The 56,568-nt window shown below is 63.7% G+C and carries 52 protein-coding genes (2 of these 52 cut by a window edge); 20 read left to right on the top strand and 32 right to left on the bottom strand.

The window, feature by feature from the left end; translation table 11 throughout:
• Nucleotides 1–2,567: the 5' portion of a DNA gyrase subunit A gene (gene gyrA, locus PGP17_RS08150; RefSeq protein WP_442915141.1), read on the bottom strand. The gene continues 181 nt to the left of window position 1, outside the view; only the first 2,567 of its 2,748 coding nucleotides appear in the window; its start codon is at nt 2,565–2,567; the stop codon falls past the left edge of the window.
• 289 nt (nt 2,568–2,856) lie between these two features.
• Between gyrA and PGP17_RS08145 the strand changes: the two genes are divergently transcribed.
• Both PGP17_RS08145 and PGP17_RS08140 read left to right on the top strand, forming a co-directional pair.
• A complete protein-coding gene (locus PGP17_RS08145) occupies nt 2,857–3,537 on the top strand; it encodes a superoxide dismutase family protein (RefSeq protein ID WP_270374919.1) in 681 nt (226 codons plus the stop codon).
• 76 nt (nt 3,538–3,613) lie between these two features.
• On the top strand, nt 3,614–4,669 hold the full coding sequence (locus PGP17_RS08140) for a Kelch repeat-containing protein (RefSeq protein ID WP_270374918.1): 1,056 nt from the start codon (nt 3,614–3,616) through the stop codon (nt 4,667–4,669).
• 7 nt (nt 4,670–4,676) lie between these two features.
• Here the strand turns inward: PGP17_RS08140 and PGP17_RS08135 are convergent, their stop codons facing one another.
• Entirely contained in the window at nt 4,677–5,501 is an 825-nt protein-coding gene (locus PGP17_RS08135) for a penicillin-binding transpeptidase domain-containing protein (RefSeq protein ID WP_270374917.1), read from the bottom strand.
• A 154-nt stretch (nt 5,502–5,655) separates the two neighbouring features.
• Complete coding sequence (locus PGP17_RS08130; RefSeq protein ID WP_270374916.1) at nt 5,656–7,140, bottom strand: amidohydrolase family protein; 1,485 nt, start codon at nt 7,138–7,140, stop codon at nt 5,656–5,658.
• Between the two features lie 170 nt (nt 7,141–7,310).
• On the opposite strand from PGP17_RS08130, the gene PGP17_RS08125 reads away from it, so the two are divergent.
• From PGP17_RS08125 to PGP17_RS08115, 3 genes are read left to right on the top strand one after another with little or no spacing between them, the layout of a single operon-like run.
• On the top strand, nt 7,311–7,688 hold the full coding sequence (locus tag PGP17_RS08125) for a hypothetical protein (protein WP_158291177.1): 378 nt from the start codon (nt 7,311–7,313) through the stop codon (nt 7,686–7,688).
• A 5-nt stretch (nt 7,689–7,693) separates the two neighbouring features.
• Nucleotides 7,694–8,251: an RNA polymerase sigma factor gene (locus PGP17_RS08120; protein WP_270374915.1), complete on the top strand. Its 558-nt coding sequence runs from the start codon at nt 7,694–7,696 to the stop codon at nt 8,249–8,251.
• Nucleotides 8,248–8,487 (top strand): hypothetical protein, encoded by a 240-nt coding sequence (locus PGP17_RS08115; protein WP_270374914.1) that lies wholly within the window; start codon nt 8,248–8,250, stop codon nt 8,485–8,487. The genes PGP17_RS08120 and PGP17_RS08115 overlap by 4 nt, the downstream gene beginning before the upstream one ends.
• A 169-nt stretch (nt 8,488–8,656) precedes the next feature.
• Here PGP17_RS08115 and ssb read toward each other — a convergent pair whose 3' ends face one another.
• Complete coding sequence (gene ssb, locus PGP17_RS08110) at nt 8,657–9,160, bottom strand: single-stranded DNA-binding protein (RefSeq protein WP_270374913.1); 504 nt, start codon at nt 9,158–9,160, stop codon at nt 8,657–8,659.
• 215 nt (nt 9,161–9,375) lie between these two features.
• Between ssb and uvrA the strand changes: the two genes are divergently transcribed.
• Nucleotides 9,376–12,372: an excinuclease ABC subunit UvrA gene (uvrA, locus tag PGP17_RS08105; protein ID WP_270374912.1), complete on the top strand. Its 2,997-nt coding sequence runs from the start codon at nt 9,376–9,378 to the stop codon at nt 12,370–12,372.
• Nucleotides 12,373–12,406: 34 nt separating this feature from the next.
• On the opposite strand, the gene PGP17_RS08100 is transcribed toward uvrA, so the two are convergent.
• The 5 genes from PGP17_RS08100 to PGP17_RS08080 all read right to left on the bottom strand — a co-directional run bounded on the left by PGP17_RS08100 (nt 12,407) and on the right by PGP17_RS08080 (nt 19,597).
• Nucleotides 12,407–15,580: a type ISP restriction/modification enzyme gene (locus tag PGP17_RS08100; protein WP_270374911.1), complete on the bottom strand. Its 3,174-nt coding sequence runs from the start codon at nt 15,578–15,580 to the stop codon at nt 12,407–12,409.
• Between the two features lie 325 nt (nt 15,581–15,905).
• Nucleotides 15,906–16,547, bottom strand: a complete 642-nt coding sequence (locus PGP17_RS08095) for an exopolysaccharide biosynthesis protein (protein ID WP_270374910.1) — start codon at nt 16,545–16,547, stop codon at nt 15,906–15,908.
• Between the two features lie 25 nt (nt 16,548–16,572).
• Complete coding sequence (locus PGP17_RS08090; RefSeq protein ID WP_270374909.1) at nt 16,573–17,595, bottom strand: CPBP family intramembrane glutamic endopeptidase; 1,023 nt, start codon at nt 17,593–17,595, stop codon at nt 16,573–16,575.
• On the bottom strand, nt 17,592–18,620 hold the full coding sequence (locus PGP17_RS08085; RefSeq protein WP_270374908.1) for a hypothetical protein: 1,029 nt from the start codon (nt 18,618–18,620) through the stop codon (nt 17,592–17,594). The genes PGP17_RS08090 and PGP17_RS08085 overlap by 4 nt, the downstream gene beginning before the upstream one ends.
• A gap of 71 nt (nt 18,621–18,691) precedes the next feature.
• Nucleotides 18,692–19,597 (bottom strand): hypothetical protein, encoded by a 906-nt coding sequence (locus tag PGP17_RS08080; RefSeq protein ID WP_270374907.1) that lies wholly within the window; start codon nt 19,595–19,597, stop codon nt 18,692–18,694.
• 117 nt (nt 19,598–19,714) lie between these two features.
• Here PGP17_RS08080 and trmFO point away from each other — a divergent pair, with 117 nt between their 5' ends.
• Nucleotides 19,715–21,118, top strand: coding sequence for a methylenetetrahydrofolate--tRNA-(uracil(54)-C(5))-methyltransferase (FADH(2)-oxidizing) TrmFO (gene trmFO / locus PGP17_RS08075; RefSeq protein ID WP_270374906.1), 1,404 nt, complete (start codon nt 19,715–19,717; stop codon nt 21,116–21,118).
• Here trmFO and PGP17_RS08070 read toward each other — a convergent pair whose 3' ends face one another.
• Nucleotides 21,119–21,964: a phytoene/squalene synthase family protein gene (locus PGP17_RS08070; protein WP_270374905.1), complete on the bottom strand. Its 846-nt coding sequence runs from the start codon at nt 21,962–21,964 to the stop codon at nt 21,119–21,121. It abuts the gene before it with no gap.
• 128 nt (nt 21,965–22,092) lie between these two features.
• Between PGP17_RS08070 and PGP17_RS08065 the strand changes: the two genes are divergently transcribed.
• Entirely contained in the window at nt 22,093–22,692 is a 600-nt protein-coding gene (locus tag PGP17_RS08065) for a superoxide dismutase (RefSeq protein ID WP_135943425.1), read from the top strand.
• A 77-nt stretch (nt 22,693–22,769) separates the two neighbouring features.
• On the top strand, nt 22,770–24,080 hold the full coding sequence (locus PGP17_RS08060; RefSeq protein WP_270374904.1) for a serine hydrolase domain-containing protein: 1,311 nt from the start codon (nt 22,770–22,772) through the stop codon (nt 24,078–24,080).
• Here PGP17_RS08060 and PGP17_RS08055 read toward each other — a convergent pair.
• The 9 genes from PGP17_RS08055 to serS all read right to left on the bottom strand — a co-directional run bounded on the left by PGP17_RS08055 (nt 24,077) and on the right by serS (nt 31,916).
• Nucleotides 24,077–24,460: an Mth938-like domain-containing protein gene (locus PGP17_RS08055; RefSeq protein WP_233342129.1), complete on the bottom strand. Its 384-nt coding sequence runs from the start codon at nt 24,458–24,460 to the stop codon at nt 24,077–24,079. The genes PGP17_RS08060 and PGP17_RS08055 overlap by 4 nt on opposite strands.
• Nucleotides 24,461–24,464: 4 nt before the next feature.
• The gene (gene secF, locus PGP17_RS08050) at nt 24,465–25,439 is read right to left on the bottom strand and encodes a protein translocase subunit SecF (RefSeq protein WP_270374903.1); all 975 of its coding nucleotides are present in this window, start codon (nt 25,437–25,439) and stop codon (nt 24,465–24,467) included.
• Between the two features lie 15 nt (nt 25,440–25,454).
• Complete coding sequence (gene secD / locus PGP17_RS08045) at nt 25,455–27,113, bottom strand: protein translocase subunit SecD (RefSeq protein WP_270374902.1); 1,659 nt, start codon at nt 27,111–27,113, stop codon at nt 25,455–25,457.
• 34 nt (nt 27,114–27,147) lie between these two features.
• Complete coding sequence (gene yajC / locus PGP17_RS08040; protein WP_135943420.1) at nt 27,148–27,522, bottom strand: preprotein translocase subunit YajC; 375 nt, start codon at nt 27,520–27,522, stop codon at nt 27,148–27,150.
• Between the two features lie 106 nt (nt 27,523–27,628).
• Nucleotides 27,629–28,567: a M23 family metallopeptidase gene (locus tag PGP17_RS08035; protein ID WP_270374901.1), complete on the bottom strand. Its 939-nt coding sequence runs from the start codon at nt 28,565–28,567 to the stop codon at nt 27,629–27,631.
• 69 nt (nt 28,568–28,636) lie between these two features.
• Nucleotides 28,637–29,053 carry a hypothetical protein gene (locus tag PGP17_RS08030; protein WP_270374900.1) on the bottom strand — a complete coding sequence of 139 codons (417 nt, stop codon included), beginning with the start codon at nt 29,051–29,053 and terminating at the stop codon, nt 28,637–28,639.
• 112 nt (nt 29,054–29,165) lie between these two features.
• Nucleotides 29,166–29,810 carry a protein-L-isoaspartate(D-aspartate) O-methyltransferase gene (locus PGP17_RS08025; RefSeq protein WP_270374899.1) on the bottom strand — a complete coding sequence of 215 codons (645 nt, stop codon included), beginning with the start codon at nt 29,808–29,810 and terminating at the stop codon, nt 29,166–29,168.
• Nucleotides 29,803–30,642, bottom strand: a complete 840-nt coding sequence (gene surE, locus PGP17_RS08020) for a 5'/3'-nucleotidase SurE (protein WP_270374898.1) — start codon at nt 30,640–30,642, stop codon at nt 29,803–29,805. Before surE ends, PGP17_RS08025 begins: the two co-directional genes overlap by 8 nt.
• The gene (serS, locus tag PGP17_RS08015; RefSeq protein WP_270374897.1) at nt 30,639–31,916 is read right to left on the bottom strand and encodes a serine--tRNA ligase; all 1,278 of its coding nucleotides are present in this window, start codon (nt 31,914–31,916) and stop codon (nt 30,639–30,641) included. The genes surE and serS overlap by 4 nt, the downstream gene beginning before the upstream one ends.
• 181 nt (nt 31,917–32,097) lie before the next feature.
• Here serS and PGP17_RS08010 point away from each other — a divergent pair, with 181 nt between their 5' ends.
• The 3 genes from PGP17_RS08010 to tatC are packed head-to-tail and all read left to right on the top strand — an operon-like array spanning nt 32,098 to nt 33,635.
• Complete coding sequence (locus PGP17_RS08010) at nt 32,098–32,334, top strand: Sec-independent protein translocase TatA (protein WP_270374896.1); 237 nt, start codon at nt 32,098–32,100, stop codon at nt 32,332–32,334.
• A 24-nt stretch (nt 32,335–32,358) separates the two neighbouring features.
• Nucleotides 32,359–32,838, top strand: a complete 480-nt coding sequence (gene tatB, locus PGP17_RS08005) for a Sec-independent protein translocase protein TatB (protein ID WP_270374895.1) — start codon at nt 32,359–32,361, stop codon at nt 32,836–32,838.
• Nucleotides 32,835–33,635, top strand: coding sequence for a twin-arginine translocase subunit TatC (gene tatC / locus PGP17_RS08000; RefSeq protein WP_270374894.1), 801 nt, complete (start codon nt 32,835–32,837; stop codon nt 33,633–33,635). Before tatB ends, tatC begins: the two co-directional genes overlap by 4 nt.
• A gap of 96 nt (nt 33,636–33,731) precedes the next feature.
• Here tatC and ettA read toward each other — a convergent pair whose 3' ends face one another.
• A complete protein-coding gene (gene ettA / locus PGP17_RS07995; protein WP_135943411.1) occupies nt 33,732–35,396 on the bottom strand; it encodes an energy-dependent translational throttle protein EttA in 1,665 nt (554 codons plus the stop codon).
• A 249-nt stretch (nt 35,397–35,645) separates the two neighbouring features.
• Between ettA and PGP17_RS07990 the strand changes: the two genes are divergently transcribed.
• From PGP17_RS07990 to PGP17_RS07965, 6 genes are all read left to right on the top strand, one after another.
• Nucleotides 35,646–37,874, top strand: coding sequence for a S9 family peptidase (locus PGP17_RS07990; protein WP_270374893.1), 2,229 nt, complete (start codon nt 35,646–35,648; stop codon nt 37,872–37,874).
• A 180-nt stretch (nt 37,875–38,054) separates the two neighbouring features.
• On the top strand, nt 38,055–40,142 hold the full coding sequence (locus tag PGP17_RS07985; RefSeq protein ID WP_270374892.1) for a TonB-dependent siderophore receptor: 2,088 nt from the start codon (nt 38,055–38,057) through the stop codon (nt 40,140–40,142).
• A gap of 1 nt (nt 40,143) precedes the next feature.
• On the top strand, nt 40,144–40,746 hold the full coding sequence (locus PGP17_RS07980; RefSeq protein ID WP_270374891.1) for a hypothetical protein: 603 nt from the start codon (nt 40,144–40,146) through the stop codon (nt 40,744–40,746).
• Between the two features lie 11 nt (nt 40,747–40,757).
• Nucleotides 40,758–42,278, top strand: a complete 1,521-nt coding sequence (locus tag PGP17_RS07975; RefSeq protein ID WP_270374890.1) for a PepSY-associated TM helix domain-containing protein — start codon at nt 40,758–40,760, stop codon at nt 42,276–42,278.
• A 190-nt stretch (nt 42,279–42,468) separates the two neighbouring features.
• A complete protein-coding gene (locus PGP17_RS07970; RefSeq protein WP_270374889.1) occupies nt 42,469–43,686 on the top strand; it encodes a hypothetical protein in 1,218 nt (405 codons plus the stop codon).
• A 23-nt stretch (nt 43,687–43,709) separates the two neighbouring features.
• Nucleotides 43,710–44,135 (top strand): hypothetical protein, encoded by a 426-nt coding sequence (locus PGP17_RS07965; protein WP_270374888.1) that lies wholly within the window; start codon nt 43,710–43,712, stop codon nt 44,133–44,135.
• Nucleotides 44,136–44,150: 15 nt separating this feature from the next.
• On the opposite strand, the gene PGP17_RS07960 is transcribed toward PGP17_RS07965, so the two are convergent.
• The 6 genes from PGP17_RS07960 to PGP17_RS07935 all read right to left on the bottom strand — a co-directional run bounded on the left by PGP17_RS07960 (nt 44,151) and on the right by PGP17_RS07935 (nt 48,731).
• Nucleotides 44,151–44,651, bottom strand: a complete 501-nt coding sequence (locus tag PGP17_RS07960; protein WP_270374887.1) for a GAF domain-containing protein — start codon at nt 44,649–44,651, stop codon at nt 44,151–44,153.
• 142 nt (nt 44,652–44,793) lie between these two features.
• The gene (locus PGP17_RS07955) at nt 44,794–46,005 is read right to left on the bottom strand and encodes a glutathione S-transferase family protein (protein ID WP_270374886.1); all 1,212 of its coding nucleotides are present in this window, start codon (nt 46,003–46,005) and stop codon (nt 44,794–44,796) included.
• Nucleotides 46,006–46,029: 24 nt separating this feature from the next.
• Nucleotides 46,030–46,224 (bottom strand): hypothetical protein, encoded by a 195-nt coding sequence (locus PGP17_RS07950; RefSeq protein WP_135943402.1) that lies wholly within the window; start codon nt 46,222–46,224, stop codon nt 46,030–46,032.
• Nucleotides 46,225–46,445: 221 nt separating this feature from the next.
• Entirely contained in the window at nt 46,446–47,168 is a 723-nt protein-coding gene (gene arsH / locus PGP17_RS07945) for an arsenical resistance protein ArsH (protein ID WP_270374885.1), read from the bottom strand.
• Complete coding sequence (gene arsB / locus PGP17_RS07940; RefSeq protein ID WP_270374884.1) at nt 47,165–48,244, bottom strand: ACR3 family arsenite efflux transporter; 1,080 nt, start codon at nt 48,242–48,244, stop codon at nt 47,165–47,167. The genes arsH and arsB overlap by 4 nt, the downstream gene beginning before the upstream one ends.
• Entirely contained in the window at nt 48,237–48,731 is a 495-nt protein-coding gene (locus PGP17_RS07935; protein ID WP_270374883.1) for an arsenate reductase ArsC, read from the bottom strand. Before PGP17_RS07935 ends, arsB begins: the two co-directional genes overlap by 8 nt.
• Before the next feature lie 91 nt (nt 48,732–48,822).
• On the opposite strand from PGP17_RS07935, the gene PGP17_RS07930 reads away from it, so the two are divergent.
• Together PGP17_RS07930 and PGP17_RS07925 are read left to right on the top strand one after the other, a co-directional pair.
• Nucleotides 48,823–49,155 (top strand): ArsR/SmtB family transcription factor, encoded by a 333-nt coding sequence (locus PGP17_RS07930; RefSeq protein WP_135943398.1) that lies wholly within the window; start codon nt 48,823–48,825, stop codon nt 49,153–49,155.
• A gap of 132 nt (nt 49,156–49,287) precedes the next feature.
• Nucleotides 49,288–49,491, top strand: coding sequence for a dodecin family protein (locus tag PGP17_RS07925; RefSeq protein ID WP_135943397.1), 204 nt, complete (start codon nt 49,288–49,290; stop codon nt 49,489–49,491).
• Nucleotides 49,492–49,581: 90 nt separating this feature from the next.
• Here PGP17_RS07925 and PGP17_RS07920 read toward each other — a convergent pair whose 3' ends face one another.
• From PGP17_RS07920 to PGP17_RS07895, 6 genes are all read right to left on the bottom strand, one after another.
• Complete coding sequence (locus PGP17_RS07920; protein WP_270374882.1) at nt 49,582–50,781, bottom strand: M14 family zinc carboxypeptidase; 1,200 nt, start codon at nt 50,779–50,781, stop codon at nt 49,582–49,584.
• Complete coding sequence (locus PGP17_RS07915; protein WP_270375008.1) at nt 50,781–51,917, bottom strand: TonB-dependent receptor domain-containing protein; 1,137 nt, start codon at nt 51,915–51,917, stop codon at nt 50,781–50,783. Before PGP17_RS07915 ends, PGP17_RS07920 begins: the two co-directional genes overlap by 1 nt.
• Nucleotides 51,918–51,947: 30 nt before the next feature.
• Nucleotides 51,948–54,092 (bottom strand): TonB-dependent receptor, encoded by a 2,145-nt coding sequence (locus tag PGP17_RS07910; RefSeq protein ID WP_270374881.1) that lies wholly within the window; start codon nt 54,090–54,092, stop codon nt 51,948–51,950.
• A 107-nt stretch (nt 54,093–54,199) separates the two neighbouring features.
• Nucleotides 54,200–55,174 (bottom strand): FecR family protein, encoded by a 975-nt coding sequence (locus PGP17_RS07905; RefSeq protein WP_270374880.1) that lies wholly within the window; start codon nt 55,172–55,174, stop codon nt 54,200–54,202.
• Nucleotides 55,171–55,725, bottom strand: coding sequence for an RNA polymerase sigma factor (locus tag PGP17_RS07900; RefSeq protein WP_270374879.1), 555 nt, complete (start codon nt 55,723–55,725; stop codon nt 55,171–55,173). Before PGP17_RS07900 ends, PGP17_RS07905 begins: the two co-directional genes overlap by 4 nt.
• Nucleotides 55,726–55,850: 125 nt before the next feature.
• Nucleotides 55,851–56,568, bottom strand: the final stretch of a protein-coding gene (locus PGP17_RS07895; protein ID WP_270374878.1) for a serine hydrolase domain-containing protein. It continues 1,352 nt past the right edge of the window; the window shows 718 of its 2,070 coding nt (coding positions 1,353–2,070); its start codon lies off the right edge, out of view; the stop codon is at nt 55,851–55,853.

The following is a 56,568-nucleotide window of genomic DNA, read 5'->3' as shown; positions in this document are numbered from 1 at the left end:
GGGAAACGGATCAGCTGCCCCCCATCGGTCACGGCCATCACCGTATCGCCGTCAGTCACCGGGAAGCAGGCGGCCAGTTCGTCGACCTTGCTCATATCGTGCGCGGCGACACCCTGTCCGCCGCGGCCGATGACGCGGTAGTCATACGCGGAAGACCGCTTGCCGAGCCCGTCCTGCGCCACGGTCAGAACGAATTCTTCCGCGCCGCCGAGTTCCGCGATCCGGTCGGTCGACATGGCCACGTCTTCGCCCGTCTCGCCGCTGTCCAGATCGTCGGAGACCTCCGGAAGTTCGTCCTCGCCCGAGACAGCCCGGCGCATGGCCGTGGCATGCTTCAGGTAGGCGCGCGCCTCGTCCGGCGTCACATCGACATGATTGAGAATGGCCATCGAGATCAGGCGGTCATCGCCCTTGAGCCGGATGCCGCGCACGCCGGTGGACGAGCGGCCGGCGAACACGCGCACATCGGTCACCGGGAAGCGGATCGCCTTGCCGGCCGACGACACCAGAAGCACGTCCTGGTTCTCGTTGCACAGACGCACATCGAGGATGCGGGAGCCCTCGTCCAGCTTCATCGCGATCTTGCCGTTGCGGTTGACCTGGACGAAGTCGGACAGCTTGTTGCGGCGGACCGAGCCTTCGATCGTCGCGAACATCACGTCGTAATTGCCCCACTCGTCCTCGTCTTCGGGCAGCGCCATGACCGAGGTCACCCAGGCCCCTTCATTGATCGAGGGCAGGATGTTGGTGAGGTATTTGCCGCGCGTATTCGGCGCGCCCTGGGGCAGGCGCCAGGTCTTGGTCTTGTAGACCATCCCGTCGGAGGTGAAGAAGAGCAGCGGGGCGTGCGTGGATGCCACGAACAGCGTCGCCACGAAGTCCTCGTCCTTCATCGCCATGCCCGCACGGCCGCGCCCGCCGCGATGCTGCGCCCGGTACAGGCTCAGCGGCGTGCGTTTGACATAGCCGCCATGGGTCAGCGTGACGACCATGTCCTCGCGCGGGATGAGATCCTCGTCCTCCATCTCGAGGTCGCCCTCGACGATGGCGGTCCGGCGCGGCACACCGAACTTCTCCTTGGAATCGTTCAGCTCCTCGCGGATGATCTCGACGATCCGCCGCGGGCTCTTCAGGATATCCAGAAGGTCGGCGATCTGCTCGGCAAGCTTCTGGGCCTCTTCGCCGATCTCGTCGCGGCCGAGCGCGGTCAGGCGGTTCAGGCGCAGGTCCAGAATGGCCTTGGCCTGCTCTTCGGTCAGCCGGATTTCACCATCGCGGATGACCGAGCGCGGATCGGCGACCAGTTCCACCAGCGCCGCAATATCGGCCGCCGGCCAGCGGCGTTCACGCAGCTGCTCACGGGCGGTCGCCGGGTCCGGCGCCGCGCGGATCAGGCGGATGATTTCGTCGATATTGGCCACGGCCACGGCCAGGCCGATCAGGATATGGGCCCGGTCGCGGGCCTTCTTCAGATCGAATTTCGCCCGCCGGGCCGTCACTTCCTTGCGGAAGGAAATGAACGTCTGAAGGAAGGTCTTCAGGCTGGCCTGCTGCGGCTTGCCGCCGATCAGGGCGAGCATGTTCATGCCGAACGAGCCCTGCAACGGGCTCCACCGGTAAAGCTGGTTCAAGATGACGTCGGCGTTGGCGTCTTTCTTCAGCTCGATCACGACGCGCATGCCCGAGCGGTCGGATTCGTCGCGCAGGTCGGAGATGCCCTCGATGCGCTTCTCGCGAACCAGGTCCGCGATCTTTTCGATCATCGAGGCCTTGTTCACCTGGAAGGGAATCTCGTGAATGAGGATCGCTTCGCGGTCCTTGCGAATGGTCTCCACCGTACACTTGCCGCGGATGATGACCGATCCGCGCCCTTCGATGAGGCCCTTGCGCGCGCCGGAGCGGCCGAGGATCTCGCCGCCGGTCGGGAAGTCCGGACCGGGCACGATTTCGATGAGCTCGCTATCGGTAATGTCTGGATTGTCGAGCAGCGCCAGCGCCGCGTCACAGACCTCGTTCAGATTATGCGGCGGAATATTGGTCGCCATGCCGACGGCAATACCGCCGGCGCCGTTGACCAGAAGGTTGGGAAAGCGCGCCGGAACGACGACCGGCTCATGTTCCGATCCGTCATAGTTGTCCTGGAAGTCGACCGTGTCCTTGTCGATATCGGCCAGCAGCGCCTCGGCCGGCTTGTCCATCCGGATTTCGGTGTAACGCATGGCCGCCGGCGGATCGCCGTCGACCGAACCGAAATTGCCCTGACCGTCGAGCAGCACCAGGCCCATGGAGAAATCCTGGGCCATGCGCGCCAGCGCGTCGTACACGGCCTGGTCGCCGTGCGGGTGGTATTTACCGATCACGTCACCGACGACGCGCGCCGATTTGCGGTACTGCTTGTCGTGGGTATAGCCCTGCTCGTGCATCGACCAGAGAATGCGGCGGTGCACCGGCTTCAGGCCGTCGCGCGCGTCGGGGATGGCGCGGCTCACGATCACGCTCATCGCGTAATCGAGATAGCTTCGGCGCATCTCGTCTTCGATGGTCACCGAAGGCCCTTCGGGGCGCATGGGCTCGGGGCTGTCGAGAGCCGGATCTTCAGGCGGTGTATCGCTCAAGCCGGGGTCATCCTTGATCGTCAGTGTCAGGGTACGTGAGCACGCGAAACGGGCGCGGACGCGAAGCAGTCTCGCCCCGTCGCGGAATCACGACAGGAACTTGAAGGAAAGGGTCTACCAAGAGGCAGGCCTTGCGGCAAACGCGCCCTGCTGTCAGCATTTCGGGCCAGGTCACGAAACTTCCGCGCAGGTTGCCGCGTTGGGCAGACATATGACCTGCATTTACTCCAAGGAGCCTACCATGTCCCGCACTACCCTCACCGCCCTGCTTGCGACCAGCGCCCTTGCCATCATGGCGTGCGGCGAAGGCCAGAGCGTCGATGCCAGCGCCCAGAGCGATAACCAGGACATGTCGGGCGAAGCTGAAGCCCTGACCCGTGATGCCGACGTCGCTCAGGACGACACGATGGCGGCGCCCGACCCGGGCCAGGACGGGATGGGTGTCTCGATGGACCGGACGACCGCCACGCTGATCGACCGCGACCGCAATGAAGTCGGCATGGTCACCTTCCACCAGGGTCCGGAAGGCGTTGTGGTCCAGATCGAAGCCGATGGCATCGGCGAGGACGCTCGCGGCAGCTGGCACGGCGCGCACCTGCACGAAACTGCCGATTGCTCGGCCGACGACTTCACGTCCTCGGGCAGCCACATCAATCCGAGCGGCAACCAACACGGCCTCCTGAACGCCGACGGGCCGGACAATGCGGACCTGCCCAATATCTGGGTCGGTGACGATGGCACGCTGCGCGCCCAGGCCTACACGACACGGGTCAGCCTGAGCGGTCAGACCGATGCGCCGTCCCTCCTCGACGCGGACGGCTCCGCGGTCGTCATTCACGAATCCCCCGACGACTACGAATCCCAGCCCATTGGCGGTGCGGGTGCCCGCATCCTGTGTGCTGAAATCGGCGCGGCTCAATAACTCGCGCACTGGATTTTTGAAGAAGGCCCGGCCCATCATGGCCGGGCCTTTTTTGTTGTCAGGCCGGAGATCGATCATGCCCCTTCTCACCCGCCGCGGCTTTGCCGTTTCGACCGCCGCCCTGGCCGCCTCGGCCGCTTTGCCCGGCACCCTGCCAGGCACCAGGGCCGGCGCCCAGACCACGCCCGCCGGATGGAGCGAGGCGCCCGGACTGCCATTGCGGGTCCAGGAAATCTATCCGGGTCTTCTGGACGGTCGGATCTACGTGCTGGGCGGTCTCACGCCCGATCTCGGTCCCGACGCCATCAACATATCCGACCGGTTCCTCTCCTGGGCGCCCGGCGATACGGAATGGCGCGAGCACGCCTCATTCCCGGTGCCGATCCATCACCCCCAGCTCATCGGCTTCAACGGGCGATTGATGGCGATCGGCGGGTTCACGTCAGACGGCGGCGACCTCTGGTCGATGCGGCGCGAAATTCTGTCCTACGACCCTGCCGGAGACCGCTGGCAGGAGGAAGAGCCGATGGCCCAACCGCTCGCCGAGACGGTCAGCGCCGTATCGGGCGACAGCATTCATCTGGTCACCGGCCGGCGTCCCCAGTCCGGTGCGAACCAGCGCTGGACCGACCACGCGGATGTGAACGCTCACATCGTCCTGCGCGCCGGACATGAAGACTGGCAGCCGGCCACGCCTGCGCCGACCGCGCGCAATTCGGCCGCCAGCGTCCTGGTGAACGGCGTGCTTCACGTGATTGGCGGGCGCACGGTCAGCGGTGGCAATACGCCGGTACACGAGGCCTTCGATCTGGGGGCCGGGCGATGGTCGGCGCTGGCGCCCCTGCCCGTCCCGGCAGCCGGTCCGCGCGGGGCCGGCGGGCTCGCCGCCGCGCAGGTGAACGGGACGATCTTCACCTTCGGTGGAGAATGGTTTGGTGAGGGAGGCGGGGTCTATGACCAGGTCTGGGCCTATGACACGCGCGAAGACCGCTGGCGCGAGGCGACCCGCATGCCCACGCCGCGCCACGGCCTCGGCGCCGTCGCGCTCGATGGCGCGATCTACACGATTGGCGGCGCCGCGCAGGCTGGCGGAACCGAAACCAGCGCGGCGGTCGAGGTTTTCAGGCCGTAAGCAGACGCTAGAAGGCGCCGACAGCCTCCAGCGCGGCCCGGGCGATTTCCTGACGCTGCGGGCTTTGCACGTCAGGATTGGTCATGTCGAAATTGACGGCAAAGACGTAGGTCTCCTCGCCCGCTTCGAGCCACCCGACATACCAGCCAAGATCGCCACCCTGCGGATTGGCCCAGCCGGTCTTGCCGCGCAGGATCCAGCCTTCCCCGCGATCGTCCTCCATAAGGCCGATCACCGTTTCCATGTGCGTTGCCTCAACCGGCAGAGTGCGCGCATGCAGCCGCGATAGAAACCCGGCCTGTTCGCGCACCGTGATGGTCAGCGGCCCTCTCAGCCAGAACACATCCACCTCGTCCGGCGAACCGATATACTCGTCGCCATAGCCGAAGAGCGAGACAAGACGCTGCTCCTCAGCGTGGCCGATCTCCCGCGTCCAGCCCTGATAGGCCCAGACCGCAGACCGACGAAAAGCGGTTCGCAACGACTGGTCCTGATCCCAGCCGGGCCTGCGCTCGATCCCATCCCAGGCCACGATGTCGGCTTCGATATCGGTCACGATGCCGGTCTCAAGAATGATCAGCGAGTTGGGAATCTTGAAAGTCGAGGCCGGCACGAAGCGCTCATCGATGCGGGCTCCGCCTCCGCTCCACTCCGCACCGTCCGAGAGGCGCCGCACGAGCACCGCGCCATCGACATCGAATTGCTCCAGCACGCCGTTCAACGCATCCGGCGCCGGGGGCAATCCCTCTGCCCGGACCTTGCCCTCCGCCGTCACCGTGATCGCGCCCGTCAAAGCCAATGCCGCAATCGCCGCGGCCAACCATCTCGCCATTCCATTCTCCTGTTGCCTGAAACCTGCATGAGGGGCGCACGCTTGCCAGCAATAGGGGCGAAGCCAAGGCGGCCTCAGGGCTTTATCGGGTCGGCGGATCGGCGAGCCGGGGGCCGAGGCGTCACGCCCCGCGCCGCCCGGCCCATACCGGCCCCTATTCCTGTCCGCGACTGCCGACCCGGCGTTCCACATCGGCCAGAAGCCCGTCAAGCGCCGCCCGGTCGTAGACCCGGCCATTGCTGATCACCGCCTCGATGCCACGCGTATGGCCGATCTCGACTAGCGGATCGTCGGCCAGGAGAAGCAGATCGGCCTCAGCGCCGACCCGGATCGTGCCGAGCTGGTCCTCCCGTCCGAGATAGCGCGCCGGTGTGTGCGTCGCCGCCCGCAGCGCGTCCATCGGGCTCAGCCCGGCCTCGACCAGCCGCGCCAGCTCCTCGTGTACGCTGATGCCCGGCACAATCATCGTGTCGTTGGCGTCGGTGCCGAGCATGACCGGCACTCCGGCTGCGTGCGCGATCGCAGTGACCTGAAGTCCCAGCCGGTAGAAGTCGCCATAATGGCTGCGGACCTCCTCCGGCGCGCCGGCGGTGCGGTCCAGATCCCGCTCCCATTCCTGCAGATGCGGTTCCAGCAGGTAAATCCGGGCGGGATGGGCGCGATACCCGGGCTCGCCGGCGCGCATATCCATCTCCCGCGTCCCGTGCGTCGGCACGAAATAGGTGCCGTTTTCCGCCAGCTCCGCCATCAGTTCCTGGCAGCGGTCCGGATCGAAAGTCGCGACGGTCTGCGACAGCCGCTCGGCATCGTCCGGCCATTCGGCTTCCGCTTCGCCGGCGAGCACGGCACGGATCCGCGCGCGATAGGTTTCGCCGAACCCGCTGCAATCGGTCACGATATCGGTGGCGTGCTCGATCGTGCGCATGCCGAGACGCGAAGCCTCCCCGGCCGAAACGACAAAGGGAATATGGCCTGAGACTTCCAGGTCCAGCTCGCCCGCGCGCTGCATCACGCCGTCAAGGGCGGCGGAAGAAATCGCGTGATAGAGCTTGATCAGATCGACGCCGCGCGCGTGCAGATAGTCGACCAGCGCCCGCCCCTCCTCGGCCGTGGCAGGCGTATAGAGCGGATCATGATCCGGTGGCAGATGCCCGGTCGGGTTGCTCTGCACGAAAGCGCTGGAGAGCCGGAGCAGATCCGGGCCCGGGATCTCGCCGGCACGGATTTGCGCGTCGTAGCGCAACAGGTCCTCGCGGCACAGGAAGGGCCCGCTCTGCGGCTCCCAGCAATCGCCGGCCATGTCGCGTACGCCGGTCACCCCGTGGGCGAGAAACAGCGCGAAACTCGTTTCCGCGACAAAGGACACATTGGTGTGGACGTGCATGTCCATCAGACCGGGGATGAGATAGCGCCCCTGCCCGTCAATGCGTCGTCCGTCGAAGGCCGCATCCGCCTCCGCGCTCGGCTCGATGGCGGCGATGAGCCCGTCGTCGACGGTCACACTCTGTCCCGTCATCACCGCGCGGGTGGCGGGGTCGATCACCGTGACGCCCTCGATCCGGACCGCGTCCTGGGCCGCGGCCGGGCTGTGCGCAGCAAGCGCCATGAGGGCGAGCGCCGACAGGCTCAACATCTTCATCTGGAAATTCCTTTCTTCGCCGCACCGGCCGGGATCGGCCCCATGCTTCTTCGCCGCTTAGATGCCGGCAGAACGGAATCGGGATGACATGAAAAATCTGGATGCAGGATTCATCCCGCCGCCACCCTGCCTGCATCTAACCCTGGAACCGGTCTTCAAGGAGCACCGCCATGGAAGACGACATCCTGGCCAAGTCCATCCCCATCCTGGTGACCGCCCTGGTCGCCGCCATCCCGATCAGCGCGCAATTCTTCGCCTGGCTGAAACGCCGGGCCGCGTTGAGGGTCGTACGGCTGATGGTGGAACGCTGCGAGCCGGTCGACCAGAAAGCGCTGGCGGCAATCGCCGCCGGCACGCGGCGACCGAAGCGCGATCTGCGGCGCGCCTTGCTGCTGCTCGCCCTGGTGCCGCCCGGCATTGGCGTGGCGCTGCTGATGGAAAACCAGCGCGCCATGCTGTTCGCGCTGTTCGTCACCGGCCTGCCGCTGCTGCTCGGCCTCGCCCATCTTGCATTTCATGTCCTGCTGCCGGACATGGACGACAGCTAAGCCTCGTGGCCGCGCACCCGCTCCATCAGATCGGCGACACCAAGCTGGTCCAGCTCTGCCAGGCCGCCGGCGATACCGGCGCCTTCGAGGAGCTCGTGCGCCGGCACCAGGGCGCACTGGTCGATTTCCTGACCTCGGTGACCCGGCATCGTCACGATGCCGAGGACATCGCGCAGACCGCTCTGATCAAGGCCTTCATGCGGATCGGCCGGTTTGACGGCCACTCGACCTTCCGGACCTGGCTCTGCGCCGTGGGCTACCGGGAATTCCTCATGCATGCGCGCCGCCACAGGGCGCATCTGCGCATTCTCGACCGCGCGCGCGGCGAAGTCCCGCCGCCGGCCGCCGCCGATCCGGACTGGCCGATCGATATGCGCAGAGCGCTGGAGGGGCTGAGTTCGGACGAGCGGCGCGGCGTGGTATTGTGTGACATCGCCGGGCTGACCCACGCCGAGGCGGCAAAATTGCTGCGCGTACCGGTCGGCACGCTGAAATCCCAGATCAAACGCGCGAAGTCGCGCCTTTCCTCGACACTGGGACCGGACACGGAGGAGAAAAGATGACCATCCTTCCGCCCCGGGCGAAGCGCCGCGCCCTCACCCTCCGGCTGCGCCTGCGGCTGGCCCGGCATGGGCGGCGGATCGTCACCAGCGCCATACTCGCAGCCTGGTTCGTCGCCTTCGCCATCGGACTGCCGCTCGCCGGCGACGGTTTCGCCGCGGACCCGCCGGGCTTCGGCCTGCTGGCACTCTATGCGCTGTTGGCGGCGCTGATGCTTTCATGGAGCGAGGCAGAGTGACCGGACGCTAGGGCGCGCAAGAGGGGCGAAGCCAGGGCGGCCTCAGGGCCATATCGGGGTCGGCGGCGCAGTCAGCCTCCCGGATCGGTCGCCCAGCAAAAAAGAAGCCCCCGCACGTGCGGAGGCTTCTGATCGGCACCGTTACAGGGGGCGTGCCCAGGAACGGCCCCTAGAACGGAATGTCGTCGTCCAGCGTGTCGGAGGAGAAATCCTCGCGCGGGCGGTCCTGGCGCTGTCCGCCGCCGCCGGAATAGCCGCCGCTGCCGCCGGACTGGTCGTCGGCCGCATAGCCGCCCGAGCGGCCGCCACCGCCACCTTCGCTACGGCCATCCAGCATCTGGAGCTCGCCGCGGAATTTCTGCAGCACGACCTCGGTCGTATAGCGGTCCTGGCCGCTCTGATCGGTCCATTTACGCGTCTGGAGCTGGCCTTCCACGTAAACCTTGGAGCCCTTTTTCAGATAATTCTCCGCGACCTTGGCCAGGTTCTCGTTGAAGATCACCACATTGTGCCATTCGGTCTTCTCGCGCCGCTCGCCGGACTGCTTGTCTCGCCACTGCTCCGACGTGGCGATACGCATATTGACCACCGGATCGCCGGAATTGAGGCGCCGGATCTCCGGATCGGCGCCCAGATTCCCGACAATGATTACCTTGTTTACGCTTCCAGCCATTCTACCATCCCGTCGAGCTTGCGTTCTTGTTGAAATTTGTTCACATAATGTTCCGCGCGTCAAGGCGCGGCGATTCCTGCCGAGTTCACCTTACTCTTGGCCCTGAGTCCATCGCCTCCGCTGAGGCGGCCGGAACCAAAACACATGCAAGGTGGATAGAGAGGTGTCGCTTTCCTAAGTAAGTCACTTCGCGCGAAGAGAGACCTGTAGGCCCGATGTCCGATCCGCATAAGCACATCTCCGTTCGCGGCGCCCGCGAGCATAATCTCAAGGACGTGTCCGTCGATCTGCCCCGCGACAGGCTGATCGTGTTTACCGGCCTGTCCGGTTCGGGCAAGTCCTCGCTCGCCTTCGATACGATCTATGCCGAGGGGCAGAGACGTTATGTCGAGAGCCTGTCGGCCTATGCGCGCCAGTTCCTGGAGCTGATGAGCAAGCCGGACATGGACTCCATCGAGGGTCTCTCCCCGGCCATCTCCATCGAGCAGAAGACGACCTCGAAGAATCCGCGCTCCACCGTCGGCACGGTGACCGAGATCTACGACTATATGCGCCTGCTCTGGGCCCGCGTCGGCACGCCCTACTCGCCGGCCACCGGCGAACCGATCTCGGCCCAGACCGTGTCCCAGATGGTCGACCGGCTGATGGCCCTCGAGGAAGGCGCAAAGCTCTATTTGCTCGCGCCCATCGTGCGCGGGCGCAAGGGCGAATACCGCAAGGAATTCGCCGAACTGCTCAAGCAGGGCTTCCAGCGGGTCAAGGTCAATGGCGAGTTCTATGCGCTGGAAGACGCGCCCGAGCTCGACAAGAAATACAAGCACGATATCGACGTCGTGGTGGACCGTATCGTCATCAAGGAAGGGCTCGAACAGCGCCTCGCGGACTCGCTCGAAACCGCGCTGCGTCTGGCCGACGGCCTCGCCGCAGCCGAGTTTGCTGCGCCGGCGATGTCCTCCCCTGCTCGCGGGGGAGGTGCCGGCGAAGCCGGCGGAGGGGGCGATGGCGCCAAAACCCCCTCAGTCAGCTCCGTTGACAGCTCCCCCGCAAGCGGGGGAGCACAAAGCTGGCAGACCGGCGAGCGGATGATCTTTTCCGAGAAGTTCGCCTGCCCGGTGTCCGGCTTCACGATCGAAGAGATCGAACCGCGCCTCTTCTCCTTCAACAACCCTTTCGGGGCCTGCCCGGCCTGCGACGGTCTCGGTCAGAACCTGAAATTCGACGAGGAGATGGTCGTCCCCGACCGCGAGAAATCGCTTTACGATGGCGCCATCGCGCCCTGGAACCGGGCCACGTCCAAGCTCTACCAGCAGACGCTGGACGCGCTCGCCGATCATTTCGACGCCTCGATGTTCACCCCGTGGCGCGATCTGCCGGAGGCTTTCCGCAAGATTGTGCTGTTCGGCACGAAGGACAAAATCACCTTCACCTACGAAGACGGGCTGCGCCAGTTCAAGACCACCAAGGCGTTTGAGGGTGTCATCCCGAACCTGCAGCGCCGCTGGCGCGAAACCGACAGCGCCTGGGTGCGCGAGGATCTGGCCCGCTTCCAGTCGTCCCAGCCCTGCGAGACCTGCGGCGGCAAGCGCCTGAAACCTGAAGCCCTCGCGGTGAAGGTTGGCGGCTGCGACATCTCCGAAGCGACCGAACTGTCCATCCGCAATGCCAACACCTGGTTTGAAGATGTCGAGGGCAAGCTCAGCGACAAGGAACAGGAGATTGCGCGCCGCATCCTGAAGGAAATCCGCGAGCGCCTGCGTTTCCTGGTCGATGTGGGTCTGGACTATCTCACCCTCAGCCGGGCCTCCGGCACGCTGTCGGGCGGGGAAAGCCAGCGCATCCGCCTGGCCAGCCAGATCGGTTCGGGGCTGACCGGCGTGCTCTACGTGCTCGACGAACCCTCCATCGGCCTGCACCAGCGCGATAACAGCCGGCTTCTGGAGTCCCTGCGCGGACTGCGCGATCTCGGCAATACCGTGATCGTCGTGGAACACGACGAGGAAGCGATCGATACGGCCGACTATGTCGTCGACCTGGGGCCCGCCGCCGGCGTTCATGGCGGCGAGATTGTCGCCCAGGGCACGCCGGAGGAAATCCGCGCCAACCCGAAAAGCCTGACGGGCCAATACCTCTCCGGCGCGCGGATGATCGAGGTGCCCGAACGGCGCCGCAAGATCGACAAGAAGCGCCTGCTCACCGTGAAGGGCGCATCCGGCAACAATCTGAAGACCATCGACGCGCAGTATCCGCTGGGTATTTTCTGCTGCGTCACGGGCGTCTCCGGCGGCGGCAAGTCGACCCTGACGATCGAGACGCTCTACAAGGCCGCGGCCCGCCGTCTGAACAAGGCCAGCGCCGTGCCCGCCACCCACGATACGGTCGAAGGGCTCGATCATCTCGACAAGATCATCGACATCGACCAGAGCCCGATCGGGCGCACGCCGCGGTCCAACCCGGCCACCTATACCGGCGCCTTCACCCCCATCCGCGAATGGTTCGCCTCCCTGCCAGAGGCCAAGACGCGCGGCTACAAGCCGGGCCGCTTCTCCTTCAACGTGAAGGGCGGACGCTGCGAGGCCTGCCAGGGCGATGGCGTGGTGAAGATCGAGATGCACTTCCTGCCCGACGTCTATGTCGAGTGCGATGTCTGTCACGGCAAGCGCTTCAACCGCGAAACCCTGGAGATCGAGTTCAAGGGCAAGTCCATCGCCGGCGTGCTCGACATGACGGTCGATGAGGCCGCCGATTTCTTCAAGGCCGTGCCATCCGTGCGCGACAAGATGGTCACGCTCCAGCGCGTCGGCCTCGGGTATCTGAAGGTCGGCCAGCCGGCCACCCAGCTCTCCGGCGGCGAGGCCCAGCGGGTCAAGCTGTCCAAGGAGCTGTCCAAGCGCGCCACCGGACGCACGCTCTACATCCTGGACGAGCCCACGACCGGCCTGCATTTCGAGGATGTGAAGAAGCTGCTCGAAGTCCTGCACGAGCTGGTCGAACAGGGAAATTCCGTCGTGGTGATCGAGCACAATCTCGATGTCATCAAGACCGCCGACTGGCTGATCGATCTCGGTCCCGAAGGCGGCGATGGCGGCGGCTATATCGTCGCGGCCGGCACGCCCGAACATGTCGCCGGCGTCGAGGAGAGCTGGACGGGCCGTTACCTGAAACCCCTCCTCGAACGCGACCGCAACCGCCAGAAGAAGCTCAAGGCGGGGTAGGGTTGGCGTTCGTGAGCAGCCGTTAGCCTGGCTCTCATCCGGCGTCGCCAGACGGGATCGGGATCATCCCCTCCATCTCTTTCATGATCCGGCCGGTTTCGGCGAGAATCTTGATGATGCGCTGGTAATGCTGAAGATCGGCGAAAGAGAGGGCGCGGCCCTTGCGGTCCTTCAGCCATTTCCGTGCGGGCTGGTAGCCGCCGATATGGAACTCCCACGCGATGCGCGGCACGTTCCTGAAGCTCTGCGTCTCGTTGATGAAGACCCAGCCGGTCCCGTCTCCCAGCTCCTCGAATTTCGGCTTGTCCACCGTGCCGTCGCCCTCGCCCTCGAACGGGTAGGGCGTCTCGCCGAGCGCGGCCGGTTCCATCAGGTGCAGGCGGCGCAGCTGCCCACCCTTCTCGGCAACTGACCAGAACACATCCGGGCTCTGCGGCCAAGGGATGCGCGGGAAATCGACCTTCAGGAACTCCTTGAAGGTCTCCCGATAGTCCGGGCTGTGCAGCACGCCATAGATGTAATCGAACACCGCGACTTCGTCGGGTTCGCCATGCTCTGGATGGGCGGCCAGCTTTCGGAGCTTTTTATAGAGCTTCGGGTCGAAATTGATGCGGCGGGATTGGTCGAGGGAGTCTTCTTGCGGGTAGAGGTAAAGGGGGAAGTGATACGATTGGATTGTCCTTTCGCCTGCCTTCATCTCAGAAGGATAATTGCTGACAAAGAATTGATTGATATCGCCTGATTTATTTTGGCGACCACATATAATCGCCACGTTCTCGTTGAACATATGCCTCATCAATCCCCGACGTGAATCTCCACGTGGAATTATCTCTCCAATTTTATTGATTGGGTAAAAGGTGAATCGATTGTCAAATGGCCGATAAGTAATCTTAATAATATCGTCAGAATTAGCGTTTTCAAAATTTTTACGCTGATTTTCGTGGATCCAGTCTTTCGTTTCATTGAAGTCATATTTTTGCGTAAGTTCGGAAGTTGGCAGGAAGGTAACGTCATGAGTCATCTGCATGGCATCCGACTCCGTAAAGTTATTTGTAATCAGAAGCTTGTCTTTACGAAATTTAATTCCACTTCCGAATTTAGGGATAAATTTATTTAAGGAAAAACCATTTTCATATTCATCAACATCCCCAAAATCTCTGTCCACAAACATGAATCTAGGCGAGACAGGATCAACTTCCTTGAATTTAGTTGAGTAAAATCCACTTTTTTCGAGACAATTATACTTTACATCTCGACTTCCATATATATCTTCAACAAATACCCTCGCCCTTTCTGATTTCCCTGACTTGACACCAATAGTTATTGCAACACCCTGACGAATATCGAAGACATTCTGATCCAAACCACCGCCTGGTGCTTTTTCTTTTTTATTGGAGTCGCCGTGAAGATTTAGTACGTAAATTGAATCAAATGTATCGATCAGATGCATTCTCATTTTTCTATGAACTACACCATCGAGAAATGAATTATTAGAAATAAAACCAAAAACACCTACACCGTTTTTGTTTATCATGTACTCAGCAAATCGTATAAATTTCACATAGTCATCTGAAAGGGCGTTTAAACTTCTCTCGGAAAGATTCTTCTTGTAATCGTTCACAAGATTCTGAATCCATTCACCTTTGTTCGTGCTGCTGATAGAATACGGCGGATTTCCAATCACCACCATGATCGGCATGTCGTTCTTGATCGTATTGGCCTGCTTCGCCTCTCGGGCCAGCCACTGAGCGAAGAGGGACTGATCGACCGGCTCGCCCTCTTCCAGCGAATTGGTGAGATAGACCGACAGACGTGGCGGGGTGCCGGACGGCTTGTAGCCGAGTTCGGTCAGGATCATGTCGAGCTTGAGGTGGCACATGGCGTAGGAGGCCATAAGCAGCTCGAAGCCGTGCACGCGCGGGATCAGCTCCTCCTCGACATATTGCGACCAATGGCCGGGCGCGACGTTCTTCACCTTCGCGCTGATCTGCTTGATCACCTCGGCAAGGAATGTGCCGGTCCCGGTCGCGGGATCGAGAATCTGGACGCGGTGAACGTCCTTCTTCACGATGTGGCGTTCCCCGCGCTTGGAAAGGTCACCCTTGCTGGTGCGCCGCACCTGGCCGGTATCGAATTCGATCTGGACCTTGGACGTGTCGGCGAGGCCGTCGGGCAGGCCGAACTCGGTCTGCAACACCTCGTCCACGGCGCGCACGATGAAATTGACGACCGGCTCGGGCGTGTACCAGACGCCGCGCGCCTTGCGCTTCTTCGGATTATAGGCCGACAGGAAGGTCTCGTAGAAGTGCAGGAAGGGATCGTTCTGCGCGGTGAGACGGCCGAAATCGGCCATGATTTCTTTCAGGTTACAGGCCAGGAAAATCTTGGCGAGATCGTCGATGATCCATTCGATGCGATCATCGAGTTCCGGCCCGGCGATATAGCCGAACAGGCTGCGCAGGAACGGGTTGGATTTCGGCAGTAATTCCAGCGCCTCGCTGCGCGAGAAGGTGTCGAGCGTGTTGTCGTGCAGGCGCGCGGCGAACATGCCATAGGCAATGGTCTCCGCGTAGAGATCGGCGAAGTCGGCCGATGTGATGTCGTGGATGAGGTGTTCCCTGAACGCCTCGTACTGGGCGACGAGTTCGGTTTCCTCGCCGTCCTTCAGGTCCCGGATCAGGGCGCGGCCCAGCACGTCCTTTATCAGCACTGCCTTGGCCGCCATCATGGTGGCGAGGCGCTTGGACGAGGTAATGGTGCGCGGGCGCTCGGCGAGGAAAGCCTGAAGCTGGTGCTCCAGCTCCTCGAAACGCTCCGGCTTCGCCTGCAATCCCATCAGAAAATCGGCGATCGAGATCGACCGGATCAGCTCCTGATCGCGATAGAAGTCGAAATCGACGCCGTTGGTGTAGAGCAGGTTCGGGAAGCCCGCGAGATAACGCTGCTTCTGCTCGACCGAGTAGCCTTTCAGCGCCCGGATATCCTTGTCGATATCCTTCGCCTCGCAATAACCGATGGGCACGCCGTCGCGCTGGAAGATGAAGTCCGGCGCACCGAAATCGGTGCGCTTGGGTTCGTTGACGACGGTGAGCCCATCATCGAGCGTCTTGAACAGGAATTCCAGCGCCGGGCGGTAGCTGTGCTCGGTCGCCTCGCCGGTGGCGTAGACCGTTTTGACCCGCTCGAAGTATTCGGCAACGACACTCACTCGCTTCCCCTCACATTTGCATGTGAAAGGCATAGACGCTCTCAGCAAGTTCGCAAACCGATCCGGTCCAAGTCCGAAGCCTTGAGAATCTGTGGAAAAGTGTTAATAATAGAGGTCTGCCCCGGAAGCGCTGCGTGCCGATACGGCTTTTCCGAAACCTCATGTTTGATGTGAAATCGCTTGCACAGGCAGTGCACAGTAGAGGCAGGCTAGAAACCGCAAAGACATCCATGTCTCCACAAGGCGCGGGCTACCCCGAGGTGGCCGGCGCCTCTTCCTGTCTGGCGCCGTATTTGCCGGCAGTCCGGTCTAGAACATCCTCGGTCTAAAACATCATCGTCAGGACCCAGACCGATCCCCCGATCGTGGCAAGCGATGCCAGGATGCCGAGGACGATGACGATCCCGTCATGGGTGGTCAGTCCCAGGCTCAAGAGGATCAGGGCCACCGCCGGGATCACGATGCCGCCGGGGACGCTGGCATAGATCAGCATGAGAATGCTGACGAGCAGGCACAGGATGGAGATGAGGCGCGGCATCGGATCGCGCAGGGCCAGCGCGAAGCGCGGGACCACCATGCGGTCGATCCATTTGATGACCGGCCTGGATTTTTCGAGTCCCTTTTCAAACCCGTCGCGGTCCATCTTCATGTTGCGGATCGGCGAAGGCAGCCAGAGCTTGGGCTTTGACACGACGAAGTGAAACGAGATGAAGAAGGCCAGGCCCGCCATCGCATAGCTGACGCCGGGCAAGGCTCCGACCACCGGCAGGACCGAGAGAAGCGCCGGGATCAGGAGGAGCGGCCCGAAGGAGCGGTGAGCCAGCGCTTCGAGAATATCGTCCACGCTGATCTTCTCGCTCTCGCCCTCTTTCGTCAGATCCTCCAGGACGTCCTGGAGGCTGGACGGGTCGGAGTCCACGTCGTCCTTGTCGTCCTGTTTCTGGGCCCGGGTCTTGTCGCTCGCCATGGTCCGGCTCTCCGCAGGTCTGCGCCTACCGCGCTTGCCTGCGCGTCCTCGTCAAACGCCAAAGCATGAAGAGGGAGAAGGTTCCGAATACAAGCGCCTGGGCGAGGATTTGCGGCTGGAAGCCGGAGCTGGCCGCCATGCCGGTCGCCTGCTCGAACACCCGGCTGACCGCCTCGCCTATGGTCGCCTCGGGCTGGCTGGCGATCATGTAGCTCACCGGACCGATCACGGAGACCGCGTTGAAGGCGCCGTGCAGTCCGATCACGCCCCAAAGCGACCCCTGCCGCAAGGCGAGAAGGCCCAGGAAAAGTCCCGTCATCGAGATGCCGGCCAGCGCCGCGAGCCCCATGTAGAGCCCGCTCATGAAGACCTGAAGGTGGAAGAGCGCGAAGACGAGCGCGGTCACGCCAACCCCGGCGATCCGGCCCCAGCGCGCGCTCAGCGTGCTCATCAGCCATCCGCGAAACACGATCTCCTCCACCCCGCCCTGGATGAAGAAGAAGGCCGCCAGCCCGCCAATGACCAGCCAGACCGTCGGGTCGACCAGCCGCCCCCAGTCCGCCGCTTCCGCCGCGTCCGTGACGTCCACCGGGGCAATCAGCCCGATCAGCAGGCCGGTCGCCGACAGGGCGATGATCGCGGCGATGGCGAGTCCGGCCCCGTTGACGAAGAGCCTCCCCGCCCGCTCCGCGCGAAAGCCGATCGTGGAGAGGCCGCGTCGTTCAAATCCCGACACCCAGGCGAGCGACAGCCCGCCCCAGGTCAGGAACAGGACCAGCATGAGCGGAAAGAAAATGACGGGCGGCGGCAGATCCGAGAGCGCGGCCGTCATCGCTTGCGGGTCCGAGAACACGCCCGCGCCATGGGCCGAGACCGTCCAGGCGATCTGGCCCACGACCATGGCGATCGTGGCGACAAGATAGAAGCCGACCACGAGCGCGATGGCGCCCGCGCCCCAGCTGCGCCGAGCGTTCGGCGGCCATGGCGCATAGATAGCGGTGCGTGCCGGACTGTCTGCGGTCTCGAAGGCGGGAAGGTGCTCGCTCATCCTTCGTGCGGCGCGTCCCCGACAGAGCCCGCCGGCGCACCGATGTCCTCGGTCCGCGCCGTGTCACCGCCCGAGTGGCGCACAGCCGCATAGGCCCCGACGCCGTGCCACAGGCCCTCCATGAAGACCTGCATCACGAATTGAAGCAGCAGGAAGAGGATCAGGGATGCCGCGATCCCCGGCTGGCTGAACAGCTGGCCGGCCATGTCGAACACCTGCTCGGCGGTCTTCACCCCGGTCGTGCTCATCTGCTCGATCGCCTGGAACGACCCGGCAAACCCGGCAAACAGGACGATCTGCTGGATGATCCCGACGATCACGCCCAGCACGAGGTAGACGGCAAGGAGCAGCAGGTAGGACAGGAACATCCAGCCCACGATGCCGCGCGTTGCCGAAAAGCTCTCGAACACGCGAAAGGCCCGCTCGTTGATCGTCATGGCGGGACCGGCCGCGAACTTGATCGCCAGCCAGATGAGCGCCACGCCGATCGCTATCGAGAACAGGAAGCCGAGCAGGCCTGCGCCCAGTCCCGACCAGACCGAGCCCTCACCCGCCGCGATCAGTCCGGCGCCGCCAGCCCCGGCAAGAACGAAGAAGACCGAACCGAAGAGGCTGATCACGATCGCGATGGCGAGAAGCACGATATTCACGCCGAGCAGGCGTAGCTCGTCGAGCCCGAAGCGGAGCGGGATGACCGGCTTGACCTCGTCGCGGGTCATCAGGCGCAGCCAGGCCGCCTGCACGGAAACCAGCACGATGATGTAGAGCACCGTGCCCAGAAGGCCTGTCAGGCCGAATGAGCCTATGATCGCAAGGACTTCGCCGAATTCTGGCTCGGCCTGGCTCTGCGCGAGCCTCATGATGGTGGCCAGCGCCGGGGCGAGCGCTGCAAAAAGGATCGAGACCAGCACCGCGTAGGCGATCAGCTGCGTGATCAGGATCGCAAGGAAGCCGCCCGGCCGGCGGCCGATCGCCTTGAAAAAGAAAAAAGTCGCATTCGCAAAGTCGTAGCGTTGCTCGCTCATCGCCAATTCCCCCTGGCCTGACCGTTCCGGGATGGCCGGTTCGCCACCCCTCTCACGCGAAGACTAGCCTCTCACAGCTGACGCGTCTTGTCAGTTTCGAGACGGTGGGCGTTCTCCCGGGCATAAATCCGGTACAAAGCACACACGAGGCCGGTCAGCGGGGCGCCGAGCAGGACCATTTTCAGACCGCCATAGACGAAGCTGATCGCGGCGAGGCCGAGCGGCGAACCGGTCACATCGCCGTTCGCGTTCACCAGACTCTGCGGGCTGGCCGGAGCTATGCCGAATAGCGTCCCGAGAGCGGAATTGATCATGAGGATCATGACGAGAGCGGGGAAAATAACGGCGGCTGCGCTGAGTGTAATGGCGACAAAGCGGCCGGTAGATAACGGCCAGACCGACAGAATGCGCACCCGCCGGCCGTCCAGCGTCGCCGGCACACCCAGCGAAAGCCTCGAAAACAGCCAGATCGAGAAGATCGCAAATCCGCCCATCAGAACCAGCGCGACGGCCCATTCGCCTGGTCCGAAAAGCGAGAAAATATTGATAAACCCTTCTGGCGGCTCACTCATTCCGACCCGCTCCGCACCGATCATCGCCAGCGCCGCGAGCATGAAGGCCAGCACGACCAGCGCCGTGCCCAGAACCGTAAAGCTCAGAATTACAACTAGAAACGCCACCCAGATCAGGCGCAACTCATCGCCTCCGGCCTGGAAGCCGAGCGGAGTGGAGGCCTGCATCCCCAGCGCGACACGCCCCCATCCGGCCAGCACGACGCAGAAGATCCCGAACGCGGCCAGCGTTGCGATCAACGCCCCGAGCCCTGCGGCCGACGAGCCTGCCGCCAGGTAGAGCGTCAACACGCTTTGCACCGCAAAAACAACGCCGTAGAGGCCAGCCCCGGCCAGCACCATGCGGGCGTTGGCGATCGGAAATTGGAGGGCGGCGCGCAGGGCGCCCGGTTCGATCCATCTCATGGGAGCGGACTTAGCCCGATTGGACCGTCCGGCCAAGCCGGGTGCGGCATCCGGTCCGGCGCGGGTCACCTCACCTCCCCCATTTCACCGCCGCCCCAAATCGCCTATATCCGCGCCATGACCCACACCACCCCCATTCATATCGTCGGCGGCGGCATGGCCGGTTGCGAAGCAGCCTGGCAGGCCGCCGAGGCGGGCGCGCGTGTCGTGCTTCACGAAATGCGCCCGGTACGCAAGACCGAGGCCCACCAGACCGATAGCCTGGCCGAGCTCGTCTGCTCCAACTCTTTCCGCTCCGACGACGCCTCCACGAATGCGGTCGGCCTGCTGCACGAGGAGATGCGCCGCGCCAACTCGCTCATCATGGCGATGGGCGATCGCCACCAGGTGCCCGCCGGCGGTGCGCTCGCCGTGGACCGGGATGCCTTCGCCCAGGCCGTCACGGCGGCCATCGAAGCCCACCCCAATATCGAGATCGTGCGCGAGGAGATTGCCGGGCTGCCGCCGGAGGACTGGGACAGCGTGATCGTCGCGACCGGCCCCCTCACCTCTCCCGCGCTCGGCGAGGCCGTCCACGCCCTCACAGGTGAAGGCGAACTGGCCTTTTTCGACGCGATTGCGCCCATCCTCTATGCAGACTCCATCAACATGGACGTCGCGTGGAAACAGTCGCGCTACGACAAGGGTGACACCGAAGAAGACAAGGCGGCCTACATCAATTGTCCGATGGACAAGGACCAGTACGAGGCCTTCATCGACGCGTTGCTGGCCGCGGAGAAGACCGAGTTCAAGGACTGGGAAAAGGACACGCCCTATTTCGATGCCTGCCTGCCCATCGAGGTCATGGCCGAGCGCGGGCGCGAGACGCTGCGCCATGGCCCGATGAAGCCGCGCGGCCTGACGAATGCGCATGACCCGGACGTGAAGCCCTATGCGGTGGTGCAGCTGCGCCAGGACAATGCGCTGGGCTCTCTGTTCAACATGGTCGGCTTCCAGACCAAGATGAAATACGGCGTCCAGACCGACATTTTCAAGATGATCCCGGGTCTGGAAGATGCCCGGTTTGCCCGTCTCGGCGGCATTCACCGCAACACCTTCCTGCATTCCCCGCGGGTTCTGGACGGTGTGATGCGCCTCAAGGCCCGGCCTTCCTTGCGTTTTGCCGGCCAGATCACCGGCGTCGAAGGCTATGTGGAAAGCGCGTCCATGGGATTGCTCGCGGGCCGTTTTGCGGCCGCGGAAAAGCTCGGACTGCCGGTCACCCCGCCCCCGCCAACGACGGCGCTGGGTGCTTTGCTCACCCACATCACGACCGGCCATGTGCCTGGCAAGAAAGGCGCTTTCCAGCCGATGAATGTCAATTTCGGCCTCTTCCCCGATATCGAGGCGCCGAAGACCGACGCCGAGGGCAAGCGGATTCGCGGCAAGGCCAAAAGCAACGCCAAGAAGATGGCCCAGTCGGCCCGCGCCCTCGCCGACATCGACGCCTGGCTGGACCGCCGGGCGGAGGCCGCGGAGTAGCTAAACCCGCCCGGTGAGCGATCCCCACATGAGACGCCACTGGCGCTGGAAGAGTGGGCGGTCGACTGGTTCGCGGTAGGGATCGCCAGCTCTCTCTGCCGTCCGCAAATAGCCGCGCGCAAGGCCGGCATAGCCGACCGCCGGGAAGACCGCGGCCGGCAGCGCCTGGCGCGTCTGCGACAAGGTCATCGCCTGTGTGCGCGCCTCCGCGAACAGCCCGGACAGGGCCGCCTTGACCGTTTCCGGCTTGCGTCCGCGTGTCAGGTCGATCTCCGTGAGGCCCTGCCCGGCAAGCTCGTCCGCGGCGAAGGGCGGACGTCCAGCCGACGCGAGCGCGGGCAGTGCCCGAATGAGCCCGGTCAGGCCCCATAGCCGTCCTGCGGCCTGAACGGCGGTTCCGGCTTCGCCGGAGAGGTCGAGCTCGGGGTCGAGCAGCCGGACCGCAGCCTGCATCAGCGCGACGGCGGTCCGGTCCACATAGTCCAGCCGGTCGGTGCGGGTCGGGAACGGACCCGCACCGAGATCGGCATTGCGCGCTTCGATCAGCGTGATCAGCGTTTCGCGGTCCGGGCCGCCCGGTGCCATGCGCAGCTCGCTCAGGGCTTCGTAGATATCGTGCCGGCGCACCTTGGGCGGATCGGCAAACAGATCCTCGACCGCGTCGCGTGACCACTGCAGACGCATCTCGCCGATCATGGGCTCGCTGACCGCATCGGGGATGCGCGCGATCTCGTGGTAGAAGGCATAGAGTGCGTACAGGCGCCCGCGCGGCTCAGCTGGCGCAAACAGCGCCGCCAGGCGCCGGTCGGGGTCGTCCGTGGCAAGAAGCGCGTCGAAGTCGGTCACGAATTGTGGGTCTCCACGGTGGACAGGGCTGTATGACGCCCCATATGAAATTTGAATTGAAAAAGGCCAACCCGAACGGGGTGTTCTGCGTTGGTCAATTACATCTGTCGATAAAGGAGACATTCAAGATGGCTTTTTCGCTGCCTGACCTTCCCTATTCCAAGGACGCCCTGGCGCCCCACATCTCCTCCGACACGCTGGAATTCCACCACGGCAAACACCACAAGGCCTATGTCGACAAGGCCAATGATGCGATCAAGGGTACCGAGCTGGAAGGCCAGGATCTGGTCGATGTGATCCGGAAATCGTGGGCCACCAAGAACATGGGCGTGTTCAACAACGCGGCCCAGATCTGGAACCACACCTTCTACTGGAATTCGATGAGCCCGAACGGCGGCGGCAAGCCGACCGGCGAGGTTGCCGATGCGATCGATCGCGATTTCGGCTCCTACGACAAGTTCGCCGACGAGTTCAAAGCCGCCGGTGCCGGCCAGTTCGGCTCGGGCTGGGCATGGCTCGTCGTCAAGAACGGCAAGCTGGAAGTGCGCAAGACGCCGAATGCCGAGCTGCCGCTCACTGAGGAAGGCGCCCATCCGATCCTGACCATGGACGTTTGGGAACACGCCTATTATCTCGATTATCAGAACAAGCGCCCCGACTATATCGGCGCCTTCCTGGACAAGCTGGTCAATTGGGACTTCGCGAACGAGAATCTCAAGAAAGCCTGACCTGTTTCGCATTAGAGATTGACCTTGGAGACGGTCGCGGCAAGCTAGCCGCGACCGTTTTCATTTAGGGGGATCTCATGTCGACACGCGCCTGGCTGGCCGCCATTGTGGCCACACCGCTGCTTCTCACGGCCTGCACCCAGCAGGGTCGCTTGCAGGAAAGTCCTGGAGAGCAGCCGGAGACGCCCGCCGCGCCGCGTCTCGATCCCGATGTGCTCGCTGGTTTCGACGCCCGGCTCGATGCCCTGGCTGCCAGCGGGGACCGTTCGGGCTTCGTCGCAATCCTGGCCGACGATACCGAAATTCTTCATGTCAGCGAGGCCGGCTACGCCGACATCGAAACCGGCCGGCCGATGGATGCCGACACGGTCGTACGCATCGCCTCCATGACCAAACCGGTCACGGCAGTGGCCATCATGATGCTCGTCGAGGACGGAGCGATTTCGCTGGAAGATCCGGTGTCCGACTACATCCCCGCCTTTGCAGAGACCGAAGTGGCCACTTCACTGCAGGTTGACGGCACCTATGAAATCCCCACCGAGCCCCTTGCCCGCCCCATCACGATCGAGGACCTGCTCACGCACACATCCGGCATTGGCTATGTCTTCGACTACGAAACCAATCTCGGCGCGCTCTATATCGATCAGGACATCTACGCGATGGAGGGCAGCCTTGCCGAGCGTATCGAGGCTCTTGCCGGCCTGCCGCTCTACTTCCAGCCGGGCGAGCGATGGTTCTATTCCTACGCCAACGACGTGCTGGGCCGGGTAGTGGAAGTCGCGTCAGGACAGCGTCTGGAGGCGTTCATGGACGCCAACATCTTCACCCCGCTGGGCATGGACGACACGAGCTTCTTCCTCAACGAAGAGATCGAACCGCGCCTGGCCACGCTCTACACTCATGGCGACGATGGCTCGCTGACCGCTCTGTCCGTCGAACAGGACCTTATCCGCAACGCCGAAGTGGAGGCAGGAGGGGCCGGCCTGTTTTCGACCGCCAACGATTACATCCGCTTCGGCCTGATGCTGGCCGGAGGAGGAGCGCTTGGCGATGTGCGGCTGCTGGAAGCGGACACCGTGGCGACGATGGTAACACCGCACGTACAGGGCGAGCGCATGCCGGACGGCATGTCGGCGATCAATCTCGGCTATGGATATGGCTTCGGCGTCTATGTCGCCGATGCGCCGGAGGGCGTGCCCGGCCATGCGGGTGATTTCGGATGGGGCGGGTATTTCGATACCGATTTCTTCGTCAGTCCGTCCACCAATCTCGTCGGGGTCATCCTGGCGCAAGAGCAACCGGGGCCCACGACCGGCGAGACCACCGGCGCACGCGGCATCTTCCGCGCGCTGGCGTTCGAAGCCCTTCCCGAGAGGGGCGACGGCTAGACCGCGATCAGCGCCGCGCCCACGCGGCGCGCTTCGCCTGCAATGATGTTGTAGATGCGGCAGGCGGTGGGCGTGTCCGCCACCTCCAGCCCTATGCCCGAATCGCGAAACAGCTTGCGCACTTCCGGCGCCGGATGGCGCATACGCGCCCCGACCCCGAGAACGACAACGTCCGGACGCGTCTGCGCCTCGACGAATACGGCAAAGTCATCAGCCGTGAGACTCTTTGCGTCTGCGCCACTGGGCATGGGCCAGGCCAGCGCCTGACCGGCGAAGAGCTTGATCGAGCCCTCGTGCCGGTCGCCGGCTATGCGAAACCCGCCCTCACCGAAGGCATCGATGGCCAGCGGTGCATCAGCATGACGTTGGCGTTGTGCCATGGGCCTAGGCTTCCTCGTCCTCGTCGCTGGTACGCTTGACCCCGGTCAGGGTCAGGAGTGGAGCCGCCACGAAAACCGACGAATACGTTCCGATCACGACGCCCCAGATCAGCGCGAGCGCGAACCCCTGGAGAGCCGCGCCTCCGATCAGAGCCATCGCTATGAGCGCAACGAGCGTCGTGCCGGAGGTCAACACGGTGCGCGACAGCGTCTTGTTGATCGCCTTGTTCAGGACCTCCTCTGTGGGGAGTGTCTTGAACTTGCGGAATTTTTCCCGGATGCGGTCATAGACGACGACGGTGTCGTTCATCGAGTAACCGACAATGGTCAGGATCGCGGCGATGGTCGAGAGGTTGAATTCGAGCTGGGTGACCGCAAAGAAGCCGATCGTCGCGATAACGTCGTGGATCAGCGCCAGCACGGCGCCGACCGAATACTGCCATTCGAACCGGAACCAGATGTAGAGCAGCATCAGGAAGAGCGCGGCGATAACCGCGGTGGTCCCGGCCACCACCAGCTCACCGGAGACCTGCGGGCCCACGACTTCGAGGCGGCGATATTCGATGCCTTCGAACTGGTCTGACAGCGCGGCCTGGATCTGGCTCCGCACGACCTGCTGAGCCTGTTCCTCGTCGATCCCGGTTTCTTCGACACCGGGCATGGCCATCACCGCTTCCGGCGACATCGTGCCGACGGTGATGAGTACTTCGGTGTCCGAGCCGAAGCTCTGAACATTGACCGCCGAGATGCCGATCTCCTCCATCGTGGAGCGGATAGTGCCCAGATCGGCCGGCTCCTGGGTCTGCACCTCGATCAGCGTACCGCCGCGAAAATCGATGCCGAAATTCAGTCCCACGACAAAGAAGGCCGCGAGGGAGCCGAGCATCAGAACGGCGGAGACCGCGAAGGCGGCCCAGCGCAGCCGGATGAAGTCGAAGCTGGATTCGGTGGGGATGAAGCGGACGAGCGCGAGTTTCATGATCTGTCTTTCCCCTTACATCGCCAGCGTCTTGGGACGCGAGCGCCGCAGCCAGACCGCGATCAGCAAGCGTGAGAAGGTGAAGGCGGTAAATACCGATGTCAGGATGCCGATACCCAGCGTCACGGCGAAGCCGCGCACCGGACCGGCCCCCATCATGTACAGCACCGAAGCGGCGATGAAGGTCGTGACGTTGGCGTCCAGAATGGCGGCAAACGCGCGGTCGTATCCGATCTCGACGGCGTTCACCACGGTGCGCCCGTTGCGGTATTCCTCGCGTATGCGTTCGAAGATGAGCACGTTGGCATCCACGGCCATGCCGATGGTCAGGATGATCCCTCCGATACCCGGCAGGGTCAGCGTCGCCTGAAGGCCTGACAGTGCGCCCAGGATCAGCACGACGTTGACGAGAAGCGAAACCGTCGAGACGACACCGAACGAGCCGTAGGCGGCCAGCATGAAGAGGATGACCAGGGCAAAGCCGATGAGGACAGCGGTCTGACCGGCCTCGATGGAGTCCTGCCCCAGCCCAGGTCCCACGGTGCGCAGCTCGACCGGGGTCAGCGAGGCGGGAAGCGCGCCCGCATTGAGCATGTTGGCGAGATCGCTCGCCGACTGGACGGTGAAGCCGCCCTCGATGATGCCGGAGCCGCCCAGGATCGGGCTGTTGATGCGCGGCGCCGAGATCACCTCACCGTCAAGAACCACGGCAAAGCGGCGACCGACATTCTGCGAGGTTGCCTCGCCGAACGCTGTGGCGCCGGACGTGTTGAAGCGGAAGGCCACAACGACCTGGCCGTCCTGGAATTGCTGGCTTGAATCGACCAGCTGGTCGCCGGTGATCAGCGCGCGGCGCTGCACGGCGATGTAGGGGCTCGCGCCGAACTCGGCGGCGCCGGGATAGGGCAGCACCATCACGCCCGGCGGTGTCCGCGCTTCGCCGGCCGGACCGATGTCCACATCGCTCTCGACCATGTGAAAGGTCAGACGGGCCGCCGTTCCAACCAGATCGATGATCCGTTGAGGATTACTCTCGCCAGGCACCTGGACCAGCACACGGTCATCGCCCTGGCGGGCAATGGTGGGTTCGGTCGTGCCGGTGGAGTCGATGCGCCGGCGGATGACGTTGATCGACTGACTGACGGTACGCTGCTGAATGGCTTCAAACGCCGCGTCGGTGACCGAGAGCCGGATCGTCTGGCCGTCCTCGCCGCGCGAGATGTCGAGCGTCTGGGCCATGCCCTGCCCGCCACCGGTCGTCGTGACCGGCTCGTTGAGATCCCGCAGGCGCGCCATGGCCGCGTCCATGTCTTCGGCATCGGACAGACGCACGACGACTTCGTCGCCGACGACCGCCGGACGCGCCGAAAAGATGGGCGGGCTGGTGCGCAGCGTGTTGCGCACATCCTCGGCCAGGTTGGTCAGGCGCTCTTCGCGCACCTCTTCCATATCGACTTCAAAGACGATGTGAGACCCGCCGCGCAAGTCGAGACCAAGATTGACGGTCTGGTGCGGCAGTATCGTCCAGATACCTTTGGGCTCGGGCGCTTCGCCCTCGGAACTGGTCTGTTCCAGCCGGACGGATTCGGGAACGAAGTTCGGTACGCTGAACAGCACACCGACCACGATCGCACCGACAATGAGGGCGATCTTCCAAGGCGCAAAATAAAGCATGACGCTCCTGCGAGATTAGTCGTCAAAGCGCCGTTCAGGCGCGCTCGTCCTCGTCTTCGTTCGCCGCAGCAGGCTTCGAAGGTTCGGTCCGCGCCCGCACTTCGGAAATCGTGTGCTTGATCACCTTCACGCGCACGCCTTCGGCGAGCTCGACCGTCACTTCGGTTTCGGCGATCCGGGTGACCTTGCCGATCATGCCGCCGGCAGTAACGACTTCGTCGCCGCGGCGCAGGTTTTCCACCATCTCACGGTGCTTCTTCATGCGCTGCTGCTGCGGACGGATGAGCAGGAAGTAAAAGACCACGAAAATCAGGAGGAAGGGCGCAAGCTGGATCACCAGCCCGCCAATTCCGCCAGCCCCGCCGGGGGCCGCCGTGGCGATAGTCACGAAGTCGGCGTCAAAAAACATCAGTACAGTCCTTGCCGATAATGAGGGTTCACGCGAGTCGCGGGACTATATCGGCGCGCAGCCGCGTTGCAACAAGAGCGGCCGCGTCGAATCAGCCCGTGCAATCTCAGCGAAGATAGTCGGCAGGATCGACCGGCGTCACGCCTCGGCGGATTTCGAAATAGAGCTGGACGCGCTCGGCATTGCCGGTTGCCCCGGCCTCCGCGATCTGGGCCCCGCTCCTGACTTGCTCGCCCACGCTGACGAGCAGACGGCTGTTGTGCGCGTAGGCGGTAACCCAATTGCCGCCATGGCGGATCAGGACAAGATTGCCATAACCCTGAAGCTCGTTTCCGGCATAGACCACTTCGCCGGCCGCGGCCGCCTGCACCGGCGCTCCGACGCGCGCCGCGATCGTCCAGCCATCTTTGCGTCCCCCGCCCTCTTGCGGGCCGAAACGCGACAAGACTTCTCCGCGCAATGGCCAGGAGAAGTCAGGAGCGTCCGCGGCGGGCGGCGGAGGAGGCGGTGGCGGAGATGCAGGACGGCGCGGCGGGGCTTCCTCAACGCGGACCTCGCGGTCTGGCCTTGCCACAGACGGCGTTGAAACCGGCTGACGGGCCTCCCCGCGCACCCTCAATTCCTGACCTGGATAGATGGTATAGGGGGCGTTCAGTCCGTTAAGCGCCGCGAGCGCCTCCACGCTCATGCCGTGCGCCAGAGCAATGCGATAGAGATTTTGACCGCGCTGGACCACATAGGTCGACGGGCCCGGCACTCGCAGGGCCTGGCCCGGCGAGATCGTGTAGGGAGCGGCAAGGCCGTTTTCCGAGGCAAGTTCGCCGAAGGACACGCCGCAGCGCTGCGCAATTGCGCTCAGCGTGTCGCCGGCCCGCACGGTATAGCTGGAGCCGCATGGCCGCGAGGCACCGGCCGACGCCTGTCCATCGCCAATGCGATAGACCACATCGGCCGGCCCGCGCGGGGACGAGCTGCACCCGGCCAGCACGGTCAGCGCGGCAGCAAGAGCGGTCGTAACTCGCAAGGCGCAGGCGCGCTGGCCCATTCAGGCAGCTCCATGATTAACACGGCAGAATGGGATCATTGTCTGCCGATAGCGTTAATCAGGCGTTAGTTACTCTGCCCCGGCCACCGGTTCGAGACGCTCGAACTCGGACAGGCCGCACGAGCCGGCGAACATCCCGCCATTGCTGTCGACCACCTGGACGATCTCGCCGCGGCACAGCTGGCCCGTCGGGGTCTCATATTGCAGATAGGTGAAATCGCTCGACGCATTGTTGCAACCGCCACCCACGATGTTGAGGTACATCGTGCCGTCGTTCATTTCGATACGCCACGCGCTGTCGGTCACCGGGTCGATCGTGTCGATCAGGCGCGGATTAAGGCAGGTACGTGTCTCTCCGGTGCGAACATAGCCCTCCGTGGCTTGCGCGATCTCGCCTTCGTCGACCGTCGCGGTCGAAGCACACGCGGACACGCCAGCCATCAGGGCGGCGATCGATGCAGTAGAAACAATCATGCGAACAGACATGGATTTCCTCCTGCCCGTGGTTACGGGCTCTTGCATAGCGGCGAAAATCAGACGCACGGGAGCGCCGCGCGCCGTCGCCAACCTCTTGACCATGCCATGAAAACAGGCGCGCTTACAGAGCCTTCGCGGCGCCCGCGACCAGGGGCACGAAGCGCACGTCGCCCAGCGTCGTCTCTTGGACCGCGTCGCCGTCGCGCTGATAGCGCATCAGGGTCTGGACCGGGCCGTTCTGGACGGGAGCGACGCAAATGCCACCATCCTTGAGCTGGTCGAGAAGCGTTTCGGGACGCTCGGGCGCAGCCGCCGTGACCATGATGCGATCGAAGGGAGCCTGCTCGGGCCAGCCTTTCGATCCGTCGCCGATCCGCGTCACGATATTGGTCAGACGCTGGGCGGAGAACCGCTCCTCCGCAGCCTTCATCAACGTGCGATAGCGTTCGATCGTGTACACACGGCGTGAGAGGCGCGCCAGGATAGCGGCCTGGTAGCCCGATCCCGTGCCGATTTCGAGCACCTTGCACCGGTCATCGACCTTCAGCGCTTCGGTCATCATCGCCACGATATAGGGCTGGGAAATCGTCTGGCCGCAATCGATGGGCAGGGGCCGGTTCTCGTAAGCCTGATCCAGAAACCCTTCAGCTACAAAGACATTGCGCGGTGTGCGCTCCATCGCCGAGAGCACCGCCTTGTCCGTAATGCCGGCCCGGCGCAGGGCCATGACCAGCTGGATCGATCTTGGATCGTGGGCGTCAGCCATCGCGGTGGCTCGCATCGGCTTGAGTGCCGGCGACCGGAGAAATTGCGCTGTCCAGCGTCTCGCTCAAACGGTCGCGCGTTTCGTGGTGGGTCAGATCGATGTGCAGCGGCGTGACCGAGATGCGCCCTTCATAGACAGCGCGCAGATCGGTGCCGACCGCCGGGTCGGAGAGTTTTCCTTGAAAACCAAGCCAGTAATAGGCCTGGCCCCTCAGATCCTCACGCTGTTCGGCATGCAGATTATGCTGATCGCGCCGTCCCTGCACCGTCACTTCCAGTTCGCCGACATCGTGCGGATCCCGGTCTGGGAAGTTGACATTCATGATCACGTTCTCGCTCCAGCGCGCCTCCAGAAGGCGCCTGAGCACTTCGGGACCGAAGGCGCGCGCGGTCTCCCACTTGATCGCCGCCCGGCCAGCAAACCCATAGGCCTGGGAGAAAGCGATCGAGGGAATGCCCAGCGTGAGACCCTGCATCGCACCGGCCACCGTCCCGGAGACCGTGACGTCCTCGGCAATGTTCTGGCCGCGATTGACGCCGGACAGGATCAGATCAGGCTCCTTGCCTGTCACAATGTCCTGCACACCCATCAGCACGCAGTCGGACGGCGTACCCGTGACGGCAAACCAGCGCTCTTCCACCTCGCGCACCCGCAGCGGCATGTTCAAGGTCAGCGCCCGGCTCATGCCCGACTGCTCCTCGGCCGGGGCCACCACCCAGACATCGGCGGAGATCGAGCACGCAATCTCGTGCAGCACCTTCAGGCCCGGGGCCCGGACGCCATCGTCATTGGTGATCAGGATGCGCGGATTGTCGCCCAGAAAGGAACTCATGACGCGCTCAGCACCTCAAGCCCGCCCATATAGGGGCGCAGCGCCTGGGGTATGGCAATCGAGCCGTCCTCGTTCTGGTGGTTTTCCAGAATGCCGACCATGGCCCGGCCGACCGCAACGCCGGAGCCGTTCAGCGTGTGCAGGAATTCCGGCTTCTTCTCGCCCTCCCGCTTGAAGCGCGCATTCATCCGGCGCGCCTGGAAATCTCCGCAGTTGGAGCAGGAAGAAATCTCGCGGTAAGTCTGCTGCGTCGGCACCCAGATTTCCAGATCGTAGGTCCTGCGGGCGGCAAACCCCATGTCGCCGGTGCACAGAAGCATCACGCGGTAAGGCAGCTCAAGCCGGCGCAGAATTTCCTCCGCGCACGCCGTCATGCGCTCCAGCTCCTCGTCGCTGTCTTCGGGTTTGACGATGGAAACCATCTCAACCTTGTCGAACTGGTGCATGCGGATCAGGCCGCGCGTGTCGCGCCCGGCGGAGCCCGCTTCGGACCGGAAGCACGGCGTGTGCGCGGTCAGGCGCATCGGGAAGCCGGCTTCGCCATGCACCGCGTCGCGCACCATGTTGGTCAGCGGCACTTCGGCGGTCGGGATCAGCCAGCGGTCGTCAGCCTTGAAGAGATCTTCGGAGAATTTCGGCAGCTGACCCGTGCCGAACAGTGCTTCGTCGCGCACCAGATAGGGCGGGCTCACCTCAAGATAGCCGTGCTCCTGCGTGTGGATGTCCAGCATGAACGCCGCCAGTGCGCGTTCCAGCCGGGCCAGTCCCCCGGACAGGATGGCGAAGCGGGCCCCGGACATCGCGGCGGCTTTTTCAAAATCGAGCCCGTTCAGCCCTTCGCCCAGGGCGACGTGGTCCTTGGGTTCGAACGAGAAGTTGCGCGGATCGCCCCAGCCGCGCACCTCCTCGTTGGACTCCTCGTCCTTGCCGGCCGGCACGTCTTCCAGCGGCATGTTGGGCAGGGCCGCAAGATGCTGGTTGAGAAGTTCGTCACCCTTGCGGGCAGCCTCGTCGGCCTCTTCCATGCGGGCCTTGAGGGTGTCGACCTCGGTGCGCAGGCGGTTGAATTCGTCCTCGTCGCCCTTGGCCTTGGCCTGACCGATCAGTTTGGATTTGGTATTCCGCTCGGTTTCCAGCTCCTGACGGGCGGAGGTGGCCTCGCGGCGCTCCCGGTCCAGCTCGATCAGGCGAGCGGCCTGGGGCTCAAGCCCGCGTGCGGCCATTGCCGCATCGAAAGCATCGGGGTTTTCGCGGATGAAACGGATGTCGTGCATGAAAATTCAAGGCCTCTGGCGCGCGGGCGGGTTCTCGCCTGCGTGATAGCGCCGGGCACCGGCTGCGTCCACCGCAACGCACGCCTGTTCGGGCGCTCGTCTGCGGGGTCTGTTGGACCGGAACGAGAATATCCTCTAGTGATGAGTTCGAGAAGAGTGTCTCAACCATGGGAGAGCGTAGATGGCGCCGCATTGGACCGGCTTGCTCATCGTGGCGATCCTGCTCCTCCTGCTATTCGGCGGCCGGGGCAAGATTTCCTCGCTGATGGGCGATTTCGCCAAAGGAATCACCGCGTTCCGCAAGGGGCTGAAGGATGAGGACGAGAGCGATACTCCCGCCTCCGAAACCACCCGGCTCGATCGCGACGGTGAGGCGCCGGAGTCCGAGCGGACGCGCGAGCGCAGTTCGAACTCCTAACACCGCGAAACGGGGGCGAGCGCCATGAACCCGGGTATCGGCGCGCCGGAACTCCTGGTCATCTTCATTCTCGCGCTGGTCGTCGTCGGCCCGCGCGACCTTCCCTTGATGATGCGCAAGCTGGGCCGCGCGATCGCGCAACTGCGCTCGATGGCGCGCGATTTCCAACGCAGCTTTGAAGAGCTTGGCCGCGAGGCGGAGATGGAAGAGCTGCGCAAGGAAATCCAGGCGCTCAAGAACTCGAACCCGGTCGGCGATGTGAGCCGGGAGATCAAGGCGGCCGAAAACGAGTTGCGCGACCTGAAGGTCGATCGGCCTCACCCGCGCACCGGCACGTTCGGGGGTACGGCCCGCAAGGTGCCCAAGAGCGATCCCGGCGCGGATGCGGCCTCAACTACTGACGGGGACGCGGTCGATCGGGCGGTGGCAGAGGATACCGAGCAGATGCTGCCCCTCGACCAGCGTGAGGACCGCAAGACCGCTTCGGGCAATGACGCCTCATGACTGATACGCCTGAAGACGATATCGAAGCGTCGCGCGCGCCGTTGATGGACCACCTGATCGAGCTGCGCGGCCGGCTCATCGTGACCCTGATCGCCGTCGCAATCGGGTTCGGCGCCTGCTTCTTCCTCGCCGAGACGATCTACAACATCCTGCTGGTACCGTTCGAGGATGCCTCCCGGCGCCTGCGCGGCGACGATCTGGAACTCCAGCTCATCTTCACCGCCCCGCTCGAATTCTTCTTCGTGAAGCTGAAACTCGCCCTGTTCGGCGCCATCATCGTCGCCTTTCCGGTGATCGCCTACCAGGTCTGGGCCTTCGTGCGACCGGGGCTTTACAAGAATGAGCGCCTGGCCTTCGCACCCTTCCTCATTGCCTCCCCGGTCCTGTTCGCGGTCGGCATGGCCTTCGTCTACTATTTCATACTGCCCTTCATCATGAGCTTCGCGCTGGGCCAGGAACAGGCGGCAGGCGAAGGACGCGCACAGATCCAGCTGCTGACGCGTGTCAGCGAGTATCTCAATCTGGTCACTACGCTCATCCTGGCATTCGGGATCAGCTTCCAGCTTCCCGTCCTGCTCTCCCTGCTCGGCAAGGTGGGCATCATCACGTCCAAGCAGCTCATCCAGTGGTGGAAGTTTGCGGTCGTGGGCATCGCGGCCTTCGCCGCCTTCGTCACGCCGCCGGATCCGATCAGCCAGATATTCCTCGGCGTGGCGATGCTCGGCCTCTACGGCCTGTCGATCCTGGCGGTGAAGCTGGTCGAGCCGAAGGAACGCGGCGACGACGGGAGCGAGTAACCGCGGCGGAATTCCGGCCCGTCCTCAAACATCGGACAAAAAGAAACCCCGGCGCTGCTTCGCCGGGGTTTCGATTTTCGCTGAACTTCCAGCCAATTACCGCGCGAACTTCTGGAACTTGATGCGGTGGGGGATTTCCGCGTCGGTGCCCAGGCGCCGCTTCTTGTCTTCGACATAGTCGGAGAAGCTGCCTTCGAACCATTCCACGTGGGAATCGCCCTCGAAGGCGAGGATGTGGGTGGCGATCCGGTCCAGGAAGAAACGGTCGTGCGAGATCACCACGGCGCAGCCGGGGAAATCCTCGAGCGCCGCTTCCAGCGCAGAAAGGGTCTCCACGTCGAGATCGTTGGTCGGTTCGTCGAGGAGGAGCAGATTGCCGCCCTCCTTGAGCATCTTGGCCAGGTGGACGCGGTTGCGCTCACCGCCCGAGAGGACGGAGACCTTCTTCTGCTGATCGCCGCCCTTGAAGTTGAAGGCGCCGACATAGGCCCGGCTCGGCACTTCGTGACCGCCCAGGTTGAGCACGTCATTGCCGCCGGAAATCTCTTCCCAGACATTCTTCGTGCCATCGAGCGCGTCGCGGCTTTGGTCGACATAACCCAGCTTGACCGTCTCGCCGAGGGTGACATTGCCCTCGTCGGGCTGCTCCTCACCGGTGATCATCTTGAACAGCGTCGTCTTGCCGGCGCCGTTGGGACCGATCACGCCGACCACGCCGCCCGGGGGCAGCTTGAAGTCCAGGTCCTGGATCAGAAGCTTGTCGCCGAACGCCTTGGTCACATGGTCGAACTCAACCACATTTCCACCCAGGCGCGGGCCAGGGGGGATGCGGATGGTGGCGGTGGAAATCTTTTCCTTGTCCGCCCGGTCGCGCATCTCCTCATAGGACTTGATACGCGCTTTTGACTTGGCCTGGCGGGCCTTTGGCGAGGAGCGGATCCAGTCCAGCTCGCGCGACAGGGCACGCTGCTTGGCACTTTCCTCGCGCGATTCCTGGGCCAGGCGCTTGGTCTTCTGCTCCAGCCAGTCCGAATACCCGCCCTGGTAGGGCACGCCCTGGCCGCGGTCGAGTTCGAGCGTCCAGGTGGTGATGGAGTCCAGGAAGTAGCGGTCGTGCGTCACGATCAGCACGGCGCCGTCATAATTTTCCAGGTGATGCTGCAGCCAGGCGACCGATTCCGCGTCCAAGTGGTTGGTCGGTTCGTCAAGCAGCAGGATGTGCGGCTTGGACAGAAGCAGACGGCAGATCGCGACGCGGCGGCGCTCACCGCCCGACAGCGTCGTGACGTCGGCTTCCGGCGGCGGGCAGCGCAGCGCGTCCATTGCCATCTCGATCTTGGAATCGATGTCCCACGCGTCGCGCGCATCGACCTGCTCCTGCAGAGCGGTCATCTCTTCCATCAGCTCGTCGGAATAATCCTCGGCGAGCTTCATGGCGATCGCGTTGTAGGCGTCGTAGATTTTCTTGTCTTCGCTGCCCTCGATGACGTTCTCCCAGACCGTCTTTTCCGGATCGAGCTGGGGTTCCTGGGGCAAATAGCCGACGCGTACGCCCTTCTCCGCCCAGGCTTCGCCGGTGAAGTCCTGATCCTGTCCGGCCATGATGCGCAACAGGGAGGATTTACCCGCGCCATTCACCCCGACAACGCCGATCTTGGCGTCTGGCAGGAAGTGCAGCGAAATGCCGGAGAAGACCTGTTTCCCGCCAGGATAGGTCTTCGCCAGATTGTCCATGTGGTAGACGTATTGATAGGACGACATGGGCCGTCAGCGCTCCTTCATGGGGCATGTTGGGAATTTGGTCGCTCTCATAGCGGAGACACGCGCCTGCGGCAATGCACACAGGCATGGAAAGGCGTCCAGACGGAGGGCTCAGCGACGCCGCGGCCGACGTGCCGCCTCGCGTTCCCGCCAGGGTTTATCTTCGGGCCAGCGTCGGTGGATTTGCCCGCCTCGCCGGGCTCGGCTACCAAGGAGATCCTGTTTTCGATTGTCCCAGGAGACCGCTCCATGCGCCGACTTCTCGCCGCGACGCTGCCCTGCCTCATTCTCCCCGGCCTCGCTGCCGCACAGAGTGATGAGACCCCAGGCCCGGACCTCACGATCGAGCGGGTCTTTGCCTCGCCCTCGCTGGATGGTGCGACGCCGCGCTCGCTGAAATTCTCGCCGGATGGATCGCGCGTGACCTTCCTGCGCCCCAAGGAGGAAGACCGCACGGTCCTCGACCTGTGGGCGATGGACGTGGCCGACGGGCGCACTTACCGCCTGGTCGATGCGCGTGCCCTGGCGCCGGAGGAGCGCGAGCTGTCCGAGGCCGAAATCCAGTACCGTGAGCGCGCCCGCATCTCTGAAAGCGGCGTGGTCAGTTATGACTGGGACGAGAGCGGAGAGGCGGTTCTGGTCCCGCTGGACGGTGATGTCTTCTACGTCGATGTCGAGAGCGGCGAGGCGCGCCGCCTGATGGAGACCGAGACGTTCGAGACCGACTTCAAGGTCGGGCCCGAAGGGGAATATGTCTCGTTCATCCGCGATCAGAATCTCTGGCTGCACAATCTGGAAACCGGCGAGGAGCGTGCCCTGACCGAAGAGGGCGAAGGCCCGGTCAGCTGGGGCGTCGCCGAGTTCGTCGCCCAGGAAGAAATGAACCGCTACACCGGCTATTGGTGGAGCCCGGACGGGTCGAAGATCGCGGTCGCGCGCATCGACGAGACCCCGGTCCAGATCGTGCCGCGCTTTGGCATTTCGGCCGAGGGCGTGTCGGTCAGCGAGCAGCGCTATCCGCGCGCGGGTACCGACAATGTCGAGATCGAGCTCTGGATTTTCGATGTGGAGAGCGGTGAACGTACCCAGGTCGATCTGGGAGATGAGAGCGACATCTACCTGGCGCGGGTCAACTGGAGCGCGTCGGGAGAGCGCGTCTATGTCCAGCGGCAGAACCGGGAACAGACAGAACTTGATGTCCTGGCTGTCGACCCGCAGACTGGGACAAGCGAGGTCTTTCTGACCGAACGCGCTCCGACCTGGGTCAATCTGACCGACGATTTCACCGCACTCGACGATGGCGGTTTTCTGTGGACGAGCGAGCGTACGGGCTATCGGCAGGTCTATCGCGTCAGCGAAGACGGCGAGGTCTCGGCGATCACGGTCGGAACCGGAGTTGTGGACGAGCTGGCAGGCCTCTCCGAAGATAGCCAAACGGTCTATTTCGAAGGCTGGCGCGCCTCCCCGCTTGAGCGTCACCTCTACGCGGTTTCGATCGAAGGTGGCGAGGTAACGCGGGTCACCTCTGGCGAGGGCGTGTGGCGTGCGACGCTGGGCGATGGCGGGGCGGCCTTCATCGGCGCCTATTCGGACACCGACACCCCGCCGCGCACCGGCCTCTACGAGATGGATGGCACGCACATCGCGTGGATCGAGGAAAACGCGCTGAATGCCGATCATCCCTACGCCCCCTATGTCGAGAGCCATGTCACGCCGGAGTTCGGCACGGTGGTGGCCGCGGATGGTGAAACCGAGCTCTACTGGTCGATGATCAAGCCGGACCATTGCACGACCGAGGCGCCCTGCCCCGCCATCGTAGAGGTCTATGGCGGACCCCACGTCCAGAGGGTAACGCGTGCCTGGACCGGCGCGCGCGACCAGCTCTTCGCCGATCGCGGCTATGTCCTGTTCAGAGTCGACAATCGTGGCAGCTGGAATCGCGGTCATGAGTTCGAAGCTGCTCTGCACGACCGCATGGGCAGCATCGAAGTCGAGGACCAGCTTGCCGGTCTGGAATTTCTCGAAAGCCGCGACTTCGTCGATCCAGATCGAGTCGGCCTGTGGGGCTGGTCTTATGGCGGCTACATGACCCTGATGACCACGCTCCAGGCGCCCGGCGCGTTCGATGCGGCGGTCTCCGGGGCGCCGGTTACCGACTGGTCGCTCTACGATACGCACTATACCGAGCGCTACATGGACACGCCCGCCGCCAACCCGGCCGGGTACGAGCAAGGCGCCGCCTTTGCCCATGTGGAGAATTACGCGACCCCCACCCTCATCATCCACGGCATGGCCGACGACAACGTCACGTTCGACCATTCGACCCGGATGTTCGCGGCGCTGCAGGAACAGAATGCCGATTTCGAGATCATGACCTATCCCGGCCAGCGCCACGGCGTGCGTCCGCCGGCCCTTCAAACCCATATGTGGACGACGATTTTCCGCTTCTTCGACCGCCGTCTGGATCAGGACAGCTAGTCAGGGTGCGTGAGTGCAAACCAAGGCGCCACCGGTCACCGCCGGTGGCGCTTTTCGTTGCAAAGACAGCGCACGGACCAACGCGCTGCACAATTGCGAATAATTCTCATTGATTTTGCTAATCGCTCGCATTAGCACGCCCTCAACTTCATTCTTCCAAGAGTTTTTTGGGGACTATCGATGACCTTCTCCCGCCTGCTGCTTGCCTCCTCCGCGCTGACCCTGGCCGCCGCCTCCCCCGCTCTGGCCCAACAGAGCGATGAGACCGGCGTGAATGACATCATTCGCGTGACCGGTCAGATGACCACGTTTGGCGCCACCAAGTCGGATACGCCGATCCTGGAGACCGCGCGCTCGGTCTCCATCGAGACCGAAGACATGTTCCTGTCCAAGGGCGCGCTGACGCTCGATGATGTGCTCAACTACACCTCCGGCGTAATCGGCGATCAGTACGGTTTCTCCACCCGCGGCGACTTTTACGCCGTACGCGGGCTCAGCGCCCCGGAATATCGCGACAACCTCCAGTCGCTCTTCGGCAACTACAACAATACGCGCCCCGAGATTTACACCCTCGAGCAGGTCGAAGTGCTCAAGGGCCCGGCCTCGGTGCTGTACGGTCAGGGATCCCCGGGCGGTCTGGTCAACACCGTCTCGAAGATTGCCGGCGCCGGCATCGAGAGCGAGTTCGTCCTGTCCTACGGCACGCATGACCGCGCGCAGGCTGCGACGGATCTGAACGTAGCGCTGGGCAATGACGTATTCGCACGCCTGGTCGCGCTCTATCGCGACTCCGACACCCAGGTGGACTACGTCACCGACGATTCGGTTTCCCTCGCCCCGTCGCTCACCTGGCAGCCGACCGAAGAGACGAGCCTCACCCTCCTGGTCAATTACGATGAGCGTGATGGTGACGTGGCCGCGCAGTTCCTGCCGCTTACCGGTACGCTTTTCGACTCTGCCAGCGGACAACGCATCGAGAGCTCGACCTACCACGGCGAACCCGGCTTCAATCACTACGACACCGAATCCACCGCAGTGACCCTTCTGGGCTCGCATGTTCTCAACGACATCTTCACGCTGGAAGGCACGGCACGCTGGCGCGAGGGCGAGAGCGACTATGCCCAGAGCTGGATCACGTTCGCCGGCGCCGGCGCGCCGCGTATCGACGCAAACGGCAATGGTTTCCGCAGCTGGTATGACGACGCGGCCACGTCCAGGCAATTCGCCGTGGATGCCCGCGTGCGCGCCGAATTCACCACGGGCGGGATCGAGCACGAAGTCCTCGCCGGCGTGAACCACCAGTCGATCGAACTGACCGGCTCGACGGCCTTCCTGGTCCAGGGCACGATCAATGCGTTCGATCCGGTCTATGGCGTCGGCGTGCCCACCGCGGCCGAGCTCGACGCGGTTCGCGGAAGCTCCGAAAGCACCGACGAGTATCTCGGCTTCTACCTGAACGACCAGATCGACATCGGCCGGTTCAAGTTCAACGCCGGTGTTCGCTTCGACGATGTCGAAAACGACAACGGTGCGGTGACCCAGAGCGACGACGCGACCACGTTTGCCGTCGGCGCGCTCTACGCTTTCGACAACGGACTCTCGCCCTATGTCAGCTTTGCCCAGAGCTTCGAACCGGTAATCGGTACCGATGCCGTGACCGGGGACGCGCTGAAGCCGCGTGAAGGCGAGCAGATCGAGGTGGGCCTGAAATACCAGCCCGGCCTTCGCACCTACATGACGCTAGCCTGGTTCGATATCGAACAGTCCAATCTCAGCAACCCGTTCGGTCTGCCGAATGCCCCGTCGCAACAGGAAGGCGTTGCCAACATTCAAGGTCTTGAGTTCGAGTTCCTGACCGGCTTCGACAGCGGTCTGGGCGATGTGACCCTGGAAGCCAATGCCAGCACGCTGGATACCGAAGACCCGAACGGCCTGCCCCTTGCTTCAGTCCCCGAAGAACAGGCCTCGGTCTGGGCAACGCTTCGTCCGGCCGTTCTCGAGAACGTACGCCTGGGTGCGGGCGTGCGCTATGTCGGCGAAAGCGAAAGCAACGGCGTCAGCGTCGTAGATGGGAGCCAGGTCACGATCACGACCGATTCCTACACGCTGTTCGATCTGCTGGCGGCCTATGATTTCGAACAATGGTCCGTGGCGTTGAACGTGCGCAATGTCTTCGACGAGGACTATTACGCAGCGTGCCTGGCTCGCGGCGATTGCTTCCCGGGCGAAGACCGCACGGTCAATCTGCGCCTGTCGCGGACCTTCTGATTTGTTCACCCACGGTCTCCATATCCCGATGACGATCCTGGCGGCGGCTCTGTCCGCCGCCGGGGTCGGCCTTCTCTTTGCCAGCTGGACCAAGCGTGCCGGCCGGCATGACGGCTCCCTCTGGGTCGGTTGGGGAACGCTTGTTATCTCCCTGCCGGTCTGGATCGTCGCCTCCGGCCCCGATCGCGGCGTGGCCATGGCGGCCCTCATGGCCATGATCGCTGCTCTGGTCGTGCTTGCCGTCCAGTATGCACGCCCGGACGGCCCCGTCCGGCGCAATGCATCGCGGGCGGAAAGCACCGCCTCGCAGGCGACGCTTAGCGCCATGAAAACCGTACGCACCGTCTATGCCGGTGTTCTGGCCACCGTCTTCGCCGGCGTGGCAGCCGTTGCGCTGTCCGCGTCGATCTACGGCCTCATGCTTGGTGCAGGCGCGCCGCAGCCCGACGCGCTGCTGGGCGGACTTTTCTTCTTCGTACTGGGCTGGGGCGTATTGGCCGTGGTCGCGACCATCGATATCGCCCTGCGCTGGCGCAGCATCGCAATGGTGACCATTGTCGTGCTCTCCGCAGGCCTCCTTCTTCTGACCCGCACCCTGACCTGAAAGACATCGTCATGGCTCGCTGGCCTTCCGTCTCGAAAAAATTCGTCGCGCAGATCCTCTCCGCCCACGCCGGGCTAGGCGTGGTCGCGGGTGCAGTCCTGTTCATCCTGTCGCTGAGCGGCGTGCTCGTGGTCTTCCACGAGGACTTTGCGCGCTGGGAACAGCCCGGCGCACCGGAGATGCGCGAGTACACGCCCGAAGCTGCGAGCCTCGGCATGGACAACGCGATCGCGCGCTACCAGTCGATCCATGACGGGGCGCTGCCGGACAGCGCCTACATGGTCCTGCCGACGCGCGCCGCACCGCGCATGACTGCACTGCTCGGAGACGATGCATGGTTCATCGCCCCGGACGGCGCTCTGGCCGGGGAAGTCGATCACGCCTATTCAGAATTCCTGATCGAGCAGCACTACTACCTGAACCTTCCGCATACACCGGGCATCATCCTGGTCGGGATTTTCGGCGCGATCATGCTCGCCCTCGTAATTTCGGGCTTTGCGGCCCACCCGCGCGTATTCCGCGATGCCTTCCGCTTCCGCCGCAGCGGCAATCCCCAGCTGGCCGAAGCCGACCTGCACAATCGCCTCTCGGTATGGGGGAGCCCATTCCACGTCATCATTCCGCTGACCGGGGCGATGCTTGGCCTGTCCATCCTGTTTGCAGTTGTCGTCGGCCAGAGCTTCCACGAAGGCGACATGCGCTATGCGTTCCAGCCGACATTCGGGGCCGAAGGCGTGCGCAGCGACGCCGAAGCGCCGGTCGCCGATATCGCTCCCGCCCTTCACACCATGCGCGAGCGGCGGCCGGATGTGGAACCCTGGTTTCTCGATCTGGAATATCCCGGCACCGAGAGCCAGAGCGTGAAAATCCTCTCGCGCCTGCCGCGGCGGCTCATCTTCGGCGAGTACTACCAGTTCGACGCGGCCGGCGAGTATCAGGGCCAGGTGGGGCTCGAGAACGGCACGGTAGGCCAGCAGATCATTGCTGGGGCCTACCAGCTCCATTTCGGCAGCTTTGGCGGCCTCCCCGTCAAGATCGCCTACGCCCTTTTGGGTCTGGCCCTGTGCATGATCGTCGCGAGCGGGGTCAATCTCTGGCTCATGAAGCGGGCGGCACGCGCCAAGGCGTCGCCGCGCCTGGAACGCGCGTGGATCAGCGTGATCTGGGGTAGCCCCGCCCTGCTCGCCCTATGTTTCATTGCCGTATCCGGTGGCGCTTCCGATGTCTGGCTCGCGCCGATCTTCTGGGTGGGGCTGGCCAGCGTGGCGATCCTCTCCACCTTCGTGCGATCAAGGGCGATCCTCTCGGCCGGTCTGAAACTCGCCAGCGCTGCATTCATCGCGCTCGGAGTTCTCTGGCACGCGATCGCGTCCGGCGCCCCGGCGAGTCCTGCCTTCTGGGGCGTCAGCGCGTGGCTCCTTCTGACCGCCATCGCGCTGAGCGTAGCGGGCGCGTTCGGCTTCGCCAGGGCCGGCCGTGCCAGCCGAGAGCCGGCGCCGGGCACTCCAGACCCCGTCTCCTCGCAGGCGTGACCTTTGAGCCGCGCCTCGGGACAAAGCGTCTCGCATTAACCATGATCGGGGGTTAACGCGCCTTAACACCTGTCTCCAGCTCGGCTAGGGTCGCCTCCAATACGACCGTAATCGCGCGCTGGGTGGGGCCTCGCGCAGAACCGGTACGGGTCGAGGGGGTAAGGGGCGGATGACGTCGGAAGTCATGATCATGAACCGTCAGGCTGTGGCGCTCGCGGCCGACAGCGCGGTGACCTATGGCGGCGGGCCTGAACCGGTTGTCACGCTGGAAGCGGAAAAAATACTGCCACTGACCGGTTCGATCGCTTTGATGGTTTATTCGCGCGGCGATGTCCTGGGCCGCTCCTGGTCGAACATCGCCCATGCCTTCTCCAAGGCCCATGGCCAATCGGAGTTCACTTCGGTCAGCGAATGCGCCGGGGCCTTCTTCAGCTTCGTGGACCAGAACCGAAAGCTGTTTCCCGAGGCCGAGGAGCGCGCCGAGTTCGAAGAACTCATGCGCCTCGCCGTGCTGACCGTCCTCAACCACGCGCGCGCCATGCGCTCCTATCCTGGCAGCACCCATACCGGCGACGAGGAGGCCTTCCTGGCGGCCCTCGACCTGTATCGTGCCCACCTGGCACGCGACGAAGCCGGCACCGACCGGCACAGTGTAAAAGTCTTGGAAGCACTCACACGCGAACGTTTTTACGACCTTTACCGCGACCTGCTCGATGCGATCATCGCCCAGTCTCTGGGAGAATTCGGCCGCTCGGGCGAAGTTCGCGAAAAACTGTTCGATTTCGCCTATATGCTAGCCACCATGCCAGCATTCCTGGAGCCCTATGCCGGAATGGTCTTTGCCGGCTTCGGCGATGATGACGTCTTCCCCGTCTACGAGCATTTCTACGCCTCGATCCTGGTCGACGGCATCTTGAAGCGGGCACACGACGAGACGACGCGCGTCGGTGTCGAGGAGGGACCTAACGCGTTCGTGCGCACATTCGCCCAGGCAGATATGACCCATGCTTTCCTCCGGGGCGTGCATCCGGCGATGTTCGACATGATGATCGCGATGAACCTGATGACCAATGAAGCCGCAGCAGAAAAAGCGCTGGCCGAGGCCGGGATCACGCCGCAGGCAGCCGGACCGATTCTCGAACGCATGCAGGCCACCACCCTCCCGCAGCTGACAATGGAATTCATCCGGGGCAGCCAGACCTTCAGCCAGGACGAGTTCATCGGCCCGTTCATCTCCGTGGTGGCGGCTTCAGGCAAGCGCCAACTGGCTGAAACCGCCAAGGCCCTGGTCGAACTCAATATTCTCAAAAGCGATCTGCAGCTCGCCCAGACCGGTGTCGGCGGCGACGTCGATGCGATTATGATCTCGCACACGGCTGGCCTAGAGTGGTATGCTCGCAAGTCCTGACGGTGGCACAGCGGAGCAACACGATGGTCTCTGAAAACACCAAGCTGAATATCGAACGCGCCCGTGCGGCCCTCGCAAAAGCACGCGCCGAAACGCAGGATGACGCGGTCCGCACACCACGTCCGGTCGATCTGTCTCGCTTGGCCGAACTGGAACAGCGCCGCGACAAGCTTGAAGCGCGCGCCGGCGAGTTCCGTCTGGCGGTCCGCGAACGTCTTGGACTGTCGGATCTGGGCACCGACCGGGTTTCGGTCCGCTCGATCATGGGCTCGGCCACAATGGACGGCGCCCTGTGCGACGCCGACATCTGCGCGCCGCCCGCCCCGCGCCTGCCGGGTGACACCAGCGCGCTTCAAACACCCAAGGCGAAGCCAGAGATGCGCACCAGGCGGGCCTCCGTGAACATCAAGGTGAAGCCGAAGCGCAAGAAGTTTCTCGGCCTCTTCTAGGCCGCCTCGTGCGCCTCAGGCGGTCAGGAGCGTCTTGCAAATAGCTTCAAGACCAATCTTGTCGGTCTCGTCGAATGCATTCTTTTCCGAAGAATCGACATCGAGGACGGCCGCGAGCGTGCCATCGGCCCGGTGGACCGGCACCACAATCTCCGACTGACTGCGTGCATCGCACGCAATATGTCCAGGAAAGGCATGGACATCGGCGACCAGCTGGGTCTCGCCGGTCTGGGCTGCCGCGCCGCAGACTCCGCGTCCGAACGGAATGCGCAGGCACCCGAGCGTTCCCTGGTAAGGACCGACGACGAGTTCTTGCGGTTTCTCCGGGTCGACCTGGTAGAATCCGGTCCAGAAATAGCGCGGCGCGAAGGCGTGGGAGAGCAGGCAGGCGGCAGTCGCAAAGCGCGCCGTCTCGCTGGTTTCTCCCGCCACGACGCTGGCGATCTCCTTGTGGAGGCGCGCGTAAGCTTCAGCCCGGCTTTCGCCTTCAGGCGCTGTGCTCATCGCTTCGGCCATCGATCTCATCCCTTCGCTGCGGTTCAGCGTAGGTAGGCGCTGACGCGAGCGAGAGAAAGGGGGGATATGCACGCGCGAGCGCTGAAAGAGCGCCGCGCTGCGTGCGGATCCGGCAGGAAGTCCACTCGGCCCGGGGGCGGACTCAGCCCATGATGACGCGATCGAACTCGCGGCTGTCTCCGGCAGCTTCGCGCGCCTTCATCAAGGCGTATCCGGCCTGCTCGGTGGACTGGTGGCTCGCGCCGGAATCGCGGCGGGTGCGCAGATCGACTCTGAACACGTGGTGGGTTTGCAGAACTGTGCGTTCCGGCTCGAAATTCTTCAGCCCTTCATAGCCCATCGCGAGAAGCAGCTCGTCGCGCGCCTCCGCTTCCACGCGGGGCAGGTCCTCGCCCAGCGTCTCGAGAAGGCGTTGCAACAGCCATTGCGCCTCGGCCCGGACATGGCCCCGACGCTGACGCTGGCCAGCCTCGCTCCGCTTCGCCGCCGACAATGTCGCCGGCAATTGCATGTTGCCCGGATTGCAATCGGCCCAATCGGCCACGGCGTCACAAGCTTCAAGGGCCTGCGGCAGAAAGTGCTCGGCGGCCAGCATGACGAGCTCGTTGAGACTTTCCGGAAGCGTGTACGCCTTGCGGAAATCGCCATCGCGCGTCTCAAACGGCGCGTTCACCTCGGCAAGCCAGCGACGTACATTCTCGGCCTTGGCCAGCATGTCGCGCGTGGCCGGCGTCTCACGCAGGATCGCCAGGGCACCGAAGATCGCGAAATCGGCATGGCAGGGCGAATTGCCGAGAATGAACGCGTTATTCTCGAAATGGCGATCGAGAATGGAGATCACCGAGGTAATCAGGGATCGGGACTGGTCCGCTTCGGCTTTGCCAAAACCCCGCACATCGAGCGCGTGCATCAACTGGGCGGATAGCAGGCGCGCCTGGCGCATCTGCTGCTTCTCATCAAGGTCGGGATAGAGCGACACTCCCATCCGGGCAGTCGCCTGCTCCATATCCGAATTCCAGGACACGAAGACCGTCGCCGGCGAAAGCACTTCATCCGCGAAACTCTCAAGCAGGCGCGAGACGAAACGGTGGTGCCCGTAGCCCGGCGTCAGCGACGGCCCCGGCTCGTGCTGGCCGATCCAGTCCTGGATCAGTCGCGGATCGCTCAGCGCCTCGTTCGACGGCGTCACGAGCACCGGAACCCGGACCGACTTCAGCCGCGGACGTACGGCGCTCTTCAGAACGAGCGCACTCGCCTCGGTTTCACGCACCGGGACGTTGGCCCAGCGCAGAAAGGCGCGGGTCTTCAACGATGCCGGCGAACCAAACGCGGTGATCAATTTATAGGCACGCATGAGCGGCCCTCCAGACTTTTTCGATCAGTGGCCGTTGGCGACGCGCTCGACAGCGGCGCACGGCGCTTCGGTTTCGGTCTCCGCCTCGGTCAGGGTCACGACACCGCATGATGTCTGCGCAACGCTCTCTTCCAGGAACATGAAGAAGAGCGCACCGATCGCGACGAGAATGAGCGCGATGGCGGCATAGGCGATGCGGGCGGGACGTAGCCGGGACATGGGACCTCGTTTTGCGATGTCGCGTCGGCAAGCAGTTTGCGAGACGCTGTGGCTGGCTAAACGCCGCCCTTCTCCCCGGGTTCCCGAGGTTCACGGCAGAGTGGAAACCAAGCGTGTCCCGCAAGCCACACATACCCGATTTGGAATCGGTTCGCGCCGCGATTCGTTTCGCTGGCAGGAAATTCAGAGGTTTCGCGAAACCTGCACGCGCGCGCCCATCGCTACAGGGTGCGCTGGTTTACCCGGCGGGAAAGCTCTTCGGCGCTTTCCCTGCGTTCCGAGTAACGATCCACGAGATACGCCGAGCTGTCGCGGGTGAGGAGTGTGAACTTCACCAGCTCCTCCATGACGTCCACCACCCGGTCGTAAAGCGCGGAAGGCTTCATCCGGTCCTCCTCGTCAAATTCGAGAAAGGCCTTGGGGATCGAAGACTGGTTGGGGATGGTGATCATCCGCATCCAGCGCCCCAGCACGCGCAGCTGGTTGACCGCATTGAAGCTCTGCGACCCGCCCGAGACCTGCATCACCGCCAGCGTCTTGCCCTGGCTTGGACGCACAGCACCCAGCGAAAGCGGGATCCAGTCGATCTGGGCTTTCATGACCGCCGTCATCGCGCCATGACGCTCGGGCGAGCACCAGACCATGCCCTCGCTCCAGGTCACCAGCTCGCGCAGTTCGGCGACCTTGGGGTGATCCGGCTCGCCATCGTCAGGAAGCGGCAGGCCGGACGGGTTGAATGTGCGCGTTTCCGCGCCGAGCCGCCGCAGGATGCGCGCGGCTTCCTCGGTCGCCAGCCGGCTGAACGAGCGCGCGCGAACCGAGCCGTAGAGCAGGAGAATACGAGGCTTGTGACCGCTTCGCACCGTCGGAAACAGCGCACCATGATCGATGTCTTCAAAGCAGCATTCCTCGACATTCGGGGTGCTCTCAGCATCGGCGGTCATGGCCGTGTTTCTCCGGGAAAGAAGCGCTGCGTCCGGTTGGCCAGCGCCACGAGGGACAGCATGACGGGAACCTCCACCAGCACACCCACCACGGTGGCCAGGGCGGCCCCCGAATTCAGGCCGAACAGGCTGATCGCCACCGCGACCGCGAGCTCGAAGAAATTGGATGTCCCGATCAACGCGCACGGCGCTGCGACATTGTAGGGTGTTTTCCAGGCCCAGGCCGCCAGGTAGGCAATCGCGAAAATGCCGTAGGACTGGATCAGCAAGGGCACGGCGATCATCGCAATAACACCTGGCCGGTTCAGGATGGTCTCGCCCTGAAAGCCGAACAGGATCACCACCGTCGCGATCAGCCCGATGACCGAGACCGGTTTGACCTGCGCGGTGAACGCCTCGACCCGCGCTTCGCCCTGGACCCGCGCCCGCCCCGCCATGAGATGGCGCCGGGTCAGCCAGCCTGCCGTCAGGGGAAGTAGCACGTAGAGCCCGACCGAGAGCAGCAGAGTCTCCCACGGCACGGCAATGTCGGTCACGCCCAGGAGGATGGCGACGATGGGCGCGAAGGCGACGATCATGATCACATCGTTCGCGGCCACCTGGACCAGCGTGTAGTTGGGGTCGCCGCGCGTCAGCTGAGACCAGATGAAGACCATTGCGGTGCACGGCGCGGCCCCCAGGATTATCAGGCCGGCGATATACTGGGTCGCGTCGGTGGGGTCGATGAAGCGCGCAAAGACAACCTCGAAGAAGAGTACGGCCAGCCCCGCCATCGTGAAAGGCTTGATCAGCCAGTTCACCACGAGCGTGATCACCAGCCCCTTGGGACGTTCGCCCACGCGCGTCAGCCCGGCCAGGTCCACATTGACCATCATCGGATAGACCATCGCCCACACTAGAACGGCGACGACCAGATTGACCGAAGCGAACTCGAACCGGCTCAGCGCATCGAAGATTGCCGGAAACACAGTCCCAAGCGCGACGCCGGCCGCGATCGCGAGCGCGACCCAGACCGACAGCCATTTTTCAAAGAACCCGATGCCGCCGGACACCGCCTTCGCCTTCAAGTCAGACATGATCGCCGGACTCCTTCTCATGGGCTTCGGTCAGCACGGCTTTGAGCGTAGCTGGATCGTCCAGGCCCGCCGCATTCACAACTCGCTCGATGCGTTTGCGCAATGCCTGGTAGGTCGTCTCGAACGCGGCGCGGGCGGCCGCCTCATCCTTGACCCCCGCCGGGTCGGGTAGGCCCCAGTGCACGCTGACCGGTGCTCCCGGCCAGATCGGACACGACTCGGCCGCCGCCGAATCGCAGACGGTGATGACGCCATCGACATGCGCTGCGTCCGGTCCGGCAAACTCATCCCAGGATTTTGAGCGCAGCCCTGCCGTCTCATGGCCGTGTACCGCAAGCGTTTCAAGCGCCAGCGGATGCGGCTCGTCCTTGGGCTGAGAGCCTGCGGAAACCGCCTGGATGCGTCCCTGCCCCAACGCGTTGAACAGGACCTCGCCCAGTATGGAACGGGCCGAGTTTCCGGTGCACAAGATAAGAAGACGGGTCACGGGCACTCCGTTGGAAGCCTGACGGGCATTGCCAAACCCGCTAAACTATATACTTCGATATCTCAACTTGTTTTGAAATGAAGAGCTGAGCATGACCGAGTCCGAGGCTGCCGCGAAGTTCACCGCCCTCGCCCATGAGACGCGTCTGCGCCTGTTCAGGCTGCTGATCGTGAATGCGCCCCATGGCCTGCCGGCTGGAAAACTGGCCGAACACCTGGCCGTGGCGCCGAATAACCTGTCCGCCCATCTCAACGTTCTGAGCCATGCCGGCCTGATCGCCATGCGCAAAGCGGGGCGCAGCCGGATCTACACTGCGCGAATGGACACGATCGGCGAGACGATCAGCTTCCTGGTGGATGAGTGCTGTCAGGGACACCCCGAAGCCTGCCAGCCGGCGATGAGCGCACTAAATTCATCCTGCTAGCGCGACGCGGCGATGGCGGCTCTCGAACCGTATCCAAAAACCGGTCAGGTGGCGTGTGAATGATCCCCGAATGGAACAACACGCCGCTTAAGGTTGTTGGTTAAGCGTTACAGCAAAATCGGAGGAATCGCTATGAGCGTTGCTCGAGTGACCGAGATTTCCGCCACGTCCCCGGAGAGTTTCGAAGCCGCCATCAAGGTTGGTATCGACCGGGCCAACAAGACCTTGCGTAACGTCAAGGGCTGCTGGATCAAAGACCAGAACGTCATGATCGAGAACGGCAAGGCAAAAGAGTTCAAGGTGAACATGCAGATCACGTTCGAACTCGACGACTGACCTCTTTTCTGCGTCGATCGGCAAAAGCGGCTCGGGCCTCAGCCCGCAGCCGCTTTTTTGTTGCCCCGGGCAGCGAGCCACGCACACACGCTAGCGCGAACGCGCATAGGACAGGGCCGCATCCGCAGTCAGCGCGCCGACCGCCTCGATCTCCGGGCTCTCTGCATGATCGGCGAGTTCAACCGTCAGGCCGGGGGCCTCCAGCACGCTGATAGCCCAGCCTTTCGAGGTCCCTTTGCCCGGATTATGGGCACCTTCCCACGGCGGAGGGGTGGACAGCTCTGCCGCGTACAGGGCGCGCAACTGCGCCAGGAAATCGGCACCTCGCCCGGCATAATCGTCTGGCGGGCTGTAGATCACGGTCCGGTTGGTGGAATGGAAATCGAAGAACAGGACTTGGTCCCGGCCCTCCGCTTCTGCCTCGATCAGCGCCTGGGCCGCCGAGACGGCCGGTTCTTCGACCGTGTACCAGTCACGATTTAGGTCCACCCCACGCGCACCGTGGCGCCAGTGACCGCCGGCCACACCGTCCGGATTGGCCAGCGGGATTAGCAAGATACGCGCATCGCGTGCCCCGCCCTGCCCGGCCAGGCGTTCGGCGAACGCCTCGAACGCCTGAGCGCCGCTGACCTCGGGAGGATGCTGGCGCGTCATGGCTACGATCAGCGTGTCTTCGCGCTCATTTCCAGTCACCAGCGCTTCAAGGACACGTCCCTGCGCTGACCGGCCATAGTCGATGCTTTCAAAGCCATGGTCGCGCGCGAAGGCCTCACTCCAGGCTGCGATCTGGTCCGGCGTGCGGGCATTACGCCCCGAAACCAGGGTCGTGCCGGCATCCAGTGCCAGAGACAGGGTAACCCGGTTCCCCGGTTCCTCCCGGAGGACCCGCGCCTCGTCCAGAGGGGCGATGTCACCGTCATGCTCGATCAGCGGGTTATAGCGATGGCGGTAATCGCCATAATCCAGAGTCACGGCGAACCCGGTTCCTCGCTCGGCCTCCAACTCGAACCGGTACCAGGGACTGGGATTGATCGGGCCGGCCACGGCCGCCTCGGGATCGACACTCAGTGTCACCGCACCCGGTCCGGTCACCGTGCAATGATGCCGGCCCGCGGTCTCAAACAGACCCAGGACCGTCACCCCGCCCGTTTGGCAGAGCGCCGCCTTCGTGTCGGCACTGGCGCGAACGCCGGTGTCGCCGGCGGGCACCGTAGCGCAGGCGGACACACTGAAGGCGGCGGCACCGAGCGCCAAGGCGCCCGATGCCTGCTTTAGAACGTCTGCGATCATCAGAAGGACTTCCGCAGATCCACATAGACGAAGCGTCCGCGGGAGGAGTGGAGCGAGCCCATGTAACCGAAGGATTCATCGGCCAGCGGCGGCTCCTCGTCGAACAGGTTGCGCGCACCCAGACGCACTCTGAAAGGCTGCTCGCCTTCGTATCCGAACGTGTACTGAACGTAGGCGTTGTGGCGCAGGTAGGAGTCCACCGTCCAGTATTCGCGTGTGTCATCGTTGGTCGCGCTGGTATCCAGCACGTCATCGACGAAGCTGGTAAACCAGCCCGCGCCCCAGGCCTGGTAGCGCCAAGTCGCCGAAGCGCTCCAGCGCCATTCGGGCCGCCCGTCCTGACGGATCAGATCGCCGACCCCGGAGAGATTGGCCACTTCGCTGATCTCGCCAGCATCCTGGGCGGCCAGGATCTCCGCCTCGATCGGGGCGATGTCCTGCTCGAAGGTCAGCAGCTGGGCGACGTTCACGTTGAGGCTGAAATCGCCCCAGCGCGTATCGTCGAGATCGTAGAAGAACGCGTAGTCGATTCCTTCCGCCGTGCGCGGCAGCAGGTTGGTATAATTGTCCTCGACGAAGCGGATCTGGCCCACCGGTTCCAGCCCGGTGCCCTGGAAAGCGGCAATGTCCTGAGCGGTCGGGGCTTCGCGCACCACGGCCGGATTGGATTGCCCGCGCGTGCGCAGCAGATAGTCGAGCACCAGGTGATTGTCGTCGCCGAAAATTCCGACCACGTCTTCCTGCTCGATGGACCAGTAATCTGCGGTAAACTGGAAGCTGCCCCATTGTTCGGGCACGAAGAAAGCGTCGAACACGACACCTGCAGAGAAGCTCTCCGACTCCTCCGGCCCCAGATCGGTCGACCCTTCGCGCTGGCTGACCACCGAGTCCGACCGGTCGCAATCGGAGAAGGAGGCGATGCGTCCCGCGCGCAGATCGGCTTCGCAGAACACGTAATCGGGACGCGTATTCACACGCTCCAGACTGCGTTCGAACTGTTGTTGCAGGTTGGGCGCCTTGAAGCCCTGCGACCACGCGGTGCGCACCAGCAGGAAGTCACTCGGACGCCAGGCCAGCGCGACCTTCGGTTTGGTAACCGCGCCGAACAAATCATAGTCCTCGTGGCGAACGGCCAGCTGGACGTCGATCGACTGGATAAGCGGAATCTACATGTCCGGCGAGATCACGGGTACCGCCAGCTCGGCGAAGGCCGAGGAGACGTTGCGCGCGCCGCTGGAGTCGATCGTCGGGCTGGAGCCCATCACGTCGCTGGTCAGCTCGCCGGTCTCAGGGGCCAGGAACTGGATCGTACCGTCCAGGCGCGGGTCGCGATCGTCGGAAAAGGTCTCGCGGCGCTGTTCGAGCCCAAGCGCGACACCGACACTGCCAGCTGGCAGCTGGAAGAGGTCGGGTCGTGACAATTTAACGTCCCAAAGCGCGAGACTAGTGGAAGAAATCCGGGAGACAGGTACGAGGAAGCCGTCGATAGTGCCGGGATCGCTGGGGGTATTATCCCCCGATTCCGATAGCGGCAATCCCCCGCCATTGAACGGGTTGTAGGCGGCGGGCCCACCCATCGCGAGCGCGTCGGCGAACAGCGTGTTCGAGGTGCGCGTCGTGGTGTCGTCGGTTTCCGCTTCCGAATAGAGAAAAGCCGTTTCCCAGTCGAAACCGCCCAGCTGACCCTCAAGCCCTGCAAGGGCGCGCCAGCTGGTATTCTCCACCGAGATCTTGCGCGACCCGGCATCGACCAGCCGGTAGCGGCGCAGCAGCACGTCATAGCCGGCGGCGGGCAGGCCCAGCGCGTCGATCCGGCCATTGGTCCCGGCCGCACCGAAGGGATTGTAATAATTGGACGACGGGATGACGGCCCGCTCGGCGCTGAGCTGGGCGGAGCCGGAGCGCTCGGCCTCGGAGTCCGCCCAGTAATAGCCGCCCTCGGCGAAGACCGAGATGCCGTTATCGAAGTCGTGATCGGCCGTGGCAAACAGGTTCAGGCGGCTCACCCCGTTATTGATCGTGCGCGAGGAGTTGGTGTTGTAGCGCGACGCGACATCCCCGGCGCCGTTGCCCGGCGCGATGCACAGCCCGTCCTGGTAAGGCGCGGTGCAATCTGGATCGCCGGCAGGACGGATGTTGAACCCGCCCGAGCCGGTCGTGACGCCCGGGATGGACACCGGATCGCCCGTGGCCGGGTCCAGCAGGGTGAATGCCCCCCAGGGCGAGTTGTTGGAATTATTGCGGAACTGGATGTCGTTCGCCCAGTCCTCCGGCAGCCGGTCGCGCAGATCGGCATTGGCCGAGAAATCGCGCTCGCTCGCCTGCACGGGATCTCGGTCCAGATAGCTCGCATAGACCGAGATATTGCTGCGGTCCTGGTTGAAATTCCGTCCGAATTCCAGACCGATCGAGCTTTCCGAAGCGGAGATTTCAGGCTCCATGCCATAGCGCACGGCGACATTCAGCCCGTCGAAATCATCGCGCAGCACGTTGTTCACCACGCCAGCCACTGCGTCCGAGCCGTACAGGGCCGAGGCCCCGTCGAGCAGCACTTCCACACGCGACACGCCGCGCACCGGGATCGCATTGGCGTTGGACGATACGACCGGGACCAGGTTTTCAGATTGAGTGCCGGGGTGATTGACCATCCGGCGCCCGTTGATGAGCGTCAGCGTATTGCCGGTTCCCAACGCACGCAGATTGATCGAGGCCACGTCGCCGCGTGCGGAATTGATCCCGCCGCTGACATTCTCGGTACTGTTGAACGCCACGTCGCCCATTTGCGGGATGGAGCGATAGAGCTCGTCACCGCTGGTCGCGGCCACCGCCGCGATCTCGTCGCGGTCGATGATCGTGACCGGCAGCTGGCCATCGGTCTGAAGCCCCGGGATCTGGGAGCCCACAACGGTCACCACATCGGCAGGCGCCTGGTCGAACCTGGCCTGACGCCGGACCGGCTCCGGGTCCCGGTCGGATTCGGGTTCCGGCTCCTGATGGCTGGCGTAGACCATTACGGCGCCTGAGGCGTCCGCCGTATAGGCCAGCCCGGTCCCGTCCAGCATGACCGAAAGTGCCGCGTCAGCATCGTGGATGCCCGAGAGGCCTTGTGCACTCAGCGTCTCGACCCGTCCGGTCTCGTAGATCAGCTCACGGCCGGTCTGATCGGCATAGAGGTCCAGCGCCTGGCTCATCGAGCCGGCGGGAATCTCGAAACGCACAGGCTCGGACGCCTCCTGCGCCTGGGCTGAGGCCCCGGCCGCGCAAAGCACCAGAGCGGCCGCGCTGCAGCTCGCCAGCAAAGTGGATTTCATGAACGTCTCCCCGTTTCTTGTCCCGGACCCGCCTGCAAATTGGGCTGGCCTCTCACCGGTTCAGACGAACAGCCGTCATATTTCCATCAAGAAAAATGCAGAATATTTCAGCGCGTGACGTAAAGCACGTTGTTGCCGCGTTCCACGGTAAGACCCAGGCCGTCGGACAGGAGGGCCACAAAGCCTTCCACATTGTCGGTCCGGAAGTTCCCGCCGATATGGATGTCGGCCACATCCTCATGCACGAACAGCTTGGCCCGGTTATACCGGTTGAATTCCTCCGCCACCTGGGAGAGCGGTACGTCCTCGAAATAGATACGACCTCTGCGCCAGGCGGTTGCGCGGTCGAGGTCGCGTTGGGACAGATCTGCCAGATCGATCCGTCCATCCGCGTCCACCTCTGCGGATCGTCCTGCAGTCAGAACCGCCGAGCCGCCCGCCCCGCGCACACGCACGCTGCCCTCTATTACGGTCAGCGTGACCCTCTCGTCGCGCCGGTCGATGGCAAAACGGGTCCCCAGCACAATGACCTCGGCGAGCCCGGCATCGACAGTGAACGCGCGGGCCGGCTCACTCGCAACATCGAAATAGGCCTCCCCGTCCTGCAGTTCGACCCGGCGCGTCTGCGCATCGATCCGCACCGAAACGCGGCTCGCCGTATTCAACTCGATGCGCGAGCCCTCGGGTAGCGACGCCGTCTCCCGCTCCCCTGTCTCGGTTTCCAGGTTGGCCGTGAAAACCTCCAACTCCGGCGCATCAGCCGGTACGTTGCGCCAGAGCGCAACGGCGACGATCGCGACGAGAAGGATCGCGGCGGCGGCGGACAGAACTGATTGCCGCCATGGCGTCGCCCGGCTTGCCGGATTCTCCACATTGAGGGCCGCCAGCCGGTCAGCGCTCTGCCAGGCTGAAAGCAGTCGCAACACGGCGACCCGGCGTTCGATCGAACCTTCAAGCCATTCGGCAAATTCGCGATTCTCACCAACCAGAACCTCTAACCTGGTGTCCGCGTGAATCCGGCCTTCCGCGTCGAGCCGCGCGAGCCATGCCGATGCATCACGGTCCGCCTGCCGGTGCGTCATGACCCCTGCCCCTTGCGACTGCGAGAAGTGGTGGTCTTGCGTCCAGGGTTGAGCACCCGGCCCAGCGCATCGGCCAGCTGACGCATCCCGCGGCCGACGTGACGTTCAACCGTCGGTTCGCTCACGCCCAACTGGTCCGCCGTCTCGCTCTGCGAATAGCCGTAAATCTTGCGTAGAATGACGATATCGCGGGTTCGGGCGGGCATCTTGTCGAGTTCGCTCTGCAGGGCACGAAGTTCGCTACGGCTCGTGAACGCGGAATCGGTTTCCGCCTCTGTAGAGACGGGTAGCGCGTCGATATCCATCACCGTTTCGATGCTGACAACCCGCTCGCGCCGTACATGGTCGACAATCAGATTGCGCGCCGTGGCGAAGACAAGTGCCCGTGTGTGCTCGGGCAATCGTGTCTGAGCCGCGCGGTAGACGCGGGCATAGACTTCCTGGCGAAGGTCCGCGATTTCGTCGACAGACCGCCAGTTGCGCCGGAGATAGCGCTCCAGCGCCGCCTCTAGCGGCAAGACCTCCAGGACAAACCAGTCGTCGACGCTCACACCCACTTCTCCCTCCTTACCAAAGGGCGCCAGCGTCACCGACGTGTCAAGAATAGCAGGCGGCGATCGGCCAGGCAGCGAAGCCTATCGCCAGACGGCGAAGGCTCCGCGCCCGCCTGGCAGCTTCAGTACGAAAGACTGAAGCTGAACAGGTTTCCGACCGCGTCGAACCAGACCACGATTAGGAAAGCGGCCACCAGAACAAGGCTCCAGAGCTTGCCGAACCAGCTGGACTGACCGCGCCAGACCTCCGAGGCGTTCCAGACAGAAAGGCCGAGCGCCGCAAGCGGGAGGATAGCACCGATCTGGAGCAGGCGAATCCAGCCGTCCGCCCCGCCGGACATCATACTGAGGTCAGACATCATGCTGCTCAGCAGGATGACCCAGCCTGCCGTGTGCGCGATCACGCCGACCGCTCCGAGCCGGACCAGGCGATGCGTCCAGGCCTGATGGCCCTCCAGGTTGAAGCGAGTCTTGTAGCGCCAGCGTACGATGGCGCGGACCGGCCAGAAGATCACGGTCAGCGCCAGCGCGCCGAAAGCTGCGCCCAGAAGCGGCAGCATGAGCGCGCTCGACTTCCACCACGGCACGGGCCGGAAAATCATGATTGGGGAGACTGGCTCCACGGTCCAGGAGACCACCCTTCCGTCCTCCATCTCTGCGGCCAGCAGATCCGTCCCGCCCACGCGTTGCCAGAGATAGGGTTCCACCTCGCGCCAGCGCGTCGGGTTTCCCGCCGGATCGGTCAGGAGGGGCACGATCAGTTCGTTATCCTCGTTCATCTCCAGCTTGATCTGGCTCACCAGGGAAAGCGCGCTGAAGAAGTTCGTGTAGGCGCCGCGG

Source organism: Marinicauda sp. Alg238-R41, assembly GCF_947331485.1.
GTDB lineage: Bacteria > Pseudomonadota > Alphaproteobacteria > Caulobacterales > Maricaulaceae > Marinicauda > Marinicauda pacifica.
The sequence above is the reverse complement of the archived record's forward strand: the minus strand, read 5'-3'. Positions and strand labels throughout refer to the sequence as shown.

What these genes read in the sequence shown, in the direction of transcription:
- PGP17_RS08145 (WP_270374919.1), top strand. Translation starts at nt 2,857, where the DNA reads ATGTCCCGCACTACCCTCACCGCCCTGCTTGCGACCAGCGCCCTTGCC.
- PGP17_RS08140 (WP_270374918.1), top strand. Translation starts at nt 3,614, where the DNA reads ATGCCCCTTCTCACCCGCCGCGGCTTTGCCGTTTCGACCGCCGCCCTG.
- PGP17_RS08135 (WP_270374917.1), bottom strand. Translation starts at nt 5,501, where the DNA reads ATGGCGAGATGGTTGGCCGCGGCGATTGCGGCATTGGCTTTGACGGGC.
- PGP17_RS08130 (WP_270374916.1), bottom strand. Translation starts at nt 7,140, where the DNA reads ATGAAGATGTTGAGCCTGTCGGCGCTCGCCCTCATGGCGCTTGCTGCG.
- PGP17_RS08125 (WP_158291177.1), top strand. Translation starts at nt 7,311, where the DNA reads ATGGAAGACGACATCCTGGCCAAGTCCATCCCCATCCTGGTGACCGCC.
- PGP17_RS08115 (WP_270374914.1), top strand. Translation starts at nt 8,248, where the DNA reads ATGACCATCCTTCCGCCCCGGGCGAAGCGCCGCGCCCTCACCCTCCGG.
- ssb (WP_270374913.1), bottom strand. Translation starts at nt 9,160, where the DNA reads ATGGCTGGAAGCGTAAACAAGGTAATCATTGTCGGGAATCTGGGCGCC.
- uvrA (WP_270374912.1), top strand. Translation starts at nt 9,376, where the DNA reads ATGTCCGATCCGCATAAGCACATCTCCGTTCGCGGCGCCCGCGAGCAT.
- PGP17_RS08095 (WP_270374910.1), bottom strand. Translation starts at nt 16,547, where the DNA reads ATGGCGAGCGACAAGACCCGGGCCCAGAAACAGGACGACAAGGACGAC.
- PGP17_RS08090 (WP_270374909.1), bottom strand. Translation starts at nt 17,595, where the DNA reads ATGAGCGAGCACCTTCCCGCCTTCGAGACCGCAGACAGTCCGGCACGC.
- PGP17_RS08085 (WP_270374908.1), bottom strand. Translation starts at nt 18,620, where the DNA reads ATGAGCGAGCAACGCTACGACTTTGCGAATGCGACTTTTTTCTTTTTC.
- PGP17_RS08080 (WP_270374907.1), bottom strand. Translation starts at nt 19,597, where the DNA reads ATGAGATGGATCGAACCGGGCGCCCTGCGCGCCGCCCTCCAATTTCCG.
- trmFO (WP_270374906.1), top strand. Translation starts at nt 19,715, where the DNA reads ATGACCCACACCACCCCCATTCATATCGTCGGCGGCGGCATGGCCGGT.
- PGP17_RS08065 (WP_135943425.1), top strand. Translation starts at nt 22,093, where the DNA reads ATGGCTTTTTCGCTGCCTGACCTTCCCTATTCCAAGGACGCCCTGGCG.
- PGP17_RS08060 (WP_270374904.1), top strand. Translation starts at nt 22,770, where the DNA reads ATGTCGACACGCGCCTGGCTGGCCGCCATTGTGGCCACACCGCTGCTT.
- PGP17_RS08055 (WP_233342129.1), bottom strand. Translation starts at nt 24,460, where the DNA reads ATGGCACAACGCCAACGTCATGCTGATGCACCGCTGGCCATCGATGCC.
- secF (WP_270374903.1), bottom strand. Translation starts at nt 25,439, where the DNA reads ATGAAACTCGCGCTCGTCCGCTTCATCCCCACCGAATCCAGCTTCGAC.
- secD (WP_270374902.1), bottom strand. Translation starts at nt 27,113, where the DNA reads ATGCTTTATTTTGCGCCTTGGAAGATCGCCCTCATTGTCGGTGCGATC.
- yajC (WP_135943420.1), bottom strand. Translation starts at nt 27,522, where the DNA reads ATGTTTTTTGACGCCGACTTCGTGACTATCGCCACGGCGGCCCCCGGC.
- PGP17_RS08035 (WP_270374901.1), bottom strand. Translation starts at nt 28,567, where the DNA reads ATGGGCCAGCGCGCCTGCGCCTTGCGAGTTACGACCGCTCTTGCTGCC.
- PGP17_RS08030 (WP_270374900.1), bottom strand. Translation starts at nt 29,053, where the DNA reads ATGTCTGTTCGCATGATTGTTTCTACTGCATCGATCGCCGCCCTGATG.
- PGP17_RS08025 (WP_270374899.1), bottom strand. Translation starts at nt 29,810, where the DNA reads ATGGCTGACGCCCACGATCCAAGATCGATCCAGCTGGTCATGGCCCTG.
- surE (WP_270374898.1), bottom strand. Translation starts at nt 30,642, where the DNA reads ATGAGTTCCTTTCTGGGCGACAATCCGCGCATCCTGATCACCAATGAC.
- serS (WP_270374897.1), bottom strand. Translation starts at nt 31,916, where the DNA reads ATGCACGACATCCGTTTCATCCGCGAAAACCCCGATGCTTTCGATGCG.
- PGP17_RS08010 (WP_270374896.1), top strand. Translation starts at nt 32,098, where the DNA reads ATGGCGCCGCATTGGACCGGCTTGCTCATCGTGGCGATCCTGCTCCTC.
- tatB (WP_270374895.1), top strand. Translation starts at nt 32,359, where the DNA reads ATGAACCCGGGTATCGGCGCGCCGGAACTCCTGGTCATCTTCATTCTC.
- tatC (WP_270374894.1), top strand. Translation starts at nt 32,835, where the DNA reads ATGACTGATACGCCTGAAGACGATATCGAAGCGTCGCGCGCGCCGTTG.
- ettA (WP_135943411.1), bottom strand. Translation starts at nt 35,396, where the DNA reads ATGTCGTCCTATCAATACGTCTACCACATGGACAATCTGGCGAAGACC.
- PGP17_RS07990 (WP_270374893.1), top strand. Translation starts at nt 35,646, where the DNA reads ATGCGCCGACTTCTCGCCGCGACGCTGCCCTGCCTCATTCTCCCCGGC.
- PGP17_RS07985 (WP_270374892.1), top strand. Translation starts at nt 38,055, where the DNA reads ATGACCTTCTCCCGCCTGCTGCTTGCCTCCTCCGCGCTGACCCTGGCC.
- PGP17_RS07975 (WP_270374890.1), top strand. Translation starts at nt 40,758, where the DNA reads ATGGCTCGCTGGCCTTCCGTCTCGAAAAAATTCGTCGCGCAGATCCTC.
- PGP17_RS07970 (WP_270374889.1), top strand. Translation starts at nt 42,469, where the DNA reads ATGAACCGTCAGGCTGTGGCGCTCGCGGCCGACAGCGCGGTGACCTAT.
- PGP17_RS07965 (WP_270374888.1), top strand. Translation starts at nt 43,710, where the DNA reads ATGGTCTCTGAAAACACCAAGCTGAATATCGAACGCGCCCGTGCGGCC.
- PGP17_RS07960 (WP_270374887.1), bottom strand. Translation starts at nt 44,651, where the DNA reads ATGGCCGAAGCGATGAGCACAGCGCCTGAAGGCGAAAGCCGGGCTGAA.
- PGP17_RS07955 (WP_270374886.1), bottom strand. Translation starts at nt 46,005, where the DNA reads ATGCGTGCCTATAAATTGATCACCGCGTTTGGTTCGCCGGCATCGTTG.
- PGP17_RS07950 (WP_135943402.1), bottom strand. Translation starts at nt 46,224, where the DNA reads ATGTCCCGGCTACGTCCCGCCCGCATCGCCTATGCCGCCATCGCGCTC.
- arsH (WP_270374885.1), bottom strand. Translation starts at nt 47,168, where the DNA reads ATGACCGCCGATGCTGAGAGCACCCCGAATGTCGAGGAATGCTGCTTT.
- arsB (WP_270374884.1), bottom strand. Translation starts at nt 48,244, where the DNA reads ATGTCTGACTTGAAGGCGAAGGCGGTGTCCGGCGGCATCGGGTTCTTT.
- PGP17_RS07930 (WP_135943398.1), top strand. Translation starts at nt 48,823, where the DNA reads ATGACCGAGTCCGAGGCTGCCGCGAAGTTCACCGCCCTCGCCCATGAG.
- PGP17_RS07925 (WP_135943397.1), top strand. Translation starts at nt 49,288, where the DNA reads ATGAGCGTTGCTCGAGTGACCGAGATTTCCGCCACGTCCCCGGAGAGT.
- PGP17_RS07920 (WP_270374882.1), bottom strand. Translation starts at nt 50,781, where the DNA reads ATGATCGCAGACGTTCTAAAGCAGGCATCGGGCGCCTTGGCGCTCGGT.
- PGP17_RS07910 (WP_270374881.1), bottom strand. Translation starts at nt 54,092, where the DNA reads ATGAAATCCACTTTGCTGGCGAGCTGCAGCGCGGCCGCTCTGGTGCTT.
- PGP17_RS07905 (WP_270374880.1), bottom strand. Translation starts at nt 55,174, where the DNA reads ATGACGCACCGGCAGGCGGACCGTGATGCATCGGCATGGCTCGCGCGG.